This is a genomic window from Paramicrobacterium fandaimingii, assembly GCF_011751745.2.
In the GTDB taxonomy this organism is placed as follows: domain Bacteria; phylum Actinomycetota; class Actinomycetes; order Actinomycetales; family Microbacteriaceae; genus Paramicrobacterium; species Paramicrobacterium fandaimingii.
The window spans coordinates 335,522-391,959 of sequence record NZ_CP061170.1 but is presented as its reverse complement, the minus strand read 5'-3'; the positions used below and the strand labels follow the sequence as shown (position 1 = coordinate 391,959).

Annotated in this window: 55 protein-coding genes (2 of these 55 running past the window's edge); 19 read left to right on the top strand and 36 right to left on the bottom strand. The window is 63.4% G+C overall.

Translation table 11 applies throughout. The features are described 5' to 3' along the window. The 4 genes in view from HCR84_RS01950 to HCR84_RS01935 are tightly spaced (each overlapping or abutting the next) and all read right to left on the bottom strand, a layout consistent with a single transcriptional unit that may run on beyond the window. A protein-coding gene (locus tag HCR84_RS01950; protein ID WP_166982603.1) for a mandelate racemase/muconate lactonizing enzyme family protein crosses the window boundary here: on the bottom strand, window positions 1-153 show its start. The gene continues 936 nt to the left of window position 1, outside the view; 153 of the gene's 1,089 nt are visible here — the first part of the coding sequence; the start codon lies at window positions 151-153; the stop codon falls past the left edge of the window. Further along, complete coding sequence (locus tag HCR84_RS01945) at window positions 150-1,055, bottom strand: 5-dehydro-4-deoxyglucarate dehydratase (protein ID WP_166982605.1); 906 nt, start codon at window positions 1,053-1,055, stop codon at window positions 150-152. Before HCR84_RS01945 ends, HCR84_RS01950 begins: the two co-directional genes overlap by 4 nt. Further along, the gene (locus HCR84_RS01940) at window positions 1,052-1,978 is read right to left on the bottom strand and encodes an NAD-dependent epimerase/dehydratase family protein (protein ID WP_166982606.1); all 927 of its coding nucleotides are present in this window, start codon (window positions 1,976-1,978) and stop codon (window positions 1,052-1,054) included. The genes HCR84_RS01945 and HCR84_RS01940 overlap by 4 nt, the downstream gene beginning before the upstream one ends. After that, entirely contained in the window at window positions 1,975-3,336 is a 1,362-nt protein-coding gene (locus HCR84_RS01935) for a Gfo/Idh/MocA family protein (protein WP_166982609.1), read from the bottom strand. Before HCR84_RS01935 ends, HCR84_RS01940 begins: the two co-directional genes overlap by 4 nt. A 158-nt stretch (window positions 3,337-3,494) precedes the next feature. Here HCR84_RS01935 and HCR84_RS01930 point away from each other — a divergent pair, with 158 nt between their 5' ends. Continuing rightward, the gene (locus HCR84_RS01930) at window positions 3,495-4,499 is read left to right on the top strand and encodes a LacI family DNA-binding transcriptional regulator (RefSeq protein WP_244972549.1); all 1,005 of its coding nucleotides are present in this window, start codon (window positions 3,495-3,497) and stop codon (window positions 4,497-4,499) included. A gap of 21 nt (window positions 4,500-4,520) precedes the next feature. Here HCR84_RS01930 and HCR84_RS01925 read toward each other — a convergent pair whose 3' ends face one another. Continuing rightward, window positions 4,521-5,459: a carbohydrate ABC transporter permease gene (locus HCR84_RS01925; protein ID WP_434063548.1), complete on the bottom strand. Its 939-nt coding sequence runs from the start codon at window positions 5,457-5,459 to the stop codon at window positions 4,521-4,523. Then, the gene (locus HCR84_RS01920) at window positions 5,449-6,375 is read right to left on the bottom strand and encodes a carbohydrate ABC transporter permease (protein WP_166982613.1); all 927 of its coding nucleotides are present in this window, start codon (window positions 6,373-6,375) and stop codon (window positions 5,449-5,451) included. Before HCR84_RS01920 ends, HCR84_RS01925 begins: the two co-directional genes overlap by 11 nt. Window positions 6,376-6,680: 305 nt before the next feature. Here HCR84_RS01920 and HCR84_RS01915 point away from each other — a divergent pair, with 305 nt between their 5' ends. Further along, window positions 6,681-7,997 (top strand): ABC transporter substrate-binding protein, encoded by a 1,317-nt coding sequence (locus HCR84_RS01915; RefSeq protein ID WP_166982615.1) that lies wholly within the window; start codon window positions 6,681-6,683, stop codon window positions 7,995-7,997. 48 nt (window positions 7,998-8,045) lie between these two features. Here the strand turns inward: HCR84_RS01915 and proC are convergent, their stop codons facing one another. After that, entirely contained in the window at window positions 8,046-8,888 is an 843-nt protein-coding gene (proC, locus tag HCR84_RS01910) for a pyrroline-5-carboxylate reductase (protein WP_166982617.1), read from the bottom strand. Between the two features lie 70 nt (window positions 8,889-8,958). On the opposite strand from proC, the gene HCR84_RS01905 reads away from it, so the two are divergent. Next, a complete protein-coding gene (locus HCR84_RS01905) occupies window positions 8,959-10,866 on the top strand; it encodes a DUF5107 domain-containing protein (protein WP_166982619.1) in 1,908 nt (635 codons plus the stop codon). A 5-nt stretch (window positions 10,867-10,871) separates the two neighbouring features. Here HCR84_RS01905 and HCR84_RS01900 read toward each other — a convergent pair whose 3' ends face one another. Further along, complete coding sequence (locus HCR84_RS01900; RefSeq protein WP_166982621.1) at window positions 10,872-11,240, bottom strand: amiloride-sensitive sodium channel family protein; 369 nt, start codon at window positions 11,238-11,240, stop codon at window positions 10,872-10,874. Between the two features lie 186 nt (window positions 11,241-11,426). Then, window positions 11,427-12,356 (bottom strand): EamA family transporter, encoded by a 930-nt coding sequence (locus HCR84_RS01895; RefSeq protein WP_235940900.1) that lies wholly within the window; start codon window positions 12,354-12,356, stop codon window positions 11,427-11,429. Between the two features lie 68 nt (window positions 12,357-12,424). On the opposite strand from HCR84_RS01895, the gene HCR84_RS01890 reads away from it, so the two are divergent. Continuing rightward, window positions 12,425-13,294 (top strand): LysR family transcriptional regulator, encoded by an 870-nt coding sequence (locus HCR84_RS01890; protein ID WP_166982623.1) that lies wholly within the window; start codon window positions 12,425-12,427, stop codon window positions 13,292-13,294. A gap of 25 nt (window positions 13,295-13,319) precedes the next feature. Here HCR84_RS01890 and HCR84_RS01885 read toward each other — a convergent pair whose 3' ends face one another. The 12 genes from HCR84_RS01885 to HCR84_RS01830 form a co-directional block, all read right to left on the bottom strand. After that, a complete protein-coding gene (locus HCR84_RS01885) occupies window positions 13,320-14,189 on the bottom strand; it encodes a LacI family DNA-binding transcriptional regulator (protein WP_166982625.1) in 870 nt (289 codons plus the stop codon). Next, window positions 14,186-16,666: a glycoside hydrolase family 2 protein gene (locus tag HCR84_RS01880; protein WP_166982627.1), complete on the bottom strand. Its 2,481-nt coding sequence runs from the start codon at window positions 16,664-16,666 to the stop codon at window positions 14,186-14,188. Before HCR84_RS01880 ends, HCR84_RS01885 begins: the two co-directional genes overlap by 4 nt. Window positions 16,667-16,715: 49 nt before the next feature. After that, the gene (locus HCR84_RS01875; protein WP_166982629.1) at window positions 16,716-17,609 is read right to left on the bottom strand and encodes an ABC transporter ATP-binding protein; all 894 of its coding nucleotides are present in this window, start codon (window positions 17,607-17,609) and stop codon (window positions 16,716-16,718) included. 2 nt (window positions 17,610-17,611) lie between these two features. Continuing rightward, window positions 17,612-18,502, bottom strand: coding sequence for an ABC transporter ATP-binding protein (locus HCR84_RS01870; protein WP_166982631.1), 891 nt, complete (start codon window positions 18,500-18,502; stop codon window positions 17,612-17,614). Continuing rightward, the gene (locus HCR84_RS01865) at window positions 18,499-19,497 is read right to left on the bottom strand and encodes an ABC transporter permease (protein ID WP_166983243.1); all 999 of its coding nucleotides are present in this window, start codon (window positions 19,495-19,497) and stop codon (window positions 18,499-18,501) included. Before HCR84_RS01865 ends, HCR84_RS01870 begins: the two co-directional genes overlap by 4 nt. 5 nt (window positions 19,498-19,502) lie before the next feature. Further along, on the bottom strand, window positions 19,503-20,492 hold the full coding sequence (locus HCR84_RS01860; protein ID WP_166982633.1) for an ABC transporter permease: 990 nt from the start codon (window positions 20,490-20,492) through the stop codon (window positions 19,503-19,505). A gap of 43 nt (window positions 20,493-20,535) precedes the next feature. Next, window positions 20,536-22,230: an ABC transporter substrate-binding protein gene (locus HCR84_RS01855; RefSeq protein ID WP_208322163.1), complete on the bottom strand. Its 1,695-nt coding sequence runs from the start codon at window positions 22,228-22,230 to the stop codon at window positions 20,536-20,538. A 179-nt stretch (window positions 22,231-22,409) separates the two neighbouring features. Beyond that, window positions 22,410-24,449 (bottom strand): beta-galactosidase, encoded by a 2,040-nt coding sequence (locus HCR84_RS01850; RefSeq protein ID WP_166982635.1) that lies wholly within the window; start codon window positions 24,447-24,449, stop codon window positions 22,410-22,412. Window positions 24,450-24,512: 63 nt separating this feature from the next. Further along, window positions 24,513-25,442, bottom strand: a complete 930-nt coding sequence (locus HCR84_RS01845; RefSeq protein WP_166982637.1) for an aldo/keto reductase — start codon at window positions 25,440-25,442, stop codon at window positions 24,513-24,515. Then, window positions 25,439-26,356, bottom strand: coding sequence for a carbohydrate ABC transporter permease (locus HCR84_RS01840; RefSeq protein WP_166982639.1), 918 nt, complete (start codon window positions 26,354-26,356; stop codon window positions 25,439-25,441). Before HCR84_RS01840 ends, HCR84_RS01845 begins: the two co-directional genes overlap by 4 nt. Further along, window positions 26,353-27,297 carry a carbohydrate ABC transporter permease gene (locus HCR84_RS01835; protein WP_166982641.1) on the bottom strand — a complete coding sequence of 315 codons (945 nt, stop codon included), beginning with the start codon at window positions 27,295-27,297 and terminating at the stop codon, window positions 26,353-26,355. The genes HCR84_RS01840 and HCR84_RS01835 overlap by 4 nt, the downstream gene beginning before the upstream one ends. A gap of 60 nt (window positions 27,298-27,357) precedes the next feature. Then, a complete protein-coding gene (locus tag HCR84_RS01830) occupies window positions 27,358-28,653 on the bottom strand; it encodes an ABC transporter substrate-binding protein (RefSeq protein WP_166982643.1) in 1,296 nt (431 codons plus the stop codon). 159 nt (window positions 28,654-28,812) lie between these two features. On the opposite strand from HCR84_RS01830, the gene HCR84_RS01825 reads away from it, so the two are divergent. Beyond that, complete coding sequence (locus HCR84_RS01825; RefSeq protein WP_218043605.1) at window positions 28,813-29,949, top strand: ROK family transcriptional regulator; 1,137 nt, start codon at window positions 28,813-28,815, stop codon at window positions 29,947-29,949. 74 nt (window positions 29,950-30,023) lie between these two features. Here the strand turns inward: HCR84_RS01825 and HCR84_RS01820 are convergent, their stop codons facing one another. Further along, window positions 30,024-32,189 carry an alpha-galactosidase gene (locus tag HCR84_RS01820; protein WP_166982644.1) on the bottom strand — a complete coding sequence of 722 codons (2,166 nt, stop codon included), beginning with the start codon at window positions 32,187-32,189 and terminating at the stop codon, window positions 30,024-30,026. A gap of 173 nt (window positions 32,190-32,362) precedes the next feature. Between HCR84_RS01820 and HCR84_RS01815 the strand changes: the two genes are divergently transcribed. The 3 genes from HCR84_RS01815 to HCR84_RS01805 are packed head-to-tail and all read left to right on the top strand — an operon-like array spanning window position 32,363 to window position 35,548. Next, on the top strand, window positions 32,363-33,577 hold the full coding sequence (locus HCR84_RS01815; RefSeq protein WP_166982646.1) for an ROK family transcriptional regulator: 1,215 nt from the start codon (window positions 32,363-32,365) through the stop codon (window positions 33,575-33,577). Between the two features lie 41 nt (window positions 33,578-33,618). Continuing rightward, entirely contained in the window at window positions 33,619-34,554 is a 936-nt protein-coding gene (locus HCR84_RS01810; protein WP_166982648.1) for an N-acetylglucosamine kinase, read from the top strand. A gap of 43 nt (window positions 34,555-34,597) precedes the next feature. Beyond that, window positions 34,598-35,548: a cation diffusion facilitator family transporter gene (locus HCR84_RS01805; RefSeq protein ID WP_166982650.1), complete on the top strand. Its 951-nt coding sequence runs from the start codon at window positions 34,598-34,600 to the stop codon at window positions 35,546-35,548. Window positions 35,549-35,562: 14 nt separating this feature from the next. Here HCR84_RS01805 and HCR84_RS01800 read toward each other — a convergent pair whose 3' ends face one another. Together HCR84_RS01800 and HCR84_RS01795 are read right to left on the bottom strand one after the other, a co-directional pair. Further along, window positions 35,563-36,135 carry a GNAT family N-acetyltransferase gene (locus HCR84_RS01800; protein WP_166982652.1) on the bottom strand — a complete coding sequence of 191 codons (573 nt, stop codon included), beginning with the start codon at window positions 36,133-36,135 and terminating at the stop codon, window positions 35,563-35,565. A 93-nt stretch (window positions 36,136-36,228) separates the two neighbouring features. Then, window positions 36,229-37,425, bottom strand: coding sequence for an MFS transporter (locus HCR84_RS01795; protein ID WP_235940899.1), 1,197 nt, complete (start codon window positions 37,423-37,425; stop codon window positions 36,229-36,231). 73 nt (window positions 37,426-37,498) lie between these two features. On the opposite strand from HCR84_RS01795, the gene HCR84_RS01790 reads away from it, so the two are divergent. After that, a complete protein-coding gene (locus tag HCR84_RS01790) occupies window positions 37,499-37,798 on the top strand; it encodes a YrhK family protein (protein WP_166982654.1) in 300 nt (99 codons plus the stop codon). Between the two features lie 24 nt (window positions 37,799-37,822). On the opposite strand, the gene HCR84_RS01785 is transcribed toward HCR84_RS01790, so the two are convergent. Further along, the gene (locus tag HCR84_RS01785) at window positions 37,823-38,143 is read right to left on the bottom strand and encodes a winged helix-turn-helix transcriptional regulator (RefSeq protein ID WP_244972548.1); all 321 of its coding nucleotides are present in this window, start codon (window positions 38,141-38,143) and stop codon (window positions 37,823-37,825) included. 154 nt (window positions 38,144-38,297) lie between these two features. On the opposite strand from HCR84_RS01785, the gene HCR84_RS01780 reads away from it, so the two are divergent. Further along, window positions 38,298-39,170, top strand: coding sequence for an alpha/beta fold hydrolase (locus HCR84_RS01780; protein WP_166982656.1), 873 nt, complete (start codon window positions 38,298-38,300; stop codon window positions 39,168-39,170). A gap of 48 nt (window positions 39,171-39,218) precedes the next feature. Next, a complete protein-coding gene (locus tag HCR84_RS01775; protein WP_166982658.1) occupies window positions 39,219-40,145 on the top strand; it encodes an NYN domain-containing protein in 927 nt (308 codons plus the stop codon). A 24-nt stretch (window positions 40,146-40,169) separates the two neighbouring features. Here the strand turns inward: HCR84_RS01775 and HCR84_RS01770 are convergent, their stop codons facing one another. Next, on the bottom strand, window positions 40,170-41,189 hold the full coding sequence (locus HCR84_RS01770) for a DNA-3-methyladenine glycosylase family protein (RefSeq protein WP_244972547.1): 1,020 nt from the start codon (window positions 41,187-41,189) through the stop codon (window positions 40,170-40,172). Window positions 41,190-41,583: 394 nt separating this feature from the next. Between HCR84_RS01770 and HCR84_RS01765 the strand changes: the two genes are divergently transcribed. Next, window positions 41,584-42,948, top strand: coding sequence for an FAD-binding oxidoreductase (locus HCR84_RS01765; protein ID WP_166982660.1), 1,365 nt, complete (start codon window positions 41,584-41,586; stop codon window positions 42,946-42,948). Between the two features lie 17 nt (window positions 42,949-42,965). On the opposite strand, the gene HCR84_RS01760 is transcribed toward HCR84_RS01765, so the two are convergent. After that, complete coding sequence (locus HCR84_RS01760) at window positions 42,966-43,529, bottom strand: acyl-CoA thioesterase (protein WP_166982662.1); 564 nt, start codon at window positions 43,527-43,529, stop codon at window positions 42,966-42,968. Between the two features lie 114 nt (window positions 43,530-43,643). On the opposite strand from HCR84_RS01760, the gene HCR84_RS01755 reads away from it, so the two are divergent. Next, window positions 43,644-43,997 carry a VOC family protein gene (locus HCR84_RS01755; RefSeq protein ID WP_166982664.1) on the top strand — a complete coding sequence of 118 codons (354 nt, stop codon included), beginning with the start codon at window positions 43,644-43,646 and terminating at the stop codon, window positions 43,995-43,997. Between the two features lie 45 nt (window positions 43,998-44,042). Continuing rightward, complete coding sequence (locus HCR84_RS01750) at window positions 44,043-44,480, top strand: VOC family protein (RefSeq protein WP_166982666.1); 438 nt, start codon at window positions 44,043-44,045, stop codon at window positions 44,478-44,480. A gap of 4 nt (window positions 44,481-44,484) precedes the next feature. Here HCR84_RS01750 and HCR84_RS01745 read toward each other — a convergent pair whose 3' ends face one another. Together HCR84_RS01745 and HCR84_RS01740 are read right to left on the bottom strand one after the other, a co-directional pair. Further along, the gene (locus HCR84_RS01745) at window positions 44,485-45,276 is read right to left on the bottom strand and encodes an ABC transporter permease (protein ID WP_434063565.1); all 792 of its coding nucleotides are present in this window, start codon (window positions 45,274-45,276) and stop codon (window positions 44,485-44,487) included. Window positions 45,277-45,354: 78 nt separating this feature from the next. Next, complete coding sequence (locus HCR84_RS01740; protein WP_218043603.1) at window positions 45,355-46,356, bottom strand: ATP-binding cassette domain-containing protein; 1,002 nt, start codon at window positions 46,354-46,356, stop codon at window positions 45,355-45,357. Between the two features lie 61 nt (window positions 46,357-46,417). On the opposite strand from HCR84_RS01740, the gene HCR84_RS01735 reads away from it, so the two are divergent. Genes HCR84_RS01735 through HCR84_RS01725 form a run of 3 tightly spaced genes read left to right on the top strand, consistent with a single transcriptional unit; the run spans window position 46,418 to window position 48,510 of the window. Next, on the top strand, window positions 46,418-47,389 hold the full coding sequence (locus HCR84_RS01735; protein ID WP_166982668.1) for a helix-turn-helix transcriptional regulator: 972 nt from the start codon (window positions 46,418-46,420) through the stop codon (window positions 47,387-47,389). Window positions 47,390-47,432: 43 nt separating this feature from the next. Continuing rightward, window positions 47,433-48,107 carry a TetR/AcrR family transcriptional regulator gene (locus tag HCR84_RS01730; protein ID WP_166982670.1) on the top strand — a complete coding sequence of 225 codons (675 nt, stop codon included), beginning with the start codon at window positions 47,433-47,435 and terminating at the stop codon, window positions 48,105-48,107. A gap of 52 nt (window positions 48,108-48,159) precedes the next feature. After that, on the top strand, window positions 48,160-48,510 hold the full coding sequence (locus tag HCR84_RS01725; protein WP_166982672.1) for a VOC family protein: 351 nt from the start codon (window positions 48,160-48,162) through the stop codon (window positions 48,508-48,510). A gap of 33 nt (window positions 48,511-48,543) precedes the next feature. On the opposite strand, the gene HCR84_RS01720 is transcribed toward HCR84_RS01725, so the two are convergent. From HCR84_RS01720 to HCR84_RS01700, 5 genes are all read right to left on the bottom strand, one after another. Next, a complete protein-coding gene (locus tag HCR84_RS01720; RefSeq protein WP_166983251.1) occupies window positions 48,544-49,656 on the bottom strand; it encodes a bifunctional 2-methylcitrate synthase/citrate synthase in 1,113 nt (370 codons plus the stop codon). Window positions 49,657-49,720: 64 nt separating this feature from the next. After that, a complete protein-coding gene (prpB, locus tag HCR84_RS01715; RefSeq protein WP_166982674.1) occupies window positions 49,721-50,620 on the bottom strand; it encodes a methylisocitrate lyase in 900 nt (299 codons plus the stop codon). Next, window positions 50,620-52,143 (bottom strand): MmgE/PrpD family protein, encoded by a 1,524-nt coding sequence (locus HCR84_RS01710; RefSeq protein WP_166982676.1) that lies wholly within the window; start codon window positions 52,141-52,143, stop codon window positions 50,620-50,622. The genes prpB and HCR84_RS01710 overlap by 1 nt, the downstream gene beginning before the upstream one ends. Window positions 52,144-52,156: 13 nt before the next feature. Continuing rightward, window positions 52,157-52,813 carry a GntR family transcriptional regulator gene (locus tag HCR84_RS01705; RefSeq protein WP_166982678.1) on the bottom strand — a complete coding sequence of 219 codons (657 nt, stop codon included), beginning with the start codon at window positions 52,811-52,813 and terminating at the stop codon, window positions 52,157-52,159. 134 nt (window positions 52,814-52,947) lie between these two features. Continuing rightward, window positions 52,948-53,445, bottom strand: coding sequence for a CGNR zinc finger domain-containing protein (locus tag HCR84_RS01700; RefSeq protein ID WP_166982680.1), 498 nt, complete (start codon window positions 53,443-53,445; stop codon window positions 52,948-52,950). Window positions 53,446-53,519: 74 nt separating this feature from the next. Here HCR84_RS01700 and HCR84_RS01695 point away from each other — a divergent pair, with 74 nt between their 5' ends. Further along, window positions 53,520-54,380 carry an alpha/beta fold hydrolase gene (locus HCR84_RS01695; protein WP_166982682.1) on the top strand — a complete coding sequence of 287 codons (861 nt, stop codon included), beginning with the start codon at window positions 53,520-53,522 and terminating at the stop codon, window positions 54,378-54,380. An 18-nt stretch (window positions 54,381-54,398) separates the two neighbouring features. Here HCR84_RS01695 and HCR84_RS01690 read toward each other — a convergent pair whose 3' ends face one another. Continuing rightward, window positions 54,399-54,833, bottom strand: a complete 435-nt coding sequence (locus HCR84_RS01690; protein ID WP_166982684.1) for a MarR family winged helix-turn-helix transcriptional regulator — start codon at window positions 54,831-54,833, stop codon at window positions 54,399-54,401. A 54-nt stretch (window positions 54,834-54,887) separates the two neighbouring features. Beyond that, entirely contained in the window at window positions 54,888-55,496 is a 609-nt protein-coding gene (locus tag HCR84_RS01685) for an NADPH-dependent F420 reductase (RefSeq protein ID WP_166982686.1), read from the bottom strand. A gap of 198 nt (window positions 55,497-55,694) precedes the next feature. Between HCR84_RS01685 and HCR84_RS01680 the strand changes: the two genes are divergently transcribed. Then, window positions 55,695-56,438, top strand: partial view of a malate dehydrogenase gene (locus HCR84_RS01680; RefSeq protein ID WP_166982688.1) — the 5' portion only. The gene runs 249 nt beyond the window's last position; only the first 744 of its 993 coding nucleotides appear in the window; the start codon lies at window positions 55,695-55,697; its stop codon lies off the right edge, out of view.

Here is a 56,438-nt window from a genome sequence, read left to right as displayed (position 1 = left end):
CGGCGTCCACGAGAATCCCGTTCCGGTGCGCCCGTCACGCGTCTCGACGCTCACCTCGACGACGTCGATACTGCGCACGCTCTCGCCCCACGGGCGGGTGAGCGGTGCACGGTGTCGCCGCACTCGCAGGTCGGCGATCACGGCATCCGTCATGCTGCCACGAGATTTCGACCGCTGTCGAGAATGCGTCGAAGCTCATTCGTGTGCTCGGGCGTTGGGTCGACAAGCGGCGCCCGCACGGGCCCGACGGGAAGCCCGCCCAGCCTCACTCCGGCCTTCACGAGCGAAACGGCATAGCCGGGAACCGCGTCGCGCAGCCGCACCAGCGGCGTGTAGAACTCGTCGATGAGCTGCGCGCACCGCGCGTCGTCGTGCGCGACGTATGCCTGGTAGAACGCGTCAGCGACCTGCGGAATCATGGCGAACGCGGCCGAGGAGTACAGCGGAACGCCGATCGCCCGGTACGCCTCCTGCGTCAGCTCCGCCGTGAGCAACCCGTTGAACAGCGACAGGTCGTCTCGGCCGCTGTTCTGCACGATGCGGGCGATCTCGTGCGCGAGCCCAATATCGCCGACTCCGTCCTTCAGACCGATGACGCGCTCGTTGTCGACGAGCCGCCGCACGGCGTCACGCGTCAGCGTCGCACTGCCGCGGTGGTAGACGATCACGGGCAGATCGGATGCCGCGATGACAGCGTCGACGTACGCGAGCGTGCCGGCAATGGGGTGACCGACGAGATACGGGGGCAACACGAGCAGGGCGTCTGCTCCGGCATCCGCTGCTCCTCGCGCGCATTCGATCGCGTGCCCGAGCGCGCCTCCGGTTCCCGCGATCACGGGCGCCGCTTTGTTCACGGCACTGACAGCCGAGCGGACGACAGTCGCCACCTCGGTCGCGCTGAGTGCGTGAAACTCGCCTGTGCCGCATGCCGCGAAGACAGCACCGGGCGAGAACGTGAGGCGTGAGGCGATGTGCTCTGCGGTGAGCTGCGCATCAACCTCTCCGGCATCCGTGTACGCGGTAACGGGAAAAAAGAGCACTCCGTCGAACTTCACCGTGTTCCTCCTGCATTCTCGGTGTACATGGCTTCGCTCTCGTCTGCCAGCTCGGAGCGCCAGCTGCGGGAAGCACGCCAGCCGAGCAGCCGCTCCGCCTTCTCACTCGAGAACGCCGGGCGCGAGCCGGTGAGCGGCCTGGCCAGCTCGGCGAGCTCGGGAAAGAACCGCGGAAGCACATCGGCAAGCGGCTCGCGGCACAGGGGGTCGGCGGCGCCGACGATGAAGGTCTCGGCGTTCGGAATGCTGTGGGCATGCTCCACGAGGGTGCGCAGAAAGTCTCCGATGTCTCGAGCGTCCGTGTAGTTGAAGAGCGCGGATGCCGCGAGCTGCGGGTCGTCGAGTCGCTGACGAACCGTGTTCCCTTGCTGTGTCGGGGCGCCACGCCATTCCTCGGGCGCGATGACATAGCAGGGGCGGAACGAGGCGAAGCGCAGAGCATCACCGTGCTTTGCCGCGAACATGGATGCGACGTTCTCGGCGACCAGCTTCGAGAGCGAGTAGGCGTTCCACGGCCGTGGCTGCATTGCCTCGGTGAGCGGCAGCGCCTCGGGCATCCATCCGTTCGGTGAGCCGTAGCCGAAGACCGTCGGGCTGCTGGCCGTGACGACAGTGCGCGCGCCCGCTTCGATCGCCGAGCCGAACACGTTGTGCGCCAAAGCGACGTTCGTGCGCAGAATCTGGTCTTCCGGGGCGCTGAACGGCACCGCGATCGCCGCAAGGTGAATAACCGCCTCGGGTTTCACCTCCGCCATCACCGCTGCTGCATCGCGCCCGTCTGTGAGATCAACGGCTCGACCGTTTGTCTCGCCGTCTGGAACCGTACGGTCAATGCATGTCACGTCATAACCCGACTCGCGCAGCACGGTGACGACGCTTCTTCCCAGCCTGCCCGAGCTTCCCGTGACAGCAATTCCGCTCATCGAGCAGCCTCCCGTTCGTCAGCGACGGCGATGCCAAGGTTCAGGTCGGCCACAGACACGGGCTCCCCCGATTCAAGTGACCGATTTCCGGCAACGCCGACGGCGATCGCCGCGACGCCGTCGCGCCAGGTGGCCGCGCGTTTCAATGGATCGTCGCCCACTCCGCGCAGAATCTCGCTCAGCATCCTCTCGTCGCCTCCCCCGTGCGAGCCAGCACCATTCTCGATAGTTACGTTCTGCGCCGACTCCCAATGGCGCTGCACAAGAAGGCGTTCGCCGTTGGGCCGCGTCGAGCTCGCGGCATCCTGGTCAGAGACCGCGCTCGGGTCGATGACTCCCTTTCCCGTCGGCGATACAACGACAGTTCCGCGTTCGACGACGTCGAGCTCTGCGCGGCCTTCCGTTCCGTTCACCGCGATCCGGTAGCCCTCCCAGGGGCTGTGCGCGTTGAGGGAGTAGCTCATGCTCGCACCGTGCGCGTAGTCGACGACGAGGGAGAGATTGTCTTCGATGCTGATGCCCTCATCGAACACGTCGCGGTCACGTCGATAGCCGTCGTAGTGCTCATTGTCGAGGTAGAGGGCGGCGAGACGCGGATCGTCAGAGAGATCGAGCGAGAAGGGATCGCCTGGAGGGGCTCCGGTGCCTCGTTCCGGGCGGGTTCCGACACTGCGCTCCCTGGCGTTCGCCGCACCGTAGAAGCGCAGGCCGCCCGAGGCGTACACCCGACGCGGAACATCGCCGAGCCACCAGTTGACGAGGTCGAAGTGATGCGACGCCTTGTGCACAAGCAGACCGCCGGAGTTCGCCTTGTCGCGGTGCCAGCGCCGAAAGTAGTCGGCGCCGTGGCCCGTGTCGAGCAGCCATTCGAAATGCACAGACGTCGGCCGACCGATCTGCCCCGAGGCGATCACGTCTTTGAGGGTCGAGTTGCGGGGCGAGTACCGGTAGTTGAACGTGGTCACGACCGAACGCCCCGTCTCGCGCACGGCCTTCGCGATCGCCGCGGAACCGGCTTCATCGATGGTGAGCGGCTTCTCAACAACAACGTCAGCTCCAGCCCTGACGGCGCGCTCGATGTACCCGGCGTGTGTCATGTCTGGTGAGGTCACGATCACGCGGTCGATGCGCGACTGCGCGATGACCTGCTCGAGGTCGGCAGGGTCGGCCACGATGGGCGAGGAGTTTGCCCCCGTGCGCTCCGCGGCGCGTGCCCGATAGTGTTCCGAGCGGCCGGGGTTCGTGTCGAGAATCGCAACGAGTTCCACCACGTCCGCGTGATCGCCGGTGAGTGCGTCAACGTACATCTCGGCACGTGAGCCGGCTCCGACGATGGCATAGCGCGTTCGCTGAGTCATAGGGGTTCCCTTCCGGACGGCTGACCGCGTCTGTCTGTGATCTCCGCCGCATCGGGTTTCTCACACCTCCGTGAGAAAACGCTTTCTCGTACAATACACGATAGTGTTTTGCCAGAACAGTGCTGATGCCGCGACGCAGAAGCAAGAAGGGGGATGCTGTGGCTCGTCGATCACCGGAACGGCTCACGATCTCTGATGTCGCTGCGAAGGCTGGGGTCTCGCTGTCAACTGTTTCGCGCGTCATGAACGGCAGCACAAAGGTCGATCCCGAACTCACCGAGCGCGTCCGCGAAGCCGCCATCGCCCTTGGCTATACAGCGAGTCCGCTCGCACGAAGCCTCGTGCTCGGCAAGACACAGACCGTCTCCGTTATCGTCCCCGACCTGGGAAATCCAACATTCCAAGGGGCTCTCCGCGGCCTGAGCTCCGGGGCGACAGGCGCGAACTACCACGTTCTCGTTGCCGACTCGTTCGAAGACCCGACGAAAGAAGCCGAGCTCGCAATCGAGGCGCGCCGACGCAGCGACGGCATCGTTCTGTGCGCTCCGCGCATGAGCGATGACGAGCTCAATGCACTCCTCCCCCAGATCGCCCCCGCTGTCGTCATCAACCGCACTCCGACGGCCGCGAGCGTCCCCGTTGTCGCGGCTGACTACCGATCTGGCTTTTCGCAGCTGCTCACTCACTTGAATGGTCTTGGTCACCAGAAGATGCTGTTCCTCGGCGGCGCCGAGGGGTCGGCGTCAAACCGGGACCGTCTCGCGGCGATCGACGAGTTCTGCGCGAACCACCCCGACACGACGATCGACGTACTCTCTGGCTACGTCACCTTCGCCGAGGGTTATGCATCTGTCGACGCCGTGATCAGCTCGACGGCAACGGGAGTGCTTGCCTTCAACGACCTTGTCGCCATGGGGCTTTTGAGTGCGCTCTCCGAGCGGGGAGTGGGCGTTCCCGGTGACCTCTCGATCACGGGCTTCGACGACATCGAGTTTGCCCAGTACACGACGCCACCGCTCACAACGGCCGCCGTTCCCTCGCCGGAACTCGGCACGCAGGCCTGGGCGCGCATGTGGGATCTGCTGAACGACAGACAGCCCGCATACAACCTCTCGTTCGGGCCGCTTGTCGTGCCGCGCGGCACGACGGGTCCGGCCAGTTGAGCAGCGTGCGCTCGAATCGCCCTATTTCAGCCCGGTCGTCGCGATGCCCTTCACGAGGTATTTCTGGCCGAAGAGGAACGCGAAGAACACCGGAACGAGCGACACGATCGACATGGCAAACATGGCACCCCAGTCGCTTCCCGCCTGCGAATCGGTGAACTGACCAAGGGCAACCGGCACGGTGAAGACGTCAGGCGCCGTCAGATAGACGATCGCTCCGAAGAACTCGTTCCACGTCCAGATGAACGTGAAGACGGCTGTCGTTGCGAGCGCCGGCACCATCAGGGGCAGAATCACTTGGAAGAACGTGCGGAAATGGCCGCATCCGTCAATTCGCGCTGCCTCGTCGAGTTCCTTCGGTATGCCGCGGATGAACTGCACCATCAGAAAGATGAAGAACGAGTCGGTGCCGAGCACCTTGGGCAGAATGAGCGGCCAGAACGTGTTGAGCCAGCCCAAGTTCGAGAACAGAATGTACTGCGGAACAAGCACAACCTGAAACGGCAGCATGATCGTGAGCAGCATGATCGCAAAGAAGATCTTGCGCCCGCGAAAATTCAGACGCGCGAATGCGTAGGCGGCGAGCGAGCACGACACCAGGTTGCCGATGATCGCGCCGATCACGATGATCATCGAGTTGATGAGGTACTTGCCGAACGGAGACGAGAGGGCCGTCCAGCCGACGAAGTAGTTCGAAAAGTCGAGGTCGAAGGGCACGAGTCCCGGCGAGGTGAAGATCTCGTCATTGGGGCGCAGCGAGCTCACGAGCATCCAGAGCAGCGGGTACAGCATGACGACTGCACAGGCGATGAGAGCGACATGCCGAAGCAGCGATCGGATGCTGCGAACCGCGGCGCGCTTGCCGTGCGGCCCTCCGGAGCCGCGCGTCGGTAGCAACGGCGTTCGCGTTCCACCGACGGTGACCATGCGCGCCGTCTCGGTCTGAAATCTAGTTGTCATAGAACACCCAATACTTCGAAGCGATGAAGTTGATGGCGGTGAACGCGCCGATGATCACGAACAGCAACCACGCGAGCGCAGCGGCATAGCCCATGTTGAACTGGTTGAAGCCCTGCTGGTACAAGTACAGCGAATAGAACATCGTGGAGTCGGCAGGGCCACCATTGCCACCCGAGACGACGAACGCCTGTGTGAATGACTGGAACGCGCCGATCAGCTGCAGCACGAGGTTGAAGAACACAATGGGGCTGAGCAGGGGGAGCGTGATTCGTCGAAAGCGGGTCCAGCGCCCTGCGCCGTCGATTTCTGCCGCTTCGTAGTACATCTCGGGAATCTGCCTGAGACCGGCGACGAAGATGATCATGGGGGCACCGAACGTCCAGACGTTCAGAAGAATGATCGTGCCGAGAGCGGTGCTCGGATCCGTCACCCAGCCCGGGGCATCATGGATGCCGACAAAGGCGAGCAGCTGGTTGACGAGGCCGTCTGCACCGAACATCTGGCGCCACAGAATCGCGACGGCAACAGACGAGCCGAGAAGCGACGGCAGGTAGAAGATCGATCGGTAGATCGACAGGCCTCGCAACCCGCGATCGAGAAGCACCGCCACGAGCAGGGCGATGATCAGCTGCAGCGGCACAGACACGAAGACGTACGTGAAGGTGACCTGCAGCGAATTCGCCAGTCGTTTGTCGGACGCCATCTCGATGAAGTTGTCGAGGCCGATGAACTGCGGAGCCTGCAGCAGGTTGTAGTCGGTGAACGCGAGAATCAGGGAGGCGAGCATCGGGCCAAGCGTGATTCCGACGAGCCCGATGAGCCACGGGATCAGAAACACGTAGGCGACGCGGTCCCGTTTGCTCCCCGAGCTCTTCGGTGAGCTCCGAACATTCTGCAGCTCGGTCATCACGCTCATGGCAGATTCACCGTCATGTTCATGCGAAGTCCTTGAAGTCGTCATTGAGTACAGGATGCCGTCGAAACGAGAAAGCGCTTTCTCCGACTAGTCCACGAGAGTAATCCCAGTCCTTCACCACGTCAACCTTCGCGAGCGGCAGCCTGCCTTGCCCGCGGTTCCCGCCTCCGCGGGGTTGCGTGAAAAAACCGTTGACAGGGCGCCGCTTGTTGCCCATAATGATGAATCACACCCTGAGAAATCGCTTTCTCAGCTCCCCAACGCTCTACCGGGCGACGACGCCCGTGGCAAGGAGGCCACACGACATGGCAGATTTCACTCGACGGCAGTTCGCCGCGCTGGCAATCGGCGGCATCGGCGCGTCATTCTTTCTCACAGGCTGCGGACCACAGGCCGCGTCGTCGCAGACGAGCAGCGCAGATGACGCGTACAAAGAGGCGACGCTCGTACTCGGCTGGTGGGGAAACGCTGTTCGCAACGAGAACACGGCGAACCTCATCGATCTGTACCAGAAGCAGCACGACACCATCACAATCAAGCCTCGGCCCGGTGAGTGGTCGACCTACTGGACGAAGCTGTCCACACAGGTCGCCGGCGGCACGATGCCCGACATCGTGCAGATGGATCAGAAGTACATCGCCGAATACGGCGGCCGTGGTGCCCTTCTCGACCTGACGAAGCACAAGGCACTCGACCTCAGTGATTTTCCGAAGAGCGCCCTCGAATCGGGAACCTACGACGGCAAGCTCTACGGAATCAATGCCGGCCAGAATGCATACTCGGTGTTCGCGAATGCCGACGTCTTCGCCGAGCTCGGCGTCGATCTGCCCGACGACGAGTCGTGGACGTGGGATGACTTCTTCGACGTGGCGAAGTCGGTGACGGATGCGTCGGGTGGTGACGTGATCGGAACCTCCCTCGTTGCGCAAGACGCCGACCTCATGGTCTGGGCACGCCAGAAGGGCGAAGAGCTGTATTCACAGGACGGGAAGATCGGCGTCTCGAAGGAGTCGATCGCCTCGTGGTTCGAGTACCTCCTCAAACTGTCGTCATCGGGTTCCGGTCCCAACCCCGATGCGTTTACGCAAGACGTCAGTTCGTCTGTCGAGCAGTCACTCTTCGCGACGAAGAAGGCGGCAATGGGCTGGTCGTGGACGAACCAGCTCAAGGCGTACACCGAGGCCACCGGCAACGACGTCAGGCTGCTGAAGCTCCCCAGCTTTGACGGCAACGCCGGTGCGGCCGGCATGTTCTTCAAGCCGTCGATGTTCTGGTCTGCATCGTCGAAGACGAAGAACCCCGCTCAGACAGCGGCGTTCATCGACTTTCTCGTGAACGATGTCGACGCCGCAAAGATCGGACTCGCGGAACGTGGGATGCCCGTGAACCCGACGGTTCTCGACGCCATCAGGGACGACCTCTCCGACGCCGACAAGGCAGGGCTTGAGTTTCTCGAGTCCATCGAAGAAGACGTGAAGTCGACACCGCCGATTCCGCCGACAGGTACGAGCACCGTTCAGGCGACGATTCAACGCTACGCCGGAATCGTGCTCTTCGAGGAGCAGTCACCCGCTGATGCGGCGCAGGCCCTCCACGACGAGATGACGGGTCTGATCACATAGGCACGGAAGATCGGCGGCCGCGCACAATTGCGCGGCCGCCGAATCGTGTCACGAGCCCGCGGCAAGCTCGCGCGAACGCGCCAGCGCGGCATCCGTCGCCTTCGTGAATGTGTCTGCGAACCCCGCCTGCTGCAGCACGTTCACCGCCTGTTCGGTTGTGCCTTTCGGGCTCGTCACCTCGATGCGCAACTGTTCTGGCGTTTTGTCTGACTGCATCAGCAGCTCGGTCGCGCCCGCAAACGTGCCGTTCACGAGCGTCGCAGCCTGCTCGGGAGTGAAGCCCTTGTCGACAGCCGCACGCGTGAGCTCCTCGATGAGATAGAAGACGTAGGCCGGGCCCGAACCAGAGATGGTGGACAGCGCATCGATCTGACTCTCGGGCACCTCGACGACCTCTCCAACGGTCTCAAACACCGCTCGAGCGAGGGCGAGATCGTCGTCGCTCGAGCGCGTACCCGGTGCGAGGCCCGTCACGCCCTTGCCCACGTGCGATGGGGTGTTGGGCATGGCGCGGATTACCGAAACACTCTCGGGCAGCAGGCTTTCGAATGTCTCTACGGTCACTCCAGCGGCGACGCTGACAACGATGCTCCCCGGCTCGAGGTCGCCGGCGATGTCGCGCAGCAGATCGGGAACCATGTGCGGCTTCACGCCGACAAGCACCACCTTGGCGCCCGCGAGAGCGCGCGCCTGGGCATCCGGAGTCGTCTCAAGCGCGTACGACGTCACCCCGTCGAGCTCAGCGAGGGCGTCGGCCTTCTTTGGCGTTCGGTTGGTGACCCGAATGCCTCCGTCGACGTGCACGTTGGGCTGCACGAGACCCGAGAGGATCGCGCCGCCCATCGACCCGGCGCCGAGAATGGCAATGGCAGGAAGTGTCGTCTCGCTCATGCGTCCATCTTACGAGCGCTGTCTGCGGCTACCATCGTGAGTACGCCGATGCATCAGAGAGGATGCCGCCATGACCGACATTCGTGTCGAGACGATCACCCTCCACGCCGCCGACCTCGGTGCGGCGAATCCGCTCGCCGCCGTTGCCGACGTCTCGGAGCCGCCCTACGCTGTCTCTGGGGCGCTGCCAGAGGAGATCGCCGCCGGAATGGGATTCGGTGGAGTGCGCAATCTCTTTCCGTACACGATGCAGGATGCATACGACCGTGCGCTCGAACCGACGCAGTTCACCGCTGTCGTGCTTGAGAACTCCCATCTGCGCGCCGTTGTCCTCCCCCAGCTTGGTGGTCGCATCTGGTCGCTTCGCGACCTCGATCGAGACGTCGATCTGCTGCACGAGAACTCAGCTGTGCAGTACGCCAATCTTGCCCTGCGCGACGCCTGGTTCGCGGGAGGAATCGAATGGAACCTGGGCACCCGCGGGCACGCGCCGACAACCGCGAGCGCTCTGCACACGGCGATCGTGGATGCTGCCGACGGCCCGCTGTTGCGCATGTGGGAGTTCGACAGGCTGCGCGAAACCGTCTTTCAGGTCGATCTCTCCCTTCCCTCCGATTCCTCTGCGCTGTTCGCCTACGTGCGCATTCGCAACACGTCTGGTCGGGACGCGCCCATGTACTGGTGGACGAACGCGGCGATTCCGCAGACCGAGCACACGCGCGTGATCACGCCGAGCAGCACGGCGATCGCAACCGGGTACGACGGGGCGATCTCCACCGTCGACGTGACGCCAGAGATTCTTGCGCCTGCATGCGCACCCTACGCGGCCGATTATTTTTTCGATCCGATTGCGGGAGCACGGACGTGGCTGGCCGCGGTCGATGAGAACGGTGATGGCCTCGCTCTGCTCTCCACCGATCGCCTGCGCGGGCGCAAGCTGTTCTGCTGGGGCGACGGCATCGGCGGGCATCGCTGGCAGAAGTGGCTCACGCCCGATGGCCGCCACTACGCCGAGCTGCAGTCGGGGCTGGCGCGCACCCAGTTTGAGCATCTGCTCCTCCCAGCGGGCGAAAGCTGGGATTGGGTCGAGGCGTACGGCAACATCGCACTGCAGCAAACGGCAGACGATGAGATTCCGGATGCCGCGTCTGCTGCCGCGCGCGTCGAGACGCTGTGGCCCGACGCAGACGTGATGGCGCGCCTCGAGCGCTTCCGCGCCTCGGCTGACGAGGTGCCGCGTGAACCCATCGTGCGGGGAAACGGCTGGGGTTACCTCGAACAGCGGCGACGTGACCGCGCGGCCGAGTGCGGCATAGCGTCGCCCGGTACCCCTTTTGACGATCCGACCGATGAGGTGCAGCAGTGGTTGGAGCTCCTCGACACCGGCGACCTCCCTCTGACAGATCGCCGCGAAATTGTGGGCTCGTATGTGCGCGGCGAACCGTGGGAGCGTCTGCTCACGCAGGCCCCGCGCACGTGGCTCACGGCCGTGCATCTCGGCACGATGGCGCACGCGCGCGGCGACCTCGAGCAGGCCGGCGCGTACTACGCGGCATCCTTCGCCCTCGCTCCAAACATGCCGGCGCTTCGTGGGCGAGCGCGGCTTCGCGCTGAAACCGGCCGCGTGTCACAGGCTGCTGGCGACTATCTCGCCGCTGTGGGGCACGCGCTGCCCGACGCGCAACGAGCGCTCGCGATCGAGGGAGCGATGGTGCTTCTCGACGGTGGCGACCCGGCCGCGGCCCTGCGCGTTCTCGATGCGGCGTCAGACGACGTCGCGGTGGTTGGGCGTGTGCGATTCTTGCGCACTACCGCCCTGCACAGGCTCGGTCGCGATGACGAAGCGGGTCGGATGCTGCGCGAGGGCATCGAGATCGCGAATCTCCGGGAAGGCGACGAGAGGGTGTCTGATCTCTGGGTGAGAGTTTTTCCAGACGAACCGCTTCCCGCCGTCTACGACTTCAGAATGAAGGTCTGACGTCGTCAGTGGCGCGACTTACGCCGCGGGCGCTTTCGATTGCGAAAGAGGCACCGAACCCCCGCCAGAATTCTGAGGGCGAAGTACAACAGGGCGAGGCCGAAAACTGCGGCCCCCCAGTATGCTGCCAGATTCGAGAGTGCCAGACCGATGCAGAGCCCGGCAGCGACGACCGCCACAATGAACATGACGAGCCAGAACCATCGTTCGGCCCACCGCGCAAACGGACCAGACGCGAGGTAGTCGTTGAGAGTGTTGACGTTCGCCCCTGGCACTTCCGGCGTCGGAACCGGTCGCTCGCCACCGCGAAATTGCGCGTGCACCCACCGGCGAACCCACCGTTGCCCCCAGGTCTCGTCGCTCGCTCTGCGCATATGCTACCCCTCACACCACAGTCACGTCGTACTCGTCATGTCGCTGGTCCACCGTCACGAGAATGAGGTCGTCGACTTTCGCTTGCGCGACGAGAACGCGGTGGTTCCCACTTCACGAGCCGCACGACAGGCTTGCCCGCCCACGCGATGACATATATCAATTCCACCAAGGAACTGTCAGTTGGTCTAGTTGGTCGCAGATTTCGGTTCTGCATTCTCGGGGGCAGCAAGTTGTGCGGGAGCCGATGCCGAAATCGTGTTTGCCGCGACGATGGCGACCACTGCCAGCCACGACGCCACATCGAGCTGCTGGTCGAGAACCAGCATTCCGATCACCGAGGCGAACACGGGATTGACGCTCATGAAGATGCCGAAGAAGCGTGCGGGAACACGCCGCAGCGCGAGAAGATCGGTGAGAAACGGAACCGCAGACGACAGAACGCCAGCTGCCAGTGCGCACAGCATCGCTCCGAGCGTCGGCGGGTTGAGCCAGAGGGCGACACACCCCACAGGAAGATAGATCAGACCTGAGAGTGCAGCCGCAGCAGCGGAGCCCTGAAGCCCAGGCACGCGCGCCCCAACACTGCGATTGAGCAGAATGTAACCCGCCCAGCACACTGCAGCAAGCAGGGCAAAGCCGATTCCGACGTAGTCAGTGCTGGGCTGCGGTCGGGTGAGCACGCCAACCGCCGCTGCAGCCACAAGTGCACACAGCACGTCGCGCCGACGCCGAGAGGACGCCACTGCTATGGCAAGCGGGCCGAGAAATTCGAGAGTCACGGCGAGACCGAGGCCGATGCGGTCGATCGCAAGGTACAGCGATAGGTTCATGGTGGCGAACACGACGGCGAGGGCGAGAATGGGACGCCATTGCGTTGCAGTGAACGCGCGCAGCCGTGGTCGCCCGACAACGAGCAACACGACTGCGGCCACCCACTGGCGCACAGCAACGACGCCGACCGGCCCCATGACAGGAAATGCGAGCGCGGCGAGCGACGCCCCTGACTGGTTTGAAAGCGCGCTGCCCAGCATCAGCGCGATGCCGGCCCAGCGCGAGGTCGCCGCTGGTGCCGGAGCATCGGTTCGCCCCGCACGGTTGTCGCGCTCGAGTGCCATGCTTCGACAATGGGCCGACGGCTCGGATACACAAAATGCATGCGAAGCGACTTCTATACACTGAACGTATGGATGATGCATCCCCACTCGAGCTGCGACATCTGCGCTGCCTTGTCGCCATCGTCGACACCGGAAGCTTTACGGATGCCGCTATTGAGTTGCGCCTGTCGCAAGCCACGGTCTCGCGCACGCTGATCGCACTCGAACGACTACTCGGGGTGAAGGTACTGCATCGAACAAGTCGCGCGGTATCCGCTACGGCCGCAGGCATGCAGATTCTCGCGCACGCCCGCCACATGCTTGCCGAGGCCGACGAGATCGTGCACCTGGCGGCCACGGGTCAGACTCGGCTGCAGATCGGGCACACCTGGTCGGCACTTGGCCGCCACACAGCAGAGTTCCAACGCCGCTGGCACGATCGGCATCCTGATATCGAGCTGCACGTGATCCGCCACAATACGCCAACGGCCGGGCTCGCCGAAGGACTGTGCGACCTCGCGGTTCTGCGCACACCGGTCGACACGAGTCGCTTTGCACATGCCCTCGTCGGCTATGAGACTCGGTATGTTGCACTCGCGTCCGATGATCCCTGGGCGGCGCGCCGCAGCATCCGCTTAGATGAGATCACGAGTCGCACGCTCGTCATCGACCCCCGCACGGGCACGACGACGCTCGGCCTCTGGCCGGAAGATGATTTTCCCCAGACGGAATACATTCATGACGTCGACGATTGGCTCGCCGCCATCGTCACCGGCCGCTGCGTCGGAGTCACCACGCAGGCAACGGCAACCCAATATCGACGCGATGGCATCGTCTACCGACCCTTGCGCGGAACGGATCCGGTTGCGGTGAACCTCATGTGGCGCATGCGCGACCCGCACCCGGCCACCTATGCCGCTGTCGCTCTGCTTACCGACCTCTACCGCGAGCACGCGTAGCGACGTTCGATCGGCGGGGATACTGCTATTCCGCATTCGATTCCGACACCCGCGTCGATTCCCGCTCGATGAGTCGCGGGGGCGCGAGCTGCTCATGCACATCGCGGTCGCCGTCAAGCACTCGAAGCAGAGCGTTCGCAACCGTGAGTCCCATGCTCTGCAGATCGTGATTGAACGCGGTAACCGGCGGGTGTGCCAACTGACAGTGAACCGAGTCGTCCCACGCCATCACCGCGACGTCCCCCGGAATACTCAAACCTCGTGCCGCCAGCACGTCGAGCCCTGCGAGAGCCATCACGTCGTTGTCGTAGAGAATCGCCGTCGGCGTTCCCTCCCTCTCAAGCAGCTCGCCCGTCGCTCGTGCGCCGCTGCCAGACGTGAAATCTGACTCGACACTCGACGTGTGCACTCCTCTCCGTTCGCCCGCGGCGACAAATGACTCGGAGCGTAGCTGCGTGTGCACGTAACGCTGCGGGCCCGTCACCCTCCCGATCACGTCGTGACCAGCATCCGCCAGAAAATCGATTGCTCTGTTCATGGTCTCGGCATCATGCGCGGCAACCGTCGCCAGGCCTGCCGAGTCTTCGGCGCGGCCCATCACAACCGCGGGAATCTTCAGCTGGCGCACGAGGTCGAGCCGCGGATCGTCGGGAACCAGATCGGCAACGACAACGCCCGCGACGTTTCCGTCGCGCGCCCAGCGTTCGAGCGTTGCGACTTCGTCTTCGATGCCCTGCACCACCTGCACGAGCAGCGTGAGCTCATGGGCGGCAAGGCCGTCCTCGATGCCGCGAATCACGTCCATCCAGAACGGCTCCATGGGCACTCTGCGCCGCGGAACATGCAAGCACAGCCCGACAGACGTCACGGTGCCTCCGATCTGCGACCGTGTCACCTGGCGACCAGGTCGTTCACCGAACATATCACCGGGAATCCGCAGAGCTCGCCCGTGCTGGCGCCGCCAGCTCCGCTCACGACAAACGTGTGACTCTGCCCCGCCTGCAGGGTGACAAGGCCGCTGTCGACGCGGGCGTCGGGCGCGAGCCGATCGGCCTGCAGCACAATGTCTTTGACAAGCGAGGATGCTGTGACTCTGACGTGCACCTCATCACCGTGGCGTTCGCTCGCGATTGTGAGTGCGCTTCGAGACAGCGCGAGGTCGCGGTCTGGAACGAAGTACCAGAACGTCGACTCGCCTGACGCAGACTCGACGGCGAGGTATTCATCAACCGCATCCACTGCCTCGGCGATGTCACCGAGGCGAAGCTGCGCGACAGATCGGGGTTCGACATCGAGCGCGATGCTCCGGCTCGCGAGCGTCGTTCCATCGACGCGACGACGGGCGACCTGAACAGTCGTCGTCCAGTGTTGCGCACTGTCGTTGTGAGCGATGAGCGTCGGCCGAGACTCTCGCGGCTGCACGGTCAACATCCGGTCCGCGTAGACGGCGGCGAGCGCGTGCCACACCGGCTTGCGGATGCCCGCATGATCGACGGCTGCCCATGAGATGACGGGCCACGTATCGTTCAGCTGCCACACGATCGCGCCGGTGTTCAGAGGATACAGCGACCGGAAGTGCTCGATTCCGAATCGGATCGCATGTGCCTGGTTCAGTTGCGTCGCCCAGTGCCACTCGTCGATGTCACGCCACCTCGGCAAATGTGCGCCGAGGCCACGTTCGAGCTTGGCATTTCCTTCGCCTGCCTTCTGGTGCACCAGCATCTGCGCACCATTCGGGTCGAGAGGCACGTCGTGCACGGCGCCCGTGAGCGTCGACCAGGCTGGCGGCCCTTGAAAGCCGAATTCCGACGCGAAGCGCGGTCGGTAACTGCGATACTCCGCATAGTCGAGCTCGTTCCAGACTGTCCAGATGTGCATGGTGCCGAAGCGCTCATCGTTGGGGTGCGCCCAGTGCGTGAACGAGAAGGGGCTTCCCGGTGAGTACGGAGTCGTCGGGTCGAGGTCGCCAACGATCGACGGCAGCACGTCGGTGTAGTACCCCTCACCCCACGAGCGATCACCGAGCTCAGTACGCCAGCCCCACTCGAGCCAGCCCCAGATGTTCTCGTTGCAGCCGTTCCAGAGGGCGATGCTGGCATGCCGCGAAATGCGGGCGACGTTCTGGCGCGCCTCTGCTTCGATCTCACCTCGCAGAGGTTCCTCTTCTGAGTACGCAGCGCAGGCAAAGAGAAAGTCTTGCCAGACAAGAATGCCCGCGGTCGAGCACGCCTCGTAGAACGCATCCTGCTCGTAGATGCCACCGCCCCACACGCGCAGCAGATTCATGCCGGCATCAACCGCATCGCGTACGCCGGCCTGGTACATCTCAGGGGTGACGCGAGCGACGAACGTGTCGGCGGGAATCCAATTTGCCCCACGAACGTAGACCGGCTGCTCATTGACGCTGATGGTGAACGGGCTGCCCTGAGCATCCGGTGCCGTGTCGATCTCGACGCGACGAAACCCGACGGGCGCTCGCCACGCGTCCTCGCCGACCGTCACCGTGACATCGTATCGAGGCTGTGCACCGTGCGTACGCGGGAACCACAGGTCAACAGCTCCAACGTCAACGGACACGAGGGCGCGCGTTTGCCCTGGTTCACAGGGCACGGATGCCGTCTGGCCAGCGACTGCCACCTCGACGTTCGTCGCGATCGCGGCATCCGCCCATTCGATGTCGACATGGGCATCGAGCGTGCCGCGCCCCCGCGAACCGTCAATGTCGTCGACGTGCACGAGAGGCCGCACCTCGGCGATGCGCACCCCAGACCACGACTCGATGCCGATGCTCTTCCAGATGCCGCACGTTGACACGTCGATTCCCCAGTCCCAGCCGAAGGTGCACGCCATGGTGCGCACGGCGTTGAAAGGATGGTGCATCACTGTCGGCCTCGCGCCCAGTAGCTTCTCCTGCTCGCGCGCGAACTCGATGGGCGAGCGAAAATCGATGACGAGTTCGTTCTCCCCGTCGACGAGCAGCGCTGCGACGTCACAGCGATAGCTGCGGTGCTGGTTCTGCGTGCGCGCAACCTCCGTGCCATTGAGCGTGATCGTCGCGGCAGTGTCGAGACCGTCGGCGACGAGATCGTGCCGGGCGTCGCCGGTGTCATGCCAGTCGAAGCTCGCACGGTACTGCCAGTCGCAGTAGCCGATCCATTCCTGCACCTTCTCGTTGTCGCCGTCATACGGGTCTCCAATAAGACCGGCGGCCAGCAGGTCGAGCTGCACGGCACCAGGAACGGTTGCCGGCACCTGCCGACCCGCGACGGCGTCGTCAATGGGCCCGGCGGTCGCCCGCACTGCCCATCGGGCGCTGAGCCCATTGCTCTTCGCTGTCGCGCTGGATGAGGTATCGAGGGTTCTGAGTGTCACGCTGCGATTCTCTACTTTCGGTGTCGCTTCATCATGAATTTTCTGCGGGTCAAGCCGCCACGGCGTCGTTCGCGTTCTCCCACTCGCCCGTGAAGTGGTTGTAGCAGACCGAGTTGTCGAGGGTCGAGCGATCGGGCGCCTCCTCAGAGCTCACAACCTTTCCGAGGTTCTCCGGGTCAGGTGCGGCAAGGGCGAGCAATCGCGTGTAATCGTGGTGAGGGTTGAGAATGACGTCATCAGAAGGCCCACGTTCCACGACCCGGCCCTTGTAGAGCACGAGGATCTCGTCTGAGAAATGTCGTGCCGTCGCCAGGTCGTGCGTAATGTACAGCACCGCCAAGTTGTCTTCGCGCTGCAGCTGCCCGAGAAGGTTGAGCACACCAAGCCTGATCGACACGTCAAGCATCGACACCGGTTCGTCTGCGATGACGACACCTGCGCCAGGTGCGAGTGCTCGCGCGATGGCAACACGCTGACGCTGGCCGCCCGAGAGCTCATGGGGTCGACGCTGCGCGAACTCCTCTGGGGGCTCGAGGTTCACGCGCGCAAGCATCTCGAGAACACGGGATGCTGTCGCGGTCGAGCCCTTCGTTATGTGATGAATTTCAAGCGGACGCGCGATGTGATGAGCAATCGAGTGGAAGGGGTTGAGCGAAGCAAATGGATCTTGAAAGACCATCTGCACATGGCGCCGAAATTGACGTTTCGGCACGGCCGCGCCATCGTCCAGCGTTGCAGTGATGGTGCCGCTGGAGGGCGTCTCAAGGTGAGACAGGATGCGGGCGATCGTCGATTTTCCCGACCCGGACTCACCAACGAGAGCAACGGTGCGCCCAGGGATGAGGTCGAACGACACGTTGTCGACGGCACGGAATTTCGAACGCATGATCCCTTTGCGAACGCTGAAGTCCTTGACGAGGTTTTCGACGTGAATGCTTGTCATGGTCAGTTCTCCTCTTCCGATTCGTCCACGCCCGTTCTAATGAATGCCCCTCGCGCTCCGCTCAAGCTGGGGAAGGAACCGAGCAGTTTGCGGGTATAGGGATGCTGCGCGTCCGCATAGAGCCGATCAGCGCGCCCAAGCTCGACGATCTCTCCCTGCAGCATGACCGCAATCCTGTCGCTTACCTCGAGCAGAAGCGGGAGGTCATGCGTGATGAAGATGACGGCGAAGCCCAGCTCGTCGCGCAGCCGAAGGATCTCACGGAGAATGTCGCGCTGCACGACAACGTCGAGAGCAGTCGTCGGCTCGTCCATGATCATCACCTGCGGCTCGAGGATCATCGCCATGGCGATCATGACGCGCTGACGCATTCCGCCGGAGAATTCATGAGGAAACGAGTTCAGACGCGCGGAGTCGACTCCAACTCTCTCGAGTGCGTCGGCCGCGCGCCTGCGACGCTCGGAGCGAGTGAGTCCAGGGCGATGAGTGGTCAGAACATCCTCGAGCTGCGCCCGAATGGAGATGACGGGATTGAGCGCGTTCATCGCGCCTTGGAACACCATCGACAGCTTCGACCACCGGAAAGCACGCATGTCCTCGTCTCGCAGCCCAAGCACATCAATATCCCCACCCTGGCGGTCGCTGAAAACGACGTTCCCCGACGAGATCCTCGCCGGCGGCTTGTGCAGCCGATTGATGGCGTAGGCCAACGTCGTCTTGCCGCATCCCGATTCGCCGGCGAGGCCGAGCACCTCTCCCGCCCCGAGGTCGAAACTCACGTGCTTGACCGCTTCGACCGGCTGATCGACTTCGTACACGACGGAGATATCTCGCACAGAGAGCACCGTCTGACGATCGGTCTCGACCTGAATATTCACAGCTGCATCGCTCATCGGGAAACCTCTTCGTTGCGATTTTCACGTGCCGCCGTGCGGGCGCGCTTCTTGTGGAGTCGCACGTTCTTCAGCTTCGGGTTGATGATCTCGTCAATGGAGAAGTTGACGAGCGACAGTCCCATGCCGAAAAGCGCGATCACGAGACCTGGCGGCACGAACCACCACCACGCGCCGAGCGGAAGGGCAAATCCGTTCTGCGCGTAGAACAGCATTGTGCCGAGTGTCGAAGAGTTCGAGGCGCCGAGTCCAAGAAACGACAACCCGGCCTCACCGAGAATCGCGGCAATCACCGCGAACACGAACTGCGAGGCGAGCACGGGCAGCAGGTTCGGCAGAATCTCGACGCCGATCACGCGCCACGCTCGTTCACCCGCGACTCGGGATGCTGCGACGTAGTCGCGACTGCGAATCGACAGCGTCTGCGCCCTGAGCACACGGGCGGCTCCCGCCCAGCTCGTGATGGCGAGCACGACGGCGATCGTCCAGAGCCCGCGAGAGGCCGGCGGCACAAATCCCGAGATGACAATCACGAGCGGAAGACCGGGAATCACCAGGAAGACATTCGAGAAGAGCGAGAATGTCTCGTCGGCGAATCCGCCGATGTAGGTTCCGAGAATCCCGAAGATCGCTGAGAGCACTGTCGCGAGTACTCCGACGATCAGTCCGATCTGAAGCGAGCCGCGTGTTGCGTACGCAAGTTGAGCGAACACATCTTGACCTGTTTGCGTCGTGCCGAGAATGTGCTCTGCCGATGGGCCTCTCAGCCCGATATTGCGGATGGTGGTCGGATCCATGACGAAGAGCGGGCCGAGGACGCCGAAAAGCGTGATCCCGACGATGAGCGCCAGCCCGACAGCCAGCCATGGCGTCAGGGTTGGGAGCATCATGCGCAGGGCGGATCTCGGGCGGCGGTTCTTCGTACTGGCGGCGATCGCCATCTGCCTCGTGGAGTCGGTGACGTCTGGGTCTGCGGGGCGTAGGAGGTTCGTCATCGTCATCAGCTCCGAGCTCGGGTTCGTGGATCGATGATCCCGTAGAACAGGTCGACGATCAGGTTCGCGCCGAGGACGGCGAGTGTGATGTAGAGGAATATCCCCTGCATGAGTGCGTAGTCATTGTTTGTAACCGCGCTGAGCAGTTTCGACCCGATGCCTGGATACGAGAAGACCTGCTCGGTGACGATAGATCCGGAGACGACGAACCCGAGCGATATCGCAAACCCGGCGACCGAAGGGAGCACAGCATTGCGCGCGGCGTAGGTCCGCAGAATGCGGCCGCTTCGGAGGCCCTTAGCTTGCGCGGTGAGGATGTAGTCCTCCGACAGTGTGGAAACCATCATGTTGCGCATTCCGAGAAGCCAGCCTCCCAAGGATGCGATGACGATCGTGAGGGCTGGCAGAAATCCGTACCGCAGCGCCGAGCCGATGAACTCCGCGTTCAAGCCTGGCGTGAGCACAACGTCGTATCCGCCTTGCGAGGGGAGAATGTGCAATGTCGTCGCGAAGAAGTACACGAAGATCAGCGCGAGCCAGAAGTAGGGAACGGCGGCGAGCAGCGTTGTCGCGGGGACGAGTGAGTCGAGCCACGTTCCCGGCTTCCAACCGGCGAGCGCACCGAGGCTCACACCGATCACCGTGGCGATCACCGTGGAGATGCCCACGAGCATGATCGTCCAGGGAAGTGATTGCCCGATGACGTCCGTCACCGGCGCGGGGAAATAGCTCACGGACGTTCCGAGGTCTCCCCGCAGCACGTTGACCAGGTACTGGACGTACTGAACGATCACCGGCTGCGACGAGTCCCCGCCAAGGAGGAGCTCAAATGCATGACGTGTGGCGGCGTCAACGGTTCCACCGCGCTGCTGCAACTTCGCAAGCAGAATGTCAACGGGGTTTCCGGGCATCAGACGGGGAATGATGAAATTCAGCGTCAATGCCGCCCACAAGGCCACGGCATAGAAGCCGAACTTGCGCACGTAGTAATTCATACGGCCGCCTTCCCCGTCGGCCGACGCTCCTCCTTGGCCACGCTCACTTCCCCGTTGGCTTCAGCGCTTTGAACACCTCGGCGTTGTCCGGGGACTGCCAGACGGCGGGGAAAGCGTACAGGTTGTCGAGAGTGGGCCAACCCGTGAACTTTTCGGCATGGAACTCGCTCGTCGTGCCGCCAGTCATGATCGGGATATACGGCATGGCCTCGACGATCTTGCCTTGGATGATGTCGAACTGCGCTTGGCGAGCTTCGGTGTCGTCGGGGTTCGTCTGCTTGAGCACGGCGAGCGCCGCGTCAACGTCTTCATCGCTGTATCGGCTGATGTTCACAGGAGCTGTTTCGCCGACCTTTGCTGTGTTCGCTGTTGAGAAGAAGTTGTTGTACAGGTAGTACGGGTCGTTCGCCGGGCCCTGTCCGAGTGAGTCGATGACGAGCTCGAAATCGCCCTTGCTCTTCTTGTCCGTCCACTCGTTCCACGACGTCTGCGACGCAGTAAGACCGATCCCGACCTGCTTCAGCTGCTGGGTCATCGTGTTAATCGCTGTGATGTAGTCGGTCCACCCGGTAACCACCTCGACCGTGAGGTTCAGAGCGACGCCGTCCTTCGCGTAGATTCCGTCGGAGTTCTTGGCATACCCGGCGTTTTCCAGGATGGACGCGACCTTGTCCGCGTCTGGCGCACTCGGCGCGATTGGCTCGTCGATATCGGCCGATATCGAATCCCCCTGCGCCTCGGGAAGCGCGAACGTGGGTGACACATCGCTTGCCGTCTCCTGGAAAGCGAGCGAGTTGAGCTGCTCCCGATCCATGGCGTAGTAGATTGCCTTGCGTACGGCCGGGTCCGTCTGCGGCCCGGTGCAGCCGAGGTCGGCGTTTGCGCACGTAAGGAGCGCCATTTGATTCATAGGAATCGTGATGGCGTCGTATCCCGGGTACGTCTTCGACACATTGGCGAGGTCAGGAACCGGCCCGGTCTGCCAGTCGATCGATCCGGCCGCGAGCGCATCGGCACCCGCCGTGTTGCCCGAGAGCGAGAGGTATCGCACGTTCTTCACCGCCGGCTCACCGTCCCAGTAGTCTTCGTTCGCGGTCAAGAGGAACGCCTGCGGCTTAAACTTTCCGAGCGTGTAGGCGCCCGTCCCGACGGGCTCTTTGACCACATTTGTCGTCGGATCGATGTCTTTCCAGATGTGCTCGGGAACGATCGGCGCCTTACCAAGGATGTTCGGACCATCGACGAAGGCGGAGTGCTCGAAGGTGAAGGTGACGTGAGACTCATCGACCTTCGTCGCCTTTCCGTCATACCCGATCCCGTTGATCGCCGGTGTCTCGGTCAGCATCTCGAATGTAAAGACCACGTCGTCCGCGTTGAACGCTTCGCCGTCTGACCACGTCACGCCGTCGCGCAGTGTGACGTCAAGCTGCGTGCCGTCGTCGTTCCAGCTGTACTCAGTGCCAAGAAGTGGCTTGTACGGGTCGGAGTTGACCTGAGTCACGAAAAACAGCGACTCGAAAATCGTGCCGACGCCGCCGATGTTCGTCGGTGAGTACGGATTGAAGTTGATCTGGTAATCGCCAGCCTGACCGGTATAGGCGACAAGTGTTGCGCCGCTCGATCCGCTGTCAGCGGAGCTTCCGGACGACGAGCATCCGGTGAGCGCGAGAGCTGTGACGGCCACAGAAGCGGCGATGACGCCGACCTTCCTGCGCCACGGTGATTTCAGGGACATCATTGAACCTTTCATCGAAGTAACACCACTGATTTGTGGTGTTCGATCGGGCTGCGGCGTGCAGTTCCCACAGCCGTATGTACTTTCTTAGGTGACTTTATTAGGTCTGTCAAGTAACTTTTTGACCGTCGTCAATCGAAGGAGCGTCGAAATGATCGCGCCGGAGCGCATCGTTCAACGCGTTATTCGCCCGAGGGATTCTCCGCCGCCAGCATCCACTCACGCGACGATTCGCGGATGACGGCGACGCCGCCCGGTTCGAGAGACAGACCGGTGGCGCTGGCCCCTGTCACGAGGTCAACTCCTTCGCCGGAAACGGTGACACGCTCCGAGCCGTGGTGCAGCAGAAACAGATAGTCGGCCGCTGCCCCACGCCGGCGCACCGCTTCGAGGCCCAGGTCCGCTGCGCCGGAAACGACCGGCTCGATGCCGAGGTCGACACAGAGCCGCGCATAGAACCGGTCTCTCGACCGCTGCGTCAGGCGTGTCGAGAGGTAGGTCGCCGCCCCCGCGCCGACATCGTTGCGAGTGATGGCAGGCAATCCAGCAAGGGCACCCTCGCGGTAATCGACGACCGATGTCGCCCCGTCGAGCTGCACGCGTTCAGACCACAGCTCGCTATAGTGCTCCTCCCCGAGTTCGAGAGTTTCGCCATCGGGCAGCGGTCTGATCTCCTCCGCACGCACACCGAGCAGCTCACGGAGCACACCAGGGTACCCCCCGGTGATCACACGCTGATTCATGTCGGCGATGCCCGAGAAGAATTGCACGACAACCTGCCCGCCCGCGCGAACGTACGACGTCAGCCACGCGGCATCCGCCTCGCTCATCGCGAACATGCTCGGAATGATCACGAGTCGATAGCGACTCAGATCGTCGCCTGCGCGCACAAAGTCGACAGAGATGCCGGCCCGCCAGAGCGACCGGTGGGTTGCTCGCACCTCGTCCGAATACGACAGGGCGTCATTGGGCAGATGAGGAGTCTCTGTCGACCACCACCCCTCGGCATCCCACAGAATCGCCACGTCGGCCTCGAACGTTCTGCCGTCTGTGGGCGGCTCGACAACCTCCGAGATGGACTCGAGGATGCCACCGAGTTCGACAACGGCCTCGAACGCCCGAGAGGCCTCCCCCGCGTGAGGAACGAGAGCCCCATGCCAAAACTCCGAGCCGCCGGCTGAAGCTCGCCATTGAAAGAACAGTGAGCTCTGCGAGCCGCGCGCGATGTACCCGAGAGAGTTGCGTATCGTTTGATCTGGCTCTTTGAGAGAGGTTCTGTCGCCCATGCGGATACCAATGGCGTTCTGCTCCATCAGCAGCCACGGACCGCCGGCCCACGATCTCGTCAGGTCTCCACAGTAGGCAACATGTGTCTCTCCGTCGATCCCAGGATCGTCGAGATAGTGGTCGATTGAAACGGCATCCTGCGCGTCGCTCCACGACCATTGCTCCAGGTGGTTCCACGTGGGAAGCATGAAGTTCGTCGTGACGGGGGCGGTTGATCCGGATGCCGTGATCTCGGCCTTCTGCTCGAGATATGCCTCGAGCATCTCGTCGGAGTTGAACCTCTTGAAGTCGACGGCCTGTGCCGGATTGTGAAGGTACTGAGTCGCTCGCGGCGGCAGCACGTCGTTCCACTCGTCGTAGTGTTGCGACCAGAACGCCGTCACCCACGCCGCATTGAGCGCGTCGAGAGAGTCGTATTTCCTGCGGAGCCAGCGGCGGAACGCCTCTGCCGCGTGAGGGCCGTAGTCGATTGTCCCGTACTCGTTGTGCACATGCCATCCACGAAGCCCGGGATGGGAGCCGTAACGGTCGGCGAGGAACCGCGCGATCCGCCGAGACGCATCGCGATAGGCGGGAGCGCTGATCGCATAGGTGTCCCGCGAGCCATGGCTGAGCTTCGTGCCATCCGCACGCACGGGCAGCGCGTCAGGGTACGCACGTGTGAACCACGGAGGTGGTGATGCCGTGGGCGTGGCGAGAAAGAACCCGATGCCCGCTTCATGAAGCAACGCGATGATGTCGTCGAGCCAGGTGACGTCGTATTCCCCCTCGCGAGGTTCGAGCAGGGCCCACGAGAAAATGCCGAGGCTCACCGTATTTACCGCGGCGCGGCGCATGAGCGCGATGTCTTCCACCCACACATCCCTCGACCATTGCTCGGGGTTGTAATCGCCGCCGAAGAGAAGGCGGCCGGGGTTATACGGATGCTGTGTCATCTGTCGCTTTCCTGTTGTGTGGCAGGCGGTGAGAAAGCCTGCCCGTCGATGTCGGTCGAATGATTACCGCCCGTCTGGGCCAAGCTGGTGAGCCGGGTCGGGAAGCGCGTCATCAAGCTCGGGCCAGACATCGTGGGGTACCGACTGCGACGCCCAACGGATGACGCGTTCAATGTTCGCTCTCGACGACGAGCCGACGATTGTCCCGGTTATGCGCGGATCGCGCAGGCTGAGACCGAGAGCGAGCGCACCAACCGGGATGCTGCGGGCGCTGGCGATCTCGCGGATCCTCAGCACCGCTTCCTTCTGCACCTCGCTGACCGGTCGATAGTGGTAGGTGCCGATCGGCCCTTCGTCGGTCGTGAGCGCGCCTCCGCCAAACGGAGCCGCATTGAACACGCCCATCCCCCGCTCAGCGCAGGCGTCGAGAAGCCGGTCGGCAGACCTGTCGAGCAGCGTGTACCGATTGTGGGTGACAAGCAGTTCAAACTCCCCTGTCTCGACGAAGCGCTCAAGCAGACCTGCTGGCCCCCCGGCGACGCCGATGTGCCCGACCACGCCTTCGTCGCGCAGCGCGACGAGCGCGCGCACCGGGCCGTCGTCGGCCATCGCCTCGTCAAACGTGATGCGCTCCGGATCGTGCAGATGAACGACAGGCAGCGTGTCAAGGCCGAGACGCTCGCGCGACTCCCTCACCGATTCGCGCACGCGGGCACCAGAGAAATCGGTGCTTCCGTTTCGAGGATCGGCCTTGGTGAACACTTGGATGCTGCCAGAAGGAAGCTCGACAAGAACCCGACCGACGTACTCCTCTGCCCGGCCATAGCCATTGCTCGTGTCCCAATCGCGCAGGCCCGCTTCTGCCGCAGCGCGCAAGGCCGAAAGTGCCTTCTGGGTATCGCCGCCCTGACCGATGCCTGACGTGCCGAATACCACGGGACCAGAGGTGAGACCGGTGGCACCAACCCTGCGGCGCGCGGTGATGTCGGTCATCCCTTGAGGCCTCCACTCACGAGGTCGAGGCGCCAGTACCGCTGAAGCACAAGCATCATGATGATAAGCGGGATGATCGAAACAGCGGCGCCGATGATGGCGAGGCTGTATAGCGACGGAGTACCCGATCCTTTAGATAGCAGCGTGTACAGCCCAACGGTCAGCGGGTATTTCGCCTCGTCAGACAACATGATGAAGGGCAGAAGAAAGTTGTTCCAGATTCCGACGAACTGCAGAAGGAAGATGGTCACCATTCCTGGCACCATCATCGGAAGCGCGATTGATGTGAAGACCCTCGCGTCGCCTGCGCCGTCGATGCGCGCGGCTTCCATCATCTCCGAGGGAATCGCCGACGCCGCGTAGACCCGGGCGAGAAAGATCCCGAAGGGTGAAATAAGGCACGGCAGCAACACTGACCAATACGTGCCAGCGAGACCGATCTTCGACATCAGCAGGTACTGCGGAATCGCCAGAGTGATGCCGGGCAGAAGCACCCCGGCGAGGATCGTGTAAAACCAGACCTGGCGGCCAGGAAACTGAAACTTCGCCAGCGCATAGCCAGCCATCGTCGAAATCAATGTCGAGAGCAACGCACCGAAGCCGGCAAAGATCAGGCTGTTCATCGCCCAAAGCCCGAAAACGCCGCCACCGTATGAGAAGAGATCAGAGAAGTTCTCTGCCAGCCCGGTACCGGGAAGGAAAGTGAAGGTGGTGAAGAGCTCCGAGTTCGACTTCGTCGAAGCGACGAGCACCCAGAGAACGGGGACCAGGCAGTAGATCGCGCCGAAGATCAGCACGGCTGATCCAACGAGCGGTCTGCGTGCTGCGCGACGGGAGCGTCCGCTCTCTCCGCGATCCGGAGCGATTGTCACTGCATTTGTCACGGCACGCCTCGCTTCTGTCTTGATACTCATGAACCGTCTCCGAACGCTTTTTTCTGAGTCATGCGGAGGAGCACGACCGAAACAACAAGAGTTCCGATTGCGAGCACAACCGAAGACGCGGCGGCAAGGGAGAGGTCATCGCGAGCAAATGCATCACGGGTGATCTTCATCAACGGAACCCACGTCTGCGAGATCTCGTTTGTCATGGGCCGAAGGGTCGTCGGCTCACCATAAAGCTGGAGTGTGCCGATGAGTGAGAACAGTCCCGTGAGCACGAGCGCTGGCGCCACGAGGGGGATCTTTATGCGCCAGGCGATCTGCCACTCACTCGCACCGTCGATCCGCGCTGCCTCGTGGAGCTCGTTCGGGATGCCGCGGAGCGACGTGTAGATGATGATCATGTTAAACCCGACACCACTCCAGATGGCGATGTTGGCAACAGCCGGGAACAGCGCTCCCCCCGTCAGAACCTCAAGATCGGCAAAGCCCAATTGATTCAGGATCCAGTTCAACGGGCTCGTCGAGGGAAGATAGAGGAACCCCCACAGCAATGAAGCAATGACCCCGGGAACCGCGTAGGGAACGAAGATTGCGATTCGGGAGAATCGCGCTGCGCGAACCCGTGGAAGATCGAGAAGCAGCGCGAAAAGAAGCGCGAGGCCGAGCGTCACCGGTACGGCGATGACACCGTAGATCGCCAGCCGCCCGAATCCGGCGAAAAACTCGGCGTCGGTGAACGTTCTGATGTAGTTTTCGAATCCGACCCACGTCTCCTCACGCACGCCGAACGGGCCTCCCCCGCTGACATGCATCCCGCGGAAGCTCAGATAGATCGCATAGATGATGGGAATGGCCAGAAAGACCACGAAGAGCAGACCTGCCGGTGACAGGAACACATACGGCACCAACCAGCGGCGGGCCGAGATTTTACGTTTGGCACGGGATGTCCGTGCGAGAGTGTCGATGCTCATAGTTCTCCTCGATTTCCCAAGAGAGGGATGCTGGTGGGAGACCCACCAGCATCCGCACCGCTATTTGGCTGTGACCTCGAAGCCCGCCGACTCCATGTCGTCCACGACGACCTTCTCTGTTTTCGTCAATGCGTCACGCAGCGGAGTACCGTTGGTGACGGCCGCCGCCATCGCATCTTGGAACGCCGTCGATGCCACATTCACGTTCGGTCCCCAGCTGATCTCAGGGATTGTATTCGCAGCGATCTCGGCCGCGACCTCCCAGTAGTCCTCCTGCTGCGGCATGAACGCTGGCGGATCGCTCTCGAGGGTGAGCTCTTGGCCGGGGAGAGAAGCGGGATATTGACCCTCGGCAATCTGAATCTTGAGGGCATCCTCCGACGTCTCCATCCACGTAGCGAACTCCGTTGCCGCCTCGGCGTGCTTCGACGACGTCGTGACGACAGCGGCGGAACCGCCCTGGAATGCGACGGATGCGTCACCCGCAGTCCACTGAGGCAACGGAGCCATCGCCCAATCACCGGCCATGTCTCCGGCGACGCCGCTGAGCACACCCGCAGCCCAGAGCCCTGCTGGCCACGAAAGAATCTTTCCATCGTTCAAATTCGCGTTCCACTCCGGGGTGAGCAGCGGCTCGGCCAGAACAAGGTCACGATCGATCAAGTCCTGCCAGTAATCTGCGACGGCAACCGAAGCCTCGCCATCGAAGTCGACGGTCCAGGCATCTCCATCGACAGACCACCACTCTGCTCCGGCCTGCTGCGCAAAGCCGGCGAAACCGCCGAACTCGGCCGGCGCGAAGGTTGTGATGTACGTCTCGGGGTCCGCCTCGTGCACCTTCTCTGCAGCGTCAGCGAAATCGGCCCACGTCTTCGGCACCTCGATGCCGAGCTCATCGAACCGTGCTTTGTTGTAGGTCAGCGCCTGCGGGCCGGCATCCTGCGGCACACCGTAGGTCGCGCCATCAAACGACGCCTGGCTCCACACACCCGGCGCGAACTTGTCTGAGACGTCCCCGACGTATTCGCTGATGTCTGTGGCGACACCCGCAACGATCATGGCGGGGAGCGTGTTGTACTCGACAAGCGCCACATCGGGCGCATTGTCTGCCCTGGTCGCGGTCACGAGCTTTGCGGATGAATCAGATCCGCCGCCCGCGTCTGTGTGCTTCACCTGAATGTCTGGGTGAGTCTCGTTCCACCTGTCGACGAGTGGCTTCTGCGAGGTGCCCCAGGCCCAGTACTCGAGTGTGATCGGGCCATCGGATGTGTCTGCCTCGGAGCCGGCGGAGCATCCCGAAAGGGCAAGCGCCGCGATAGCAAGTGCGACGGGCGCCGCAAGCTTGGAAGTACGCATGGTGCATCTCCTTCGATGCGTCGTTTGAGAAGGCCGCTCAATCTGCAATGCAGAAGTGCCAGCTCAACTGTTTGGGGGTGATGCGGACAATAGTTACATAATGAAACTATGTCCGTCAAGAGGGTAAAGTCGGATCACCATCAATCGACAGGAGACCGCATGCCACTTCAGTGGCCCAGCCTCGCCCGCGCTGAACGCGTGGTGCTCCGCGAAGTTCTCGTGCAGGGTTCTCTGCCTCGCGCAGAGATTGCACGGCGGCTCAAACTGTCGCGGGCAACGCTGACGCGGGCGACGCGCACGCTCGTGAACGAGCAGCTGCTGACCGAGGCCGCCATTGAGCGACGCTCGACGACGGGGCGGCCGTCGGAGATGCTTCGGCTCGAGACCGAGACATTTCGGTTCTTGGGCATCAAGCTCACGGGAGACCGGCTCTTCGCCGTCGTCACCGACCTCGGCGCCAACGTTCTGTTCTCTGCAGATGAGCCGCTGAATACCGCCGAGGTTTCCGACGTCGTTTCGCAGATCGCCGCGATGACGTTGCGGGCAGAGAAGAGCTACCCGAAACTCACCGCAATCGGTGTCTGCCTCGCTGGCGACATCGTCGATGACGAGGGCGAGCCTGTCGTCATGCATTCGGCATTTCTCGGCTGGGACGGCGTTCGGCTGGGATCGCTCATCCGTGAGGCGACAGGCGTTGCGTGTGTTGTGCAGAACGACGTGCTTGCCCTCACTGCCGCCGAGCACTGGTTTGGGGCCGGGGCCGGACTCGAGTCGATGGCGCTCATCACCGTCGGCGCTGGCATTGGCTGCGGACTTGTCGTGCATAACGAGCTCGTCTCGGGAGCACACGGGCGAGCCGGCAGAATCAGCCACGTCATTGTCGACTCGGGCGGCCCGATTTGCGCACGGGGTCATCGCGGCTGCGCCTCGAGCTACCTCGTCAATGACGCAATCGTTACGTCGCTCGGCGGCGCGCCGCTCGATTACGATGGCGCGCTCGAACGCGCGAGATCGGGCGACCGTGCTGCGCTGCGAGCGTTTGAGGATGCCGGAACCGCGCTCGGCGCTCTCATCGCGCACGCCATCAACATCATCGACCCAGCCAAAGTCATCCTCAGCGGAGATGGCCTCGCCATTTACGAGCTCGCCGCAGAAAAAGTGCACGACGCGCTCTCGAGAAACCTCGACGTCGACGCCGATCTCGCCCGTCACGTTGACCTCGACGTGCAGCCCTTTGACTTCTCTGAGTGGGCCCGAGCAGGGGCCGTGCTCGCAATCAAAGCGCTCATCTCATAGCAGAGAATGCACCACGACGGTACTGTGCCAGCACGCCTAAGCTGTGCTGGCACGGCTAGACAGCGTCGGCATGACTACACGGCGACGAGGTGCGCAAGCGCTGCGTGCTCGGGTTTCAACGGCGGTATCTGGATTCCGACGCGTCCAAGCACGCGTCCGCTCAAGACGATGCCGTCCGGTCGCTGCCAGGCAGGAGTCGCCCCATCCACCGCTGTGGGCGCGTCCGGCCCGATTGCCATCACGCGGTACTGCCGCGTTGGATCGAGCCCTGGGAGCCGCACCGCACTCGGCGGCCACGATGCCGGGCGGCCCAGCATCGCGATGTCAAACAGGGCCTCGGAGCCATCGGCGGCGATGACTCCCGACACGGTCACCTCGTCATCCGGAACGTCAGGGCGCACAACTCTCCCGGTGTGAATCAGGTGCCTGAACCGCTTGTGCAGCAAGATCCATTCAGCAAGCTCCGCACGCTCGCGTTCCGACGCCTCGGCAATGTTCCACTCGACGCCAAAATGCCCGAAGAGCGCCGTCGTCGCGCGGAACGAGAGATCGTGCGTGCGCGACGTCGTATGAGAACGCGGCCCGGAAATGTGGCAGCCAACGAGCTCAGGCGGAAGCAGCTGAGCTGTCCATCGCTGGATGTGCTGCCGCTCAAGCGGATCGATGCAGTCGCTCGCCCACACCCTGTCTGTGACCTCGAGAATTCCGAGATCGACGCGCGCACCGCCAGACGAGCACGACTCGATCTCCAGGTCGGGGTGTCGCCGTTTGAGTTCTCTCAAGAGCTGATAGACGGCATGAGTTTGCTCGTGCGTTCCCGCCGCACCGCCGCGCTGGGCTGCTCCTGGCTCGATCAGGTCGCGGTTGTGATCCCACTTGATGTAGTCGATCGAGTATTCGTCGACGAGACGCGAGATGCGGTCAAGAAGATACTCGTAGGCTTCGGGGATCGCGACATTGAGCACCTGCTGTGTCCGGGCTTCTGGAGGCAGCCGTCCACCCGTCTGCAGAATCCAGTCCGGATGCGCTCGCGCGAGGTCAGAATCGAGGTTGACCATCTCGGGTTCAAACCACAGGCCAAATTGCATTCCGAGTTCACGCACTCGATCGACGAGCGGGGCCAACCCGTCAGGCCACACATCCTCGTCGACGAACCAATCACCGAGCCCCGCGTTGTCTCGCCGACGGTGGCGGAACCAGCCGTCGTCGAGCACATACCGTTCAATTCCCACGTCGGAGGCGCGTTGAGCAAGCTCAAGGAGCGTGTCGAGCCTGTGGTCGAAGTACACGGCCTCCCACACATTGAGTGTGACAGGGCGAACAGATGAGGGATGCTGCTTCCGAGAGCGCAGGTAGGAATGAAAGCGCTGAGCCTGCTCGTCGAGCCCGATGCCATGAGCACCGTAGACCCACGGCGTCGAATACTGCTCACCTGCTCCGAGCGCGACCTCGCCCGGCAGCAGGAGTTCACCTCCTCCGAGAAGCGTGAGTCCGTTGTTATGACGCTCGACGTACGAAACGTGGTTTCCGCTCCATCCGACGTGAAGTCCCCACACTTCGCCATTCTGAAAACTGAATCCGCGTTCGCCGGCGATGAGAACCGTCGCTGCGTCGGCACCCGTACGGCCGCGCCGCGATTCCCGCAGATGGGCACCGGCGGTGATGTCACGACGTTGTGGAATGCGCTCTTTTGCCCAGCGCCCTGTTTGGTCGAGAATCTCGCGGGCGACGGGCGCAACGGGGAGCGTGACGACAAGGCGATCGACGAAATAATCGGATTCCCCAGCATTTACCACGTCAGCCCGGGCACGGAGGAGCCCAGACGCGGTGAGTTCGAGTTCGACGGTGAGATCGAGCCCGGCCTGGTCATCGTGGCCGCGACTGATGAGAGTTGCCCCCTGCACCTCATGCTCGGTTTCGGAGAACTTCGGGGACCACGCCGTGCCATCAGAGCGATGGCCCTGCAGGCCAGGGGCGCCCAGCCAACCAGAGCTCGCCTCAGGCACGACGCCGACACGAACGGGCACATCAACAGAGTTGTCGCGCCGTGGCGCGGTCGCGACGATCAGCTCACGCAGCTCGAGGTCGCTCAGAGGTCCAAGGTCCGATCCCCAGTGCACGATCGACGGCATCGCTCCGTGGGCAATATCAACAACGAGACTCACGCCTCCCGCTCGCAGATGCACAGCCTCGGTCGTCGTCACGTCGAAGGGGAGGGTCTCAGTGGACAGCTGTGTCATGTGACGCCTTTCGTGCAGAGTCAGTTGGTGTGGACTATGTTACATGCTGCAACTAACTTCGCGGACTCAGCCGGGGGCTCGTGGAGTAGACTGTTTCCAGATATGAGACATTGGTGGTCTCTTGCCACTTACTTCAGTGGCTTTATAAAGCAAGGTAAGTTACTGTTGTCATTGTGCCACCTCCTCCCCGCCGCCGCGGATCGTCACGCGGAAAGATTCTCGACCTGATTCGAACAACGGGGCCCATCAGCCGCGTCGAGCTCGCCGAGATGACCGGGCTCACACAGGCAACGATCTCAACCTCGGTGCGCGAACTGCTGCGTGATGGGCTTGTCTCCGAAACCGGGCGCGGGGAGTCCACAGGCGGAAAGCCGCGCACGAGCCTTGAGATCAATCCTGCGGCGCGACTGGGTATCGGCCTGCACATCGGTCGCGACTACACCACATACATCGTCGCCGACCTAGCGGGAACAGTCGTCGGCCGCCTGCGTGTTGCCGGCGTCGGCGATTCAGAGCCAGAATCGGCCATCACGCGTATGGCCGAAGACATCGAGCAGCTGCTTGACGGTCTTGATGTCGACCGCGGCGCCATTGTCGGAGTCGGCATTGCGACCCCTGGGCCGCTTGATCGTGATGCGGGCGCGATCATGGGAGCTCCAGCTCTCGGGGCATGGACGGGGTTTCCCCTCGCCGCAACGCTGTCCGAGGCAACAGGCTTCACCTGCACATTCGACAACGATGCCACCGCGGCCGCCATCGGGGAGTTCTGGCTTGGGGCAACGGGCGGTTACAACACGTACGCCTCTGTGTACATGGGCGCCGGAATCGGTGTCGGCATTGTGATTGACGGAACGATCTATCACGGCAAGCAGGCGAACGTCGGGGAGCTCGGGCACATCACAGTGGATGCCATGGGTCCCACCTGCGCCTGCGGGAACGTCGGCTGCGTTGAGCTCTACGCGGGCCCGCAGGCCGTGATCGACGCCGCTCACGAAGCAGTTGAACACGGCGAACTCGATATGGAGTTCACCGGTCGGATCACCGCAGACTTCGATCGAATCGCGGATCTGGCCCTCAACGGCGACGCGACAGCATCCGCCATTTTCGCCCGCTCGGCCGAGTATCTCGCCGCCGGCATCGTCTCGATGGTGAATCTCATTGACGTGCAGCTTGTCGTGCTGGCGGGTAGCGCATTTCAGACAATCGGCAGCCTGTACGCACGCACGATTGCGCAGCGCCTTGGTGAGCGCGCCTTTGCCAGAGCCGTACAGACTGTCGACGTGCGCATGTCGGTGAATGGCACGGATGCCGCAGCACTCGGCGCCGCAACGCTCGTGCTTCAAGACCGCCTTTCCCCCCGCTCGCTTGCCTCCATCACCCTGGCGTGACCCACAACCCCAGTCCTCAAACTCCAGACTCGAAAGCACACATGAATCACATCACACGACTCTGCATCGACGGCGGTCAGTCCGGAGTTCGGCTGCGCGGGACGACAGGCGCGGGCGCCGTGCTGACGGCATCAGCCCCCGGTGTTCTCACCGATCGACCGGTGCTCGACCAGATGGCCGACCGTGCGCGCGAGTTTGCCGCCGAGAACGGCGCGACATGCGCCGAGGTCGCCATCGGCGTCTCGGGGTTGACGCCCGCAGCGACCACGCCGGAACGAGTGCTTCAGGGTCTGCAGCCGATCGGCGTTCAGCGCGTGGCCGTTGCACACGACTCAATCAGCGGCTACCTCGCCGCAAACGGCACGGATACCGGCGTCATGCTCGCCATCGGAACGGGCGTCGTCGTACTCGCCGTCACAGACGTCGGCGTCGCGAAGGTTGATGGCTGGGGCAACCTGATCGGCGATGCCGGCAGCGGGTACTGGATCGGGCGGGCGGGCCTCGCCGCGGTGATGCGCGCATTCGACGGCCGCGGCGAGACGACAACACTGACGGATGCCGCCGAGCAGACGTTCGGGCCGCTCGACGAGCTTTACATGGTGTTGCAAGCCGACCCGAGGCGCGTTTCTCGCATCGCCGCGTTCTGCCGCACCACCGTCGAAGCTGCGCAACGAGGCGACGCGGTCGCGGCCGACATCGTGCGCTCGGCGGCACGCGAGCTCGCGCACTCCGCTCGGTCTGCGCTCGTGCGGGCGGGGTGGAGCGAGGGCACCCAGACGCGCGTCAGCGCCGTCGGCGCCCTTCCGACGAAGTCCGCGTACTTTCGAGAGCACCTCGAACACGCTCTTCACGCGCGGGGTCTCGGCGGTGCCGTTCAGGAGCCGCTGCACAGCGAGCCCATCGACGGCGTCGCTGCGCTGCTCGACGTCGCGCAGCAGCATCCGCTTCGATCTCAGATTGCTCTCGCCTCGCCCTGAGCCTTGCTGCCGGTAAGATCGTGCCACCGGAACGAGGAGCAACGTGAGCGCATCAGGCGGAAACAAGGCAATCATCGCGGCATTCTCCGCGAATCTGGGCATCGCCATCACCAAATTTGTTGCGTGGGCGTTCTCGGGCTCGGCGTCGATGCTCGCCGAGGGAGTGCACTCCCTCGCGGACTCCGGCAACCAGCTGCTTCTGCTTCTCGGCGGGCGCAAGGCGCGCAAGACCGCCGACCGCGAGCATCCGTTCGGCTACGGCCGCGAGCGCTACGTGTATGCGTTCGTCGTTGCGATAATCCTGTTCAGCGTCGGTGGCGTGTTCTCCATCTACGAGGGCATCAACAAGCTGCAGCATCCGCACGAACTCACCATGTGGTGGCTGCCGATTCTCGTGCTCGTCGTCGCGATCGTGCTCGAGAGCTTCTCGCTGCGCACCGCGGTGAAAGAGTCAAACCGGGTGCGCGGCGACCGCTCGTGGGCGCAGTTTGTGCGCCGCGCAAAGGCGCCAGAGCTGCCGGTGGTGCTGCTCGAAGACGTCGCCGCGCTGCTCGGTCTCGTGTTTGCCCTCTGCGGAGTCGGCCTCACGGTCATCACAGGCAACTCGGTCTTCGATGCGATCGGCACGCTGTTCATCGGCACGCTTCTCGTGGTCGTCGCTGTGATTCTCGGAATCGAGACGAAGAGTCTTCTTGTCGGCGAAGGGGCGACGGTCGAAGATTACGGGCGCATCGTGGCCGCCGTCACGTCGGGCGGTGAGATCGAGAAGCTCATCCACATCAAGACGCTCTACCTTGGTCCAGACGAGTTGCTTGTCGCGGCGAAGCTGGGCTTTGGGCGCGAGGCAACGCTTGAGGGCGTTGCCTCAGCGATCGACGCGATCGAACGCCGCGTACGCGACGCCGTTCCTGCCGCGCGAGTGCTCTACTTCGAGCCTGACATTTACCAAGCGGATGCCGCGGCCGGCCGCGCGGCAGAGGCGAACGCCGAGTAACTCGCCCGCTCCCTTCAACCAAGGTCGAGGCGCATAAGCACCCGCGGAAACCCCGCAAGCACCGACGTCGTGTCTGCCGCCTTCGTGAACCCTGCCTTCTCGAACGTCGCACGGGTCCCGACGTAGGCCATGGTCAGATCAACCTTTTCTCCGTGGTTGTCGACGGGGTAACCCTCGACCGCCGGCGCTCCGTTCTCGCGCGCGAAATCGACGGCCCCAGCGAGCAGCGGATGCACGAGACCCTGCTTTCGATGCCCCGGTCGTATTCTCACGCACCAGATGCTCCAGACATCGACGTCATCGACGTGTGGAATCTTGCGATTGCGGGCGAAGCTCGTGTCCGCACGCGGATGGACGCCCGCCCACCCGACAGGCTCGCCGTCCTCATAGGCGATCACGCCAGGAGGCGGCGTCTCCGCACACAGTTCTCTAACGCGCTCTGCCCTCTCGGGGCCCTGCAGCTGAGTGTGTTCCTTGGCGGGGAGCCGGTAGCTCAGGCAGAAGCACACGTTCGCACCGGGGCGCTTCGGCCCGACAAGTGTCGCAACGTCGTCGAAGTTCGTGGCTGGCAGCACGGTGATGACCATACCCGCATGATCGCACACAGCACCGACGTGCCCCTTGCGCCGTGTGCCCTGCTCTGCCCTGCCCTGCCCTGCTCACTGAGAGGAGCGCGCCATTCACTCAGATCGGGCGGCGCGGTAGCCCCGCGGCATCCTGAAGGCGAAAAGGGATGCTGCCAACAGCAGGGCCGCGGCCACCCCGAATGCTGCACCATACGAAATTGCATCGACGAGAACACCGGCAACAAGAGGGCCAATGATTGCGCCGAGGTCAGAGAACATCGAGAACACAGCGACGGGTGTTCCGCTGCGTGCCCCGGCCGCGTCGCCGACGGATGCCGCTGGGGCCGTTCCGGTAAACGCCGATGCCACGCCGTAGAGGGCGAGAAGCACGATGAGCATCCACAATTCGCCGACAAAGGGCATGACGACGAGGGATGCTGCCGCCAGCAGATACGCACCGATGATCGCGGGCCTCCGCCCGACCTTGTCGACGAAGGTGCCGGCCGGTGCAAGCGTCAGCGTCTGCACAACCGCGGCAATCGCGAACGCGATGCCCGTCCAGGCCGGATCGTGGTGCAGCATCTCGACGACGAGCACAGGAACGAGCGCGCTGCGCACGCCGAGTCCGGCCCAGCCCTGCGTGAAGTTCGCCAGACACGCCGCCTGATACCGCACGTCCCTCGCCACCTCGCGGAAGGGCTTGACGATTGCGGTCGACCCGGTTTCGGTTGTTTCGGTGCGGTGCAGCATGAACAGTCCGACGAGCCCGGCGATCGCCAGTGTTCCGGCGTAGAAGAAGAACGGAGCGCGCAGCGAGACGAGTGCGAGCAGGCCTCCGAGAGCGGGCCCAGCCATGCCGCCGATGAGAAAGCCGCCCTGATAGAAGCCGACGGCGCGACCGCGCAGCGACAGCGGAGTTGAGCCGAGCAGCAGCGTCATTGCCGACACCGAGAACATTGCCGAGCCGATGCCACCCGCGCCGCGCAGAATGAGCACCTCGACGTAGGTCTGGGCGAGGCCGACAAGCGCGCTCGACACGGCGACGATGCCGATGCCGATCGCGAGAATCGTGCGTTCTCCGCCACGTTTGATCAGCCAGCCGCAGAATGGACTCGCGATCAGGCGCATGAATGCGAATGCCGACACGACGGCACCGACTTCGAGATAACCCACGTCGAAGCTGCGCACAAACACGGGAAGCACGGGAACCACGACGCCGAACCCCACCATGACGAAGAACGCCACGACGCCCAGAACGTAGACGTCGCGGCCGAGGCGCGGTTTGCGGGGCGCGCCAGAATCAGAACTCACACTCTCAAGAATCTCAGATTAACCGCGACGAAAGGACGGGCGTACGTTGGAATCACGCGACGAGAGGAAATCGATGTCTCCTTCACCCGCCGAGCAATCGGGGATGCTCGTGCTGCACCTCGGCCGCGAGGAACTCGTCATCCGCAAGCGTTATGAAACGCTCAGCATTCTCAACGACATTCTCATCGGGCTCTGGTTCATCATCGGAAGCTTCCTCTTCTTCTCAGAGGCAACGTCGTATGCGGCAACGTGGCTCTTCGTGATCGGCAGCGTCGAGATGCTCATCCGTCCCCTCATTCGCTTCGCCCGTCACGTGCACCTGCGACGCTTCCACCCCGGCGATTCCGAGGCCATAGCGGCAAACGACTATTGATATGTAGGTGATTTTGTCAAGGGGTCAGGCTGATCCGCTTTGAGCATGTGCCGCCTCAATACGTGCGACATTGGCCTCCGCCCATTCCCGCACCGCTGCAAGAGGGCCATCGAGCGAGAGTCCGAGTGCCGTCAGAGAGTAATACACGCTGGGGGGTCGCGTCGCTTCGATGCGCCGCTCGACGAGACCATCGTGCTCGAGGTTCCGCAGCGTCTGCGAAAGAACCTTCGCTGAGATGCCGACGAGAGCCCGCTGCATCTCAGAAAACCGCAGCTCGTTCGGAGCCTGCTCGGCAAGGCTCTTGATCGCCATCGATGTCCATTTGTCGCCGATTCGATCAAGCACGACTCTCGTTGGACAGAGAGGATCGAAAAGATCTCCGCGCCGGGCGGCACCATCGGTTACCTGCCGGTCACCATGTGGGGGCAAAGTGCGTCCTTCCGCTTAGTAATGAACATCCCTACGCTGAGGAACTTACCATCGGTTACTGAGGAGAGATATGGCACTCGCACCAACAACAGACATCTGGGAAGGCATCACTGAATCGGCTGTCACGGCAAATGGAGTGAGACTCAATGTGGCCACAGCGGGCGTTGGGTCACCCATTCTCTTCGTGCACGGGTTTCCGCACACGTGGCAGATGTGGATGCCGGTGATGTCGACGCTCAGCGCGCGTCATCACGTCATCGCGCCCGATCTTCGCGGCCTCGGCCGCAGCGAGCGAGCCGAGTGCGGCTACGACGCCCAGTCAGTCGCCGCAGATCTTCGTGCCGTGCTTGACGCTGCCGACATCGACACCGCGATGGTCGTTGCCATCGATGCTGGGGTGCCGCCGGCATTCACCCTTGCCATGGAGCATCCTGGTCGCGTCTCGCATCTGATTCTGAGCGAAGCGCTCGTTGGCACCCTGCCGGGCGCCGAGGACTTTCTCGCGAACGGGCCGCCGTGGTGGTTTGCATTCCACGCCATTCCCGGCTTCGCCGAGCGCGTGCTTGCCGGTCACGAACGCGAGTACATCGACTTCTTCCTTCGAGCTGGCGTCACGTCTGCAGACGCGTTCGATGAGAGAACGCGATCGGCGATCCTCGACAGCTACGCAGACGAGAATTCGCTGCGCTGCGGATTTGAGTACTACCGTTCGATGCCGCAGACAAACCGTCAGATCGCTCGTCTCGCGGAAAATGCGCGTCTCACCGTTCCCGTGACGACCGTCGGCGGTTCGGTCGTTGGCGATGCGACGCGGCGTCAGCTCGAGCCCATCGCGAACGAACTGCACGCAGAGCTGCTGCCGTCGAGCGGCCATATCGTTCCGCTCGAAAGGCCAGACGAGCTTGTGGAGATCATTCGGCACGCGGCGGGAGACGAGTTCTGAACCGTGCGAGACTGAACCGCAGAAGGCACGAACCCGCAGAGGAGCACCATGGTTGAAGCTCAAGACCCCCGCGTCGCCGTCTATCTCGATTTCGACAACATCGTGATCTCTTGGTACGACCGAGTGCACGGGCGCAATTCCTACGGGAAAGATCGTCAGAAGATCACAGACAATCCCGATGACCCGATCGTCATCGAACGGCTGAACCAGGCAATGATCGAAGTCGGCGCGATCATCGACTTCGCGGCATCCTTTGGCACCCTCGTGCTGACCCGTGCGTACGCCGACTGGTCGTCGCGCGTCAACGCCGAGTATCGGTCGCAGCTTGTCGCGCGCGCTGTCGATCTCGTGCAGCTCTTCCCTGCCGCGGCCTACGCGAAGAACGGCGCGGACATTCGCCTTGCTGTCGACGCCGTTGAAGACATGTTCCGACTGCCCGACCTCACGCACGTCGTGATCGTCGGCGGCGATTCTGACTATGTTCCGCTCGCGCAGCGCTGCAAACGGCTCGGGCGCTACGTTGTGGGTGTCGGCGTTGCCGGTTCAACCGCGAGATCGCTGGCGGCGGCGTGCGACGAGTTCGAGTCGTACGAGTCGCTGGCTGGTGTGACGCCGGTCGAAGCGCCGGCGCCGAAGGCCAAGGCGTCGCGCAAGACGAAGGCGTCGACGCCAGCCGATCGGCCCGAGGAGCAGCAAGACGCCGTCAGCGCAACCGATGACTCGGCCGATCCCGATGATCAAGACGGCGCAACACGGCTGCTCGAACGCGCGCTCAGACTCGGCCATGACAAAAGCGGGGCAGACGAGTGGCTGCACACCTCTGCGGTGAAGACGCACATGCGCCGCATGGATCCGTCATTCAGCGAAAAGGCACTCGGCTACCGTTCGTTCAACGACTTTCTGAAGTCGCGCGACAACATCACCGAGCTCGAAGAGAGCGGCCACGAGCGCCTCGTGCGGCGCCGAGAGCGCTAGCCGCGCCGAACGCTCAGCCCAGGCTCAGTGCCAGCGGTGATCTTGCCGCGTGATGCGCGGACCACGTCGAGGTTTTCGGATGCCGCTGAGCGCGATGAGCCTCAGCACCCGTTGCCGTTGGCCGGCCCAGGGCTCGAGCAGTTCGAGCATGGCGTCGTCGTCGACGGGCTCGCCCACGAGGGCGCTGCCCACCGAGGCAGCGAGGTGAAAATCGCCGACGCTGACGGCATCCGGGTCACCATGTGAGCGTGCTGTCACCTCGGCGGCCGTCCAGGCGCCGATGCCCGGAAGGCTCTGCAGGCGAGTGGATGCTGTCGCCGCACTCTCGCCGAGTGTACGTTCGAGCGCATCGGCGACGCGGCTCGTGCGCACGACCGTCTGCGCGCGCTGCGGCCCGACGCCGACCGCGTGCCACTCCCAGCTCGGAATGCGTCGCCAGGCCGAAGCATCCGGTGCAACCCACATTCCCTCGGGTACCGGGCCCGGCGCCGGTGTGCCGTGTCTGCGCACGAGCAGGCGCCACGAACGCCATGCCTCTGTACACGTCACCTTCTGCTCGATGATCGAGGGCACGAGCATCTCGAACACGCGCCGATTGCGGCCAAGCCGAACACCCGGGTTGCGCCGCAGCACCTCGGTGAGCAGCGGGCTCGACGAAACATCGAGGTCGCTCCAGTCGTCGTCGGAGCCAAGCAGCTGAGGCAAGCCATCGATCGCCCATGCCGCGCCCTCGCCCCAGGCCGTGGCATGCACGTCGTCACCGCGCGCGCTGATGCGCAGCGTCGCTGGCCCCTTGGGCGAACGGAACGTCGCCCAGGCGCCGTCTGCGGTGCCGCGATAGCAGGGCCCGTCTGCCCCGCGTGCAAGCATCGAGAGCGTCTCTCGAACGTCGAGCGGATGCCGGGGACGATACACCGTCGACACGGGCTCCACGTCACGGTGATCGGCGTCTGACACATCGCCGAGCGCATCGGCAACGGTGCGCAGCACAGGCAGTGATCCCCGCGCATCGATGTCACGTGACTCAGACTGAATGATCGTCATGCAAGCACCCTACGTGTGGCCCCAGACATTCCTCCCCCAGCGCTCCCCTGCCCCGTAGAATCCGCACGATCACTCCCTTCAGCGACCCAAAATTTTGTGGAAGTCATCCACAGTTTATGGGGGTACATCTGTTTGAATGCTGGCTATCCACATATGTGCTTTCTTCGAATTGGTGTCGGCGGTGTGTGCTGACGTTGATGCATGAAGAAGCCGAAGCCGGATAGACCGCACCGAGTAGTCAACGTTGATCGGGCTCTGAGCGTTGCCCACGTACTCGATGCCGCCCGAGAAAGGACCCCCACATTTCAGCTCACGTGCTCCACTGCGTCGTGGAATTCTTCGCATCTGCTGAGGATCCGCGGCCATGTCGGAGACTGCCCCTACGCTCCCAGATATGACTTCTTCTCAGTTTTTGCAGGATGCTGCTGCGCTCTCCGACCGCATCTCGGGAGGCGTCGTACTTCGGGACGACCCACAACTGGCCGACGAAACACGTGGGCAGTTTCTCTTTCTCGAACATTCACCCGACATTGCCGTCGCTGTCGAGACCGAAGCAGACGTCATCGAAGCCGTGCGCTTCGCCGACACACACGACCTCACGATTCACGTGCAAGCCACCGGCCATGGAACCCATGAAACGATCACCGACGGTTTGCTCATCTCGACACGACGGCTCGACGGGCTTCGCATTGATCCGAGTTTGCGCACGGCGTCCATCGGCGCCGGCCTGCGCTGGCGCCCCGTCGTCGACGCTGCCGCACCACACGGGCTTGCTCCGATCACGGGGTCGGCACCGGGGGTGGGCGTTGTCGGCTTTCTGCTCGGCGGAGGGGTCGGACCGCTCTCTCGCAGCCTCGGCTTCGGCTCAGATTGGGTGCGCAGCATGCGCATCGTCACGGGAGCGGGCGAGCTGGTCACAGCATCCGATACCGAGAACGCCGACTTGTTCTGGGCACTTCGCGGTGGGAAGTCAGGTTTTGGCGTCGTCACCGAGGTGACGATCGAGCTCGCCGAGATTCCAGAGCTTTACGCAGGCAGCCTCACGTTCGCCGCCGAGTACGTCGACGATGTGCTGCGCGCGTGGTCGCACTGGACGCACGACGTGCCAGACACCGTCACCAGCTCGGCTGCCATCATGCGGTTTCCCGATGTCGAGCAAGTTCCTCCGCCCATGCGCGGCACAACTGTCCTGAGCATTCGCGTCGCCATTCTCGAGGCCGAAGCCGAGGGAGAGGCCATCGTCGCACCGCTCCGCGACGCGGCACCAGCGATGTCTGACGAGGTTGGACCGATGGCTCTCGTTGACGTCGGCAACATCCACAATGATCCGGAAGATCCGTCACCCATGCACGCCTGGTCGCAGGGCCACTCAGTTACCGCGCTCGACGACGACACCATCGAGTCGTTCATTTCGGCATTCGGCACCCAGGCCTCGACACCGCTCACCGCCGCCGAACTTCGCCATATCGGCAGCACTCGTGTCGCTCCGGACACTGCTGCCGGAGGTCGTGATGGCGAGTACCTATTCAGCGCGCTCGGCATCTCGCCATTTGCACAAGACGAGGTCTTCGCCTCAGCAGCAGCGTCGTTCTTGGAAACCATCGCTCCCCAGATCGCTGCCCAGACTCCCGTGAATTTTCTCGGCGAGACACCCCTCGACGAGCTGGCAGATCTCGCTTGGACTCCAGACGACGCGTCGCAGTTGAGCGCGGTTCGCGGGCGCGTTGATCCCGCCCATCGCGTGCACGGCCTTCACTGACGCACGGGCCGCCTGCATCACTCCCAGACGCTCGGGGCCGGCTGCCGCGTCGACGGCAAGACGGCGTCCTTTCCCCATCGCACGAGCCACTTCGGCACGGTGAGATCGCGGTCGTTGTCGTGCCCAATCGCGTCAAGCAACTCGGTGACCGAGACCGTTCCGCCTGACTTCTTGAGAAAACGTGCCCGGATGAAGGCCTGCGTGTAGATCTCGCCCTTCACCACAGCGCGGTGCTCCAGATAGAATGCCCTGTCGTCAAAGCCGAGAATGCGGGTCTCGACGGTGAAGCGCTGCCAGAGCGTGAGCGACTTGCGAAAGGTGATGGTCTCACTCGCCACAACGGGATACCAGCCGCGTTCGGTTATCGACGTCCAGAGGCCGCTGCGCATCAGCAGATCGAAGCGACCCAGATCGAAGAGCGAGAAGTACACGCCGTTGTTCACATGGTTCAAGATGTCGAGATCGCTCGGCAGTACGCGTAACGCCAAGCGGCCAACCGAGTAGGGGTCGACGGCACCCTTGCGACGCACGCCACGACGAGCGCGAGAGAGAACCAGCATTGTGCGCAGAATCATGTGCATCACGCGAGACTAGCGGGATGCCCTCAAACGGCACCGATCGGCTGTCGCCGTTCGACAAGGCTCAGCCTCGCCTCCGAACGTGACGTTGAGGCGTCGCACAACTATCCTTGCCGCATGACATTGGAATGGGAACAGGTCATCGTTGACACTCGTGACCCTCAGATGCTGGGTCGCTGGTGGGCTGAGGCCCTCGGCTGGGTGATCGTCGATGATGAAGACGGCGTAGAGATTCGACCGAGCGAAGACCGACTTCCGGGCCTTCTGTTTGGAAACGACCCCAGCGCGAAGCAGGTGAAGAATCGACTCCACCTCGACTTTCGCCCTGATGATCAGGATGCCGAGGTCGAGCGTCTGCTCGCACACGGCGCCAGGCACGCCGACGTCGGTCAGACGGGTAACGAACCCTGGGTTGTTCTTCTCGACCCGGAAGGCAACGAGTTCTGCGTGCTTTCGAACCGAGCGCCGTAACCGAGCCGAATCTGGCGATGTCATGGGACGCGCTACGCTCTGGGCATGGAGCAGAACGTGCATTTCATCACAATCGCATCGCGCGACCTCGATGCGACCCGCCGGTTCTATGAGGCCGGCGCGACGTGGGCATCGCTGCTCGATGTGCCTGGCGAGATCATCTTCTACCAGGTGGCTGCCGGCACGGTTCTGAGCTTCTTCGATGCCGCGAAATTCGCCGAGGATGCCGGTCTGCCCGCCGCTCCGGTCGTGGCCGGTGTCACGCTCGCCCACAACACGGCGTCACGCGGCGACGTCGAATCGACCGTTGCGCACTTAGCAGCGGCGGGCGGCACCGTGTCGAAGCCGCCACAAGACGGCGCGTTCGGAGGAGTCTTCCACGCTCACGTCATCGACCCCAATGGGCTCATGTGGGAGATCGCGCACAACCCGTTCTGGAGCGTCGCCGACGACGGCACTGTGCTGCTCACCGAGCCCGGCTGAGTGGTCAGCGGGCGCGACGCATCCCCCGGGTTCCAACGACGAGCCCGACAACCGCAATGGCGAGCGCCGCGATCACGCCTCCCAGCACCGCGGGCGACGCCAGGTCTCCAGCGAAGAGAGCGCGCTCTGCCTCCACGACGTAACCGATCGGATTGACGGCCGCGGCGATTTTCATCCAGCCGGGGCCATCGTCGATGGGCAGCAGCATGCCAGACAGAATGAGCAGCGGAAACAGCACGGTCTGATGCACAACCCAGAACATCCACTCGCGGCCCTCGACGGCAAGCGCAAGACTGTAGCTCAGCGCGCCGAACCCAACGCCGAACACCGCGAGCACCAGCAGGCCGATCACCAGCCCCGGCACGCTGATCGTGAACCCGAACGGCAGTGAGACGAGCACGACGATAAGCCCCTGCGCCATGAGCGGTGCCACTTCTTTAAGCGCGCGCCCAATGAGCAGCGCGCTGCGAGAAAGCGGAGCGACGAGCGTACGTTCATGCGAGCCCACCATGATGTCGTCAAGCAGGTTCGACCCCGTCACGCCGGTACCGAACAGGGCGACCATGACGAGGATGCCCGGGACGAACCATTGCAGAGTCTGCGAGACGGGAGCGTCTGTGGTTGCGGCAAGCAGCGGTCCGAAGAGCCCGAGAAAGAACAGTGGCTGCACAAGGCTGAAGATGAGGCTGAACGGGTCGCGCAGCGTTGGCCGCAGTTCTCGCGACAGAACGTTCGCGACATCGCTGACGAACCCCGTCAGTTTCGAAGCGATGACGTGCTCCTGAGTTGAAATCATTGTGGACATGAGGTCTCCCCTGTGTCGTGGATCTGTGTGATGGTGTGATGGCTCTGTTCGATGGAACGGTGTGCCGAGTTACGGAGTCGGCACGGCAGTCTGTGACGTGGCATCCGGAGCCTTGCTGTGGGCGGCGCCCTCTTCGCGAAGACTCCGACCGGTGAGTGAGAGAAAGACGTCGTCGAGAGTGGGGCGGCGATATTCCGCACTCACAGCGAGGATGCTTGCCGAGTCAAGCTGCCTCAGCAGCTGAGGCACAGCGCGCTCTCCGGCATCACTCGCGATCGTTACCTCGGTGCCATTCTGAACACCGTCAACCCGAGCCGCGGCCGCGTGTGCATCATCGACAGTGCGGAACCCCACAGTCACGGTGTCTCCCGCGAGCTCGTGCTTGAGTTCAGTTGCTGTGCCGTCGGCGATGATCTCACCGTTGTCCATTACCATGACGCGCTCGGCGAGCTGGTCGGCTTCGTCGAGGTAGTGCGTCGTCAGGAAGATCGTGGTGCCTGTGCGCTCCCTCAGCTCGAGGATGTGCTGCCACAGGTTCGCCCTGCTGTGCGGGTCGAGCCCCGTGGATGGCTCATCGAGAAACAGCAGGGCAGGGGAATGGATGATGCCAAGTGCGATATCCAGCCGACGACGCTGCCCGCCCGAGAGCGATTGAATCTGCCTCGTTGCCACAGAAGCGAGCTCAAGTGAGTCGAGCAGGTCCTCCACCAGATCGCGCGTCTCGTGACGGCCGAGCCCGTAAAAGGCACCCTGACTGCGCAGCTCGTCACGCACGCGCTGACTGTTCGATGCCGACGAACGCTGGCCGACGTAGCCAATGTGTCGACGCACCTCCCCTGGCTCGCGCGCGATCGAATAGCCTGCGACCTGGGCTTCGCCTGACGTTGGCGGCAGAAGCGTCGTCAGCATGCGGAGTGTCGTGGACTTGCCCGCTCCGTTTGGCCCGAGAAAGGCGACGAGCTCGCCCGAATCGACGTCGAGGTCGATGCCTCGCACGGCGTCGACGGGGCCTCCCTTCGCCGTGAAGGTCTTACGGAGTCCGCGTGCGGTGATCATTGTCTCTGTGCTCATGATGACAAGGATGCTTTCCTAATAGGACACTTCTTGTCCTGATTGAGCGCACAATGGAGATATGGCCGAAACAACATCGCGCACCCTCGAGCTGCTTTCTCTTCTGCAGAGCCATCGGCACTGGTCCGCACACGAACTCGCGGAGCGGCTCGGAGTGAGCGGTCGCACGCTCCGCCGCGATGTCGAGCGCCTCAGGGACCTTGGGTACGGCATCGACGCAACGCGAGGAGCCATCGGCGGCTACCGCCTCGAGGCGGGAACCGGGTTGCCGCCCCTGCTGCTGAGCGATGACGAAGGAGTCGCGATCGCCATCGGACTGCGGTCGCAGGCAACCGCGGGCCTCCAGGGCGCCGAGCACACAACAGTGAGCGCACTCGCAAAGATCGAGCAGGTGCTCCCGGCCGACCTGCGGCGAAGGGTGGAAGCGCTGCAGTCGCACGCCACGACGTCACCAGAGCAGGGTCCCCCGGTCGCCGCAGAACTCCTCGGCCTGCTTGCCCTATGCTGCCGTGACAGCGAGCGCGTTCGATTCGATTACACGGATGCCACGGGCCGCACGTCCGCCCGATCAGCCGAACCTCACCGCCTCGTGCCTCTCGCGCGGCGTTGGTATCTGCTCGCCTGGGATCGCGATCGCGACGCCTGGCGCACCTTCCGTGTCGACCGAATCGCCAACCTGTTTCAGACGCGCGTGAGATTCGATCCGCGACCGCTCGACGAGCGCGAGTCGGAGCAGCTGGTGCGAGACTCCGTGCGCTTCAGATCGACGTCACTCTCGACAACACTGCGCATTTCCGCGCCTCTTGCCATTGTCACCCAGGAGCTGGGGTGGTGGGCGCGCGATGCAGTCGCCTCCGGTGACAACACAACGATTCTGCCCGTCGAGGCCGAAAGCATTGACGCCTTCGTCTCTGGACTCACCTGGATACCACCTCACCTGCCCTACACCGTCGACGGGCCACCCGAGCTGCTCCAACGCCTACGCCAAAAGGCCGAGCAGTTCTCCGCAGCCGCTCTCGACGCTGACACATAGTGGCTCGCCCGATAGAGCCGGGCAATGATGAAACACTTGAGGGGTGACCGACAGCAGTTCTGCTCCGCGACCGCGAGGACGCCCCGCGCGCATCACACGAGACGAAATTGTGGATGCTGCCGCCACACGTCTGCGCGAGGGTGGAGACGCAGCGCTCACAATGAAAGCGATCGCCACCGACCTCGGGGTATCGACGATGGCGCTATACCGGCATGTGCGCAATCGCGACGAGCTGATCGTCGCCGTGCTCGACCGTGAGGTAGCGACACTCGACATGCCTGCACCGGCCGGTGACGCGCAGACGCAGGTATGCGACATTTTCGAATGGCTGTATCTCGAGCTTGCCGCACGACCGTGGGTTGTCGAAGTCATCTCGCGCGGCGACTTCACGGCTCCGACTATTCGCGACGTGCTCGAGCGGATCATGGAGAAGTTCGTCGAGCTCGGGCTCGACGTCGAGAGGGCGGCCGACGCTTATCTCACGGTGTGGCGCTACACGATCGGCACTCTTGTGATCGGGAAGCGCACCGATGAGACTCGCGCCGTCGCGCATAGGGAGCTTGTGCAGGACGCCGCATTGGTCCAGGCCTCGGCCGAGCAGCATCCTCTTCTTCACGGGGCCGCTTCCCATTGGATCGATGCACGTCAGTCCATCGATTACCGCGCAGGTCTCGACGCCCTCGTCCGCGGCCTGATCAATAGCTCACGGGACTATTGACGATCCCGGTTCACAACAATATTGTGTATGCATACACAAACGGAGGTGAATCATGGCGTCACAACTCTCGTATTGGGTGCTGAATGTCGTCGACCTGGAGAAGGCCGTCGCGTTCTATGGCGACGTTTTCGACTGGACGTTCAGTGAGCCGGGAAGCGCGGGCGGTTACCACGTACTCGGGTCTGATCCCATGGGCGGCATCGGGCCGCGTGGAGAATCCGGAGCTCGCTCACCCAACCTGCTCGCGTTCCAGCCCGACGACGTGGATGCCGCGATCGAACGGATCCGGGCTCTGGGCGGAACGGCGGAGGAACCAGGGGGCGATGCATCAGCCCACGGTCGCTGGATCGAGTGCACCGACGATCAGGGCACACCGTTCGCGCTGTACAAGCCGGCAGATTAGCTACGAACTGACAGCTGCTCCTGGAGCTGGCCGTTACTCGACGTGGCGCTCGTCGGGGCCGTTGTACTCGGAGAGCGGCCGAATGAGCGAGTTGTTCGCCAGCTGCTCAGCGATGTGCGCCGTCCAGCCGACGACGCGCGCCGCAACAAACAGCGGTGTGAAGGTCTGCGTGTCGAAGCCCATCAGGTTGTATGCCGGACCCGAGGGGTAGTCGAGGTTGGGCTTGATGTTCTTGCGGTCGCCCATCGCCGTCTCGAGTGCCTCATACAGGTCAACCATGTCGTGCCGGTCGTAATGTTCGGCGAGGGAGTCGAGTGCCTTCTTCATGCTCGGCACCCGCGAGTCGCCGTTCTTGTACACCCGATGACCGAAGCCCATGATCTTGCGCTTTTCGGCGAGCGCGTCATCGAGCCACTGCTCGGCAGCATCCGCCGTCTTGATCTCCTCGAGCGCCTCCATGACGGCCTCGTTCGCGCCGCCATGCAGCGCGCCCTTCAGTGCACCCACGGCAGCGGTGACGGCCGAATACAGATCGGCGAGGGTCGACGTGACAACGCGTGCCGTGAACGTCGACGCGTTGAACGAGTGCTCTGCGTAGAGGATCATCGAGACGGTGAAGGCGTGCTCGACGACCTCGTCTGGTTTCTCACCGAACGTCATCCAGAGGAAGTTCGCCGAGTACCCGAGGTCGTCGCGGGGCTCGATGAGGTTCTCGCCGCGACGCCGGCGCTGGTCATACGCGACGATCGCGGGCAGCTGCGCATAGAGACGCTGCGCTTTACGCTGATTTGCTTCTGCCGAATTATCTTCGGCCGTCTCGTCGTTGGCGCCGATGACGCTCACCGCTGTGCGAATGACGTCCATGGGGTGGCACGTGGTCGGCAGCAGGTCGATCGCCTGCTTGACGTTGCTCGCAAGCGCTCGCTGACCGCGCTCACGCTTTTCGAACTCAGCGCGCTCGTCGTCGCTCGGCAGCTCGCCGTTCCAGAGCAGATACGCCACCTGCTCGAAGCTGCACGACTCGGTGAGCTCTTGCACGGGGTAACCGCGGTAGAGCAGCGAGTTCGTCTCGGGGTTCACCTTCGAGATCGCGGTGTAGTCCGCGACGACCCCGGCGAGGCCCTTCTTGATGTCGGTGTCGGTCATCATGCTCCTTTGCGTCAGGTGTGACGAGTGCACTCTACGTCGAGAGTGCGCTGCTGTGCGACTGCTATTTCTCGACAGTGAAGTTGAACACCGTGCTGTCGAAGTGGTTGTACGACTCGTAGTCAATGAGATCGTAGAGGTCGGCGCGGTGCTGCATGGCGTCGAGCTGCGAGGTGAGTGAGCCCTCGTCATTCAGGGTATCCAAGGCACGGGATGCTGCACCCATGGCCATGCGCAACAGAGAAACGGGCCAGATCACGATGTTGACCCCGACGCTCGCCAGCTGCTCACTCGTGAACAGCTCGCTCTTACCGAACTCTGTCATGTTCGCGAGCACCGGAACGTCGACGGCGCTGCGCACCGCCTCGAACTCCTCGAGCGAACGCATCGCCTCGGGGAAGATCGCGTCTGCCCCGGCATCCACCAGTTTCTTCGCTCGGTCTTTCGCCGCGTCGAGCCCGTCAACGGCGCGAATGTCTGTGCGCGCCATGATGAGAAAGTTCGGATCGCGGCGGGCATCGACGGCGGCGCGGATGCGCTTCAGGGCCGTCTGCTCGTCGACGACCTGCTTGCCGTCGAGGTGCCCGCAGCGCTTGGGGTTCACCTGATCTTCAATGTGCGTTCCCGCCAGCCCGGCGTTCTCAAGCTCCTGAATCGTGCGCGCGACGTTCATCGGCTCGCCGAAGCCGGTGTCTGCGTCGACGATCGCGGGCAGCTCGGTCATGCGCGCGATCTGCCCCGCGCGCGTCGCCACCTCGGTGAGCGTCGTGAGACCGATATCGGGCAGGCCGAGGTCGGCGCTCAGCACAGCGCCGGAGATGTAGACGCCGTCGAAACCCTTGCGCTCGATGAGTCGGGCGCTCAGTGGGTTGAATGCGCCGGGAAAGCGCAGCAGCTCCCCCGTGGCAAGGCGTTCGCGAAACGCGGCGCGCTTTGCCGCGGCATCCGTCTGTGAATAGAGCATCAGAACAGTCCCTTCGTTGTCGGAACCGAGGCGAGAACGCCGGGCTCGACGGTGAACGTCAACCCGGCGAGCTCGTGGGGCTCGAGTTCGGGAAGGCGCTGCACCACATCGAGAAAGCGATCGATCTCGCCCTGCTCGACGACCGGCTCGGCCAGGGTGCGGAACTTCTCGATGTAATTGATGCGAGCGAACGGCCGCGCGCCGAGGGGGTGCGCGTCGGCGACGGCGATCTCGTCCGTGATGGTCGTGCCATCGGCGAGCGTGATCTCGACGCGGCCGCCGAACGCCTTCTCCTGCGGGTCGAGCGAATGGTAGCGGCGCGTCCATTCCGGGTCTTCCTGCGTCGTGACACGCTTCCACAGCTCAACGGTGTCGGGGCGACTCGCGCGCTCGGGAGCGTAGGAACGCACGTGGTGCCACTCGCCGTCTTGCAGCGCGACGGTGAAAATGTACGGAATCGAGTGGTCGAGGGTCTCGCGCGAGGCACTCGGGTCGTACTTCTGCGGATCATTCGCGCCCGAGCCGATCACGACGTGCGTGTGGTGCGACGTATGGATGACGACGCTCGCGATGGCACCGGGAGCAAGCAGCTCCGGATGGTCGGTGTGCAGCTTGCGCGCCAAGTCAATCCACGCCTGCGCCTGGTACTCCGCCGAGTGCTCCTTTGTATAGCTGTCGAGAATCGCCCGCTTGGCCTCGCCGCGTTCTGGCAGAGACACCTCGTAGCGCCCGTCTGGTCCGTCAAGCAGCCACGCGATCACGCCGTCTTCGCCCTCCCAGATCGGTTCGGGCGACGTCTGCCCGCGCATTGCCCGGTCGACGGCTTCAACGGCCATCTTCCCGGCGAAGGCGGGAGCGTGCGCCTTCCACGTTGAGATCTGCCCCTTGCGCGACTGCCGCGTTGCCGTCGTCGTGTGCAGAGCCTGGCCGATCGCCTGAAAGATCACCTCACGATCAAGACGCAGCATCGTGCCCAGACCCGCGGCGACAGACGGGCCCAGGTGAGCGACATGGTCGATCTTGTGCTTGTGCAGACTGATCGCCTTCACCAGATCAATCTGCACCTCGTAGCCGGTGGCGATGCCGCGCACGAGGTCGCGCCCCGTGCTGCCCACGTGCTGACCGACGGCGATCATCGCGGGAATGTTGTCCCCAGGGTGCGAGTACTCGGCAGAGAGAAACGTGTCGTGGTAGTCCAGTTCGCGCACGGCAACGCCGTTTGCCCACGTCGCCCACTCCGGGCTGACACGACGGGAGGGTTCCCGCCCGAACACCGTCGCACCATCGCCGTTCACCGACACCGGATGCGTCAGCGCCTGCGAGCGAGCCGCAGCGACCGGTGCACGCGTGACGGACGCCGCGGCGACTGCCGCGTTGTCGATCACACGGTTGATCACCATCTCGGTCACGTCGTCTGCCACCTCGACGTCGTCGGCGGCCACCTCGGCGATCGCCCAGGCGAGCTGCTCTGTGCGCTCGAGGTTCTCGTCACTTCTGTGCGTGCGCAGGTTGTGGGTCTTCATGGGTTCCCTTTCATCAGGATGCCGCGGGCACCGCGTTCGTCGAGGCGGCAAGCGCGCCTGTGCGGCTGAGACTGAGGTGCACGTGAGTCGCGTGACCGGCGAGCGCGGCGTCGCCGTCGCGGATCGCCTGGCAGATCAAGAGATGCTCCGATGCGGCGCGGCGCAGACGCTCGGGGTTCCGCTGCGCGCTGCGGCGCACGCGCGCTGAGTGCAGTCGCACACTGCGCAGCGCCTGTGCGAGGTAGCTGTTGCCCACGGCAGCGTCGATCGCGGCATCCAGCTCGGTCACGAGGTCGTAGTAGCGCTGCAGTTCGTGTTCCCCGCCGTCGACGAGCTCGGCCGCGTGCGCGAACTGCTCGTGCAGCCGCGCGAAGACCCGGGAGTCGCGGCGTTCGGCGGCGAGGCGCGCCGCGCTGACCTCGAGTGCCTCTCGCAGTTCGTAGAGCGCGGTGATGTCGTCGTCAGCCACGTCTGTGACGACGAGGGCACGGGCGGATGCTGCCGCGACGAGTCCGTCGGCGGTCAGCCGGCCGAGGGCTTCCCGCACCGGCGTGCGCGAGTAGCCGAGCCGCGTTGACTGCTCCACCTCGGTGAGCGTCGTTCCGGCCGGAAGCGTGCCGTCGAGAATCTCTTCGCGCAACGTCTCGTATGCTCTGTCGCTCGCGCGCATGACACCTCCCGGCAACGTTCAATGTATACATTCCTTGGGATTGCTTCGCACAAAGAGGCTATTCATCCCAAAGTTATCTCTTCAGTGTATACACTGAGCGAACTTTCGTCGACGTCGAATCGACAGATGAGCCGCTATGCCGAGCGCTGCCGCTTGGCGTGGCTGCGCGCCTTCATGCGGTTTCCGCACGTCGCCATAGAGCACCAGCGCGCGGTTCCGGGGCGGCTGTGGTCGACGAGAAACAGATTGCACTCCGTGTTCGCGCAGGGGCGCAGGCGACCGGGCAGCTCGCTCATCACACGCGACCACGAAAGCGCCGCGCGCACGGCGAGCTCTTCATCGGGCGGCACTCGCAGCGTCCAGTGAATGCCGTCTGGCGAGACATCGGGCACCATAGCTGCCGCGCTCACCAGCTCGGCGAGTTGGTGCGAGACATCGGCATTCGCTCGGATCGTGTCGTGCAGCGCAGCACGCATGCGCCGCAAGTTACCCAGCTCGTCTGTCGACCCGGCACCGCCGAAGCGCGCGACGAACTCCGCCCCCTGTCGCCCGCGCAGAGCCTCAGACACCACCCCGTCAACGACCGGCGCGCTGTTCAGCAACGCCACTAACAGGTCTTCATCGTCAACCATGCGCAGCCTTTCTCCCCGTCTCAATGCCATGCTACGGTGTCGCTAACCAGTAAACAAGGTTTAAGGAGTTAGTCATGGCGACAGTCCACCACCGCACAGCATCCATCGATGCTCTTGATGTGTTCTACCGTGAGGCGGGGCCGCACGATGCGCCTGTGCTTCTGCTGCTGCACGGGTACCCCACAAGCTCGCACATGTTTCGGCACCTCATTCCCGCGCTTGCCGATCGCTACCGCGTGATCGCGCCGGACCACATCGGGTTCGGGCGCTCGTCTGCACCCAGCGTCGACGATTTCGAGTATTCGTTCGACGCCCTCGCCGATGTCACGCAGAAGCTGCTGACGCACCTCGGGGTCTCGCGCTACACGATGTACGTGCACGACTACGGCGCACCGGTTGGCTGGCGTCTCGCTCTCGCCAACCCCGACTCGGTTGAGGGAGTGATCTCGCAGAACGGCAATGCGTACGAAGAAGGCTTCGTTCCGGAATTCTGGGCCCCCATCTGGGCGTACGCCGCTCACCGCTCGGCCGAGAATGAGGCGGCGTTGCGCCCGGCACTCGGGCGAGAGGCCGTCGAGTGGCAGTACACGCACGGTGTGCCAGACACGTCGACAATTGACCCGGATGCCTGGGAGCACGACATTGCGCTTCTGGAGCGCCCCGGAGTCGATCGCGCCCAACTGACGCTGTTCGGCGACTACGCGACGAACCGCCCGATGTATGCCGATGTTCAGGCATGGTTGCGCTCGTCTGGCGTTCCCGTTCTCGCCATCTGGGGGAAGAACGACGAGATCTTCGCGGCCGAGGGAGCCGAGGCGTTCCGCCGCGACGCACCGGGCGCCCGCATCGAGCTCGTCGACGGCGGTCACTTCATTCTGGAATCGCACTTCGACGAGGCGGTCCAGGTGATCAGAGAGTGGCGCGGCAGCTTCTGACGACACCGCCCAGGTCAATCAATCGGCCGCGACCTTGGAGAGACCACTCGCGATTGTGCCAATCTCTTTCGCTGTGAGGCGGTCGAGAAAAAGCTCGCGAACGAGAGCGATGTGCCCCGGGAACACCTCTGCGAGGAGCTCTGCGCCGGCGGGTTCGAGCCGAATGAGCACCGAGCGGGCATCTGATTCGCTGCTGCGACGAGCAATGAGGCCGCGGCGCTCGAGTTGTGCCGCCTGGTAGGTGAGTCCATTCTTCGACGCAACGATCACATCGGCCAGATCACTCATGCGGAGCTCTCCAGCGTCGTGCAGCTGCGCAAGAACAGTGAACTGAACGTCTGTGAGGTCGTGCTCTTTAAGCTGTGTCGCGACGGCGCGCTGAAGTCGATCTCCGGCTGCGCGCAGTGCGAAGTACGCCGAGAGTTCCGCACGACTAATCGTCTGATCACCCACGGGAAGCCCCTTTCGTCCTCGTCTAGATTATTCGACGTCGAAAGGAGCATCCCGTCAACGGATGATCGACAGGTTGAACTGGCCTCCTCGCAGAGCACCCATGAGGGAGCCGAAGAGCAGGAAGTAGTGCTCAACGGCGCGCGCGGTTGAAATGCCGCCGAGGTCGATCTGCTGATCGTCAGTCCAGCCGAGGCCGCGAAGGATGCCCGAGACAGTCTCCTTCGCCCTCGCATCGTCGCCAGAGAGAAACACGGTTGTCGGTGCCGTCAATAGTGTTGGGTCGACGCCGATCGGGCCGGCGACCGTGTTGAGAGTCTTCACCACGCGAGCGCGAGGAAGTGCGCGCTGCAGGCGTTCGCCCAAGCTCGAATCCGCGTAGATCAGGTCGAGTCGCTCGTCTACGGCGTTGCCGATGTCAATCAGCACCCGATCGCCGATTGCGCCCGCCAACGGAGTAAGAGTATCCAGCGAGTGCGCCGCGGCCAACGCGCTGATGACGATGTCGCCGCGCGCAATGGCGTCTGCGTGAGAGTACGCCGGGGCTGGCAGGTCTTCGACCTCGGCAGGTGCACGAGAGCCGAACACGACTGAGTGCCCCGACCGAAGGAGACCGGCTGCGAGGGTACGCCCCATGTGGCCGGTTCCGAGGATTGTGATGTTCATGATGATCCGATCTGCGCCCTTGCGCCTAGTTGATTCAAATTGGAACTAATGAGAATGTACCATATAGTTCCAATTTGAACCACTATTGCTGAGGGATCCACCGTTGCTCACGGCCAGTGCGCCCTGGCACAGGTCAGATCATGCCCCTAGGCTGGGTGAGGACCGACCACACGCTGCCCCCAACGCACAAAGGAAGCCATGACGACGAACGCCACGACAATCACCGTCACCGGAGCCGCGGGGCAGATCGGCTACGCACTGCTCTTTCGCATCGCGAGCGGCCAGATGCTGGGCGACGATGTGCCCGTGAAGCTGCGTCTTCTCGAGATTCCTCAGGCCGTTCGCGCTGCCGAAGGCACGGCGATGGAGCTCGACGACTGCGCGTTTCCGCTGCTGGAGAGCGTCGAAGTCACCGACAACGCGCACCACGCATTCGATGGCGCCAACATCGCGATGCTGGTCGGAGCACAACCACGCGGGGCCGGCATGGAGCGCGCCGATCTGCTCGAGGCGAACGGCGGCATCTTCGCACCGCAGGGTGCCGCGATCGGCGAGCGGGCAGCATCCGATATTCGCACGGTCGTCGTCGGGAACCCCGCGAACACGAACGCTCTGATCGCCGCCGCGCACGCCGACGGCGTTCCGGCCGACCGCTTCACCGCGATGACGCGCCTCGATCACAATCGTGCGGTTGCGCAGCTCGCTCGCAAAACGGGGGCGACCGTCGACGACATCGCCGGCATTACGATCTGGGGCAATCACTCGTCAACGCAACACCCCGACCTCAGCAACGCAACAGTCACGGGGCGACCGGCAACCGAGCTCGTTGACGAAGCCTGGGTTCGGAGCGAGTTCATTCCCCGGGTCGCGGGGCGCGGTGCCGAAATCATCGACGTTCGCGGTGCCTCATCCGCGGCATCCGCCGCGAATGCCGCGATCGAC

Coding starts and splice junctions, on each gene's coding strand:
- HCR84_RS01800 (WP_166982652.1), bottom strand. CDS start 36,135: ATGGTCATCACCGTGCTGCCAGCCACGAACTTCGACGACGTTGCGACA.
- HCR84_RS01855 (WP_208322163.1), bottom strand. CDS start 22,230: ATGATGTCCCTGAAATCACCGTGGCGCAGGAAGGTCGGCGTCATCGCC.
- HCR84_RS01750 (WP_166982666.1), top strand. CDS start 44,043: ATGGAGCAGAACGTGCATTTCATCACAATCGCATCGCGCGACCTCGAT.
- HCR84_RS01760 (WP_166982662.1), bottom strand. CDS start 43,529: ATGCACATGATTCTGCGCACAATGCTGGTTCTCTCTCGCGCTCGTCGT.
- HCR84_RS01770 (WP_244972547.1), bottom strand. CDS start 41,189: ATGACGATCATTCAGTCTGAGTCACGTGACATCGATGCGCGGGGATCA.
- HCR84_RS01775 (WP_166982658.1), top strand. CDS start 39,219: ATGGTTGAAGCTCAAGACCCCCGCGTCGCCGTCTATCTCGATTTCGAC.
- HCR84_RS01825 (WP_218043605.1), top strand. CDS start 28,813: ATGCCACTTCAGTGGCCCAGCCTCGCCCGCGCTGAACGCGTGGTGCTC.
- HCR84_RS01685 (WP_166982686.1), bottom strand. CDS start 55,496: ATGAACATCACAATCCTCGGAACCGGCCACATGGGGCGTACCCTCGCA.
- HCR84_RS01890 (WP_166982623.1), top strand. CDS start 12,425: ATGGATGATGCATCCCCACTCGAGCTGCGACATCTGCGCTGCCTTGTC.
- HCR84_RS01840 (WP_166982639.1), bottom strand. CDS start 26,356: ATGAGTATCAAGACAGAAGCGAGGCGTGCCGTGACAAATGCAGTGACA.
- HCR84_RS01860 (WP_166982633.1), bottom strand. CDS start 20,492: ATGAATTACTACGTGCGCAAGTTCGGCTTCTATGCCGTGGCCTTGTGG.
- HCR84_RS01915 (WP_166982615.1), top strand. CDS start 6,681: ATGGCAGATTTCACTCGACGGCAGTTCGCCGCGCTGGCAATCGGCGGC.
- HCR84_RS01725 (WP_166982672.1), top strand. CDS start 48,160: ATGGCGTCACAACTCTCGTATTGGGTGCTGAATGTCGTCGACCTGGAG.
- HCR84_RS01810 (WP_166982648.1), top strand. CDS start 33,619: ATGAATCACATCACACGACTCTGCATCGACGGCGGTCAGTCCGGAGTT.
- HCR84_RS01865 (WP_166983243.1), bottom strand. CDS start 19,497: ATGACGAACCTCCTACGCCCCGCAGACCCAGACGTCACCGACTCCACG.
- HCR84_RS01735 (WP_166982668.1), top strand. CDS start 46,418: ATGGCCGAAACAACATCGCGCACCCTCGAGCTGCTTTCTCTTCTGCAG.
- proC (WP_166982617.1), bottom strand. CDS start 8,888: ATGAGCGAGACGACACTTCCTGCCATTGCCATTCTCGGCGCCGGGTCG.
- HCR84_RS01740 (WP_218043603.1), bottom strand. CDS start 46,356: ATGAGCACAGAGACAATGATCACCGCACGCGGACTCCGTAAGACCTTC.
- HCR84_RS01925 (WP_434063548.1), bottom strand. CDS start 5,459: ATGACAACTAGATTTCAGACCGAGACGGCGCGCATGGTCACCGTCGGT.
- HCR84_RS01700 (WP_166982680.1), bottom strand. CDS start 53,445: ATGGTTGACGATGAAGACCTGTTAGTGGCGTTGCTGAACAGCGCGCCG.
- HCR84_RS01745 (WP_434063565.1), bottom strand. CDS start 45,276: ATGATTTCAACTCAGGAGCACGTCATCGCTTCGAAACTGACGGGGTTC.
- HCR84_RS01845 (WP_166982637.1), bottom strand. CDS start 25,442: ATGACCGACATCACCGCGCGCCGCAGGGTTGGTGCCACCGGTCTCACC.
- HCR84_RS01765 (WP_166982660.1), top strand. CDS start 41,584: ATGACTTCTTCTCAGTTTTTGCAGGATGCTGCTGCGCTCTCCGACCGC.
- HCR84_RS01720 (WP_166983251.1), bottom strand. CDS start 49,656: ATGACCGACACCGACATCAAGAAGGGCCTCGCCGGGGTCGTCGCGGAC.
- HCR84_RS01935 (WP_166982609.1), bottom strand. CDS start 3,336: ATGACTCAGCGAACGCGCTATGCCATCGTCGGAGCCGGCTCACGTGCC.
- HCR84_RS01895 (WP_235940900.1), bottom strand. CDS start 12,356: ATGGCACTCGAGCGCGACAACCGTGCGGGGCGAACCGATGCTCCGGCA.
- HCR84_RS01705 (WP_166982678.1), bottom strand. CDS start 52,813: ATGCGCGCGAGCGACAGAGCATACGAGACGTTGCGCGAAGAGATTCTC.
- HCR84_RS01780 (WP_166982656.1), top strand. CDS start 38,298: ATGGCACTCGCACCAACAACAGACATCTGGGAAGGCATCACTGAATCG.
- HCR84_RS01695 (WP_166982682.1), top strand. CDS start 53,520: ATGGCGACAGTCCACCACCGCACAGCATCCATCGATGCTCTTGATGTG.
- prpB (WP_166982674.1), bottom strand. CDS start 50,620: ATGCTCTATTCACAGACGGATGCCGCGGCAAAGCGCGCCGCGTTTCGC.
- HCR84_RS01850 (WP_166982635.1), bottom strand. CDS start 24,449: ATGACACAGCATCCGTATAACCCCGGCCGCCTTCTCTTCGGCGGCGAT.
- HCR84_RS01790 (WP_166982654.1), top strand. CDS start 37,499: ATGTCTCCTTCACCCGCCGAGCAATCGGGGATGCTCGTGCTGCACCTC.
- HCR84_RS01755 (WP_166982664.1), top strand. CDS start 43,644: ATGACATTGGAATGGGAACAGGTCATCGTTGACACTCGTGACCCTCAG.
- HCR84_RS01905 (WP_166982619.1), top strand. CDS start 8,959: ATGACCGACATTCGTGTCGAGACGATCACCCTCCACGCCGCCGACCTC.
- HCR84_RS01875 (WP_166982629.1), bottom strand. CDS start 17,609: ATGACAAGCATTCACGTCGAAAACCTCGTCAAGGACTTCAGCGTTCGC.
- HCR84_RS01830 (WP_166982643.1), bottom strand. CDS start 28,653: ATGCGTACTTCCAAGCTTGCGGCGCCCGTCGCACTTGCTATCGCGGCG.
- HCR84_RS01900 (WP_166982621.1), bottom strand. CDS start 11,240: ATGCGCAGAGCGAGCGACGAGACCTGGGGGCAACGGTGGGTTCGCCGG.
- HCR84_RS01940 (WP_166982606.1), bottom strand. CDS start 1,978: ATGAGCGGAATTGCTGTCACGGGAAGCTCGGGCAGGCTGGGAAGAAGC.
- HCR84_RS01835 (WP_166982641.1), bottom strand. CDS start 27,297: ATGAGCATCGACACTCTCGCACGGACATCCCGTGCCAAACGTAAAATC.
- HCR84_RS01920 (WP_166982613.1), bottom strand. CDS start 6,375: ATGAGCGTGATGACCGAGCTGCAGAATGTTCGGAGCTCACCGAAGAGC.
- HCR84_RS01820 (WP_166982644.1), bottom strand. CDS start 32,189: ATGACACAGCTGTCCACTGAGACCCTCCCCTTCGACGTGACGACGACC.
- HCR84_RS01870 (WP_166982631.1), bottom strand. CDS start 18,502: ATGAGCGATGCAGCTGTGAATATTCAGGTCGAGACCGATCGTCAGACG.
- HCR84_RS01710 (WP_166982676.1), bottom strand. CDS start 52,143: ATGAAGACCCACAACCTGCGCACGCACAGAAGTGACGAGAACCTCGAG.